At 72.7% G+C, this 57,405-nt stretch carries 44 protein-coding genes (2 of these 44 only partly in view); 16 read left to right on the top strand and 28 right to left on the bottom strand.

Annotated features, from left to right (window positions below; genetic code table 11):
- Positions 1 to 352 carry the 5' portion of an SRPBCC family protein gene (locus ACIBI5_RS41945; protein WP_397255484.1) on the bottom strand. Its footprint begins 53 nt before the window's first position, so only the first 352 of its 405 coding nucleotides appear in the window; the start codon lies at positions 350 to 352; its stop codon lies off the left edge, out of view.
- A gap of 3 nt (positions 353 to 355) precedes the next feature.
- Positions 356 to 703 (bottom strand): VOC family protein, encoded by a 348-nt coding sequence (locus tag ACIBI5_RS41940; protein ID WP_397255483.1) that lies wholly within the window; start codon positions 701 to 703, stop codon positions 356 to 358.
- 83 nt (positions 704 to 786) lie between these two features.
- On the opposite strand from ACIBI5_RS41940, the gene ACIBI5_RS41935 reads away from it, so the two are divergent.
- From ACIBI5_RS41935 to ACIBI5_RS41925, 3 genes are all read left to right on the top strand, one after another.
- Positions 787 to 1,584: a helix-turn-helix domain-containing protein gene (locus ACIBI5_RS41935; RefSeq protein WP_397255482.1), complete on the top strand. Its 798-nt coding sequence runs from the start codon at positions 787 to 789 to the stop codon at positions 1,582 to 1,584.
- Positions 1,581 to 1,988, top strand: a complete 408-nt coding sequence (locus ACIBI5_RS41930) for an SRPBCC domain-containing protein (RefSeq protein ID WP_397255481.1) — start codon at positions 1,581 to 1,583, stop codon at positions 1,986 to 1,988. The genes ACIBI5_RS41935 and ACIBI5_RS41930 overlap by 4 nt, the downstream gene beginning before the upstream one ends.
- A 253-nt stretch (positions 1,989 to 2,241) precedes the next feature.
- Positions 2,242 to 2,673, top strand: coding sequence for a type II toxin-antitoxin system PemK/MazF family toxin (locus ACIBI5_RS41925; RefSeq protein WP_397255480.1), 432 nt, complete (start codon positions 2,242 to 2,244; stop codon positions 2,671 to 2,673).
- Between the two features lie 7 nt (positions 2,674 to 2,680).
- Here ACIBI5_RS41925 and ACIBI5_RS41920 read toward each other — a convergent pair whose 3' ends face one another.
- Genes ACIBI5_RS41920 through ACIBI5_RS41910 form a run of 3 tightly spaced genes read right to left on the bottom strand, consistent with a single transcriptional unit; the run spans position 2,681 to position 5,111 of the window.
- Positions 2,681 to 3,058: a cupin domain-containing protein gene (locus ACIBI5_RS41920; RefSeq protein ID WP_397255479.1), complete on the bottom strand. Its 378-nt coding sequence runs from the start codon at positions 3,056 to 3,058 to the stop codon at positions 2,681 to 2,683.
- Positions 3,059 to 3,087: 29 nt separating this feature from the next.
- Positions 3,088 to 3,909 (bottom strand): phosphoenolpyruvate hydrolase family protein, encoded by an 822-nt coding sequence (locus ACIBI5_RS41915; protein ID WP_397255478.1) that lies wholly within the window; start codon positions 3,907 to 3,909, stop codon positions 3,088 to 3,090.
- Positions 3,906 to 5,111 carry a Tm-1-like ATP-binding domain-containing protein gene (locus tag ACIBI5_RS41910; protein WP_397255477.1) on the bottom strand — a complete coding sequence of 402 codons (1,206 nt, stop codon included), beginning with the start codon at positions 5,109 to 5,111 and terminating at the stop codon, positions 3,906 to 3,908. Before ACIBI5_RS41910 ends, ACIBI5_RS41915 begins: the two co-directional genes overlap by 4 nt.
- 35 nt (positions 5,112 to 5,146) lie before the next feature.
- On the opposite strand from ACIBI5_RS41910, the gene ACIBI5_RS41905 reads away from it, so the two are divergent.
- Complete coding sequence (locus tag ACIBI5_RS41905) at positions 5,147 to 6,220, top strand: NAD(P)/FAD-dependent oxidoreductase (RefSeq protein WP_397255476.1); 1,074 nt, start codon at positions 5,147 to 5,149, stop codon at positions 6,218 to 6,220.
- Between the two features lie 39 nt (positions 6,221 to 6,259).
- Positions 6,260 to 7,111 (top strand): DUF3152 domain-containing protein, encoded by an 852-nt coding sequence (locus tag ACIBI5_RS41900; RefSeq protein WP_397255475.1) that lies wholly within the window; start codon positions 6,260 to 6,262, stop codon positions 7,109 to 7,111.
- A gap of 1 nt (position 7,112) precedes the next feature.
- Here ACIBI5_RS41900 and ACIBI5_RS41895 read toward each other — a convergent pair whose 3' ends face one another.
- Complete coding sequence (locus ACIBI5_RS41895) at positions 7,113 to 9,398, bottom strand: NACHT domain-containing protein (protein ID WP_397255474.1); 2,286 nt, start codon at positions 9,396 to 9,398, stop codon at positions 7,113 to 7,115.
- 173 nt (positions 9,399 to 9,571) lie between these two features.
- Here ACIBI5_RS41895 and ACIBI5_RS41890 point away from each other — a divergent pair, with 173 nt between their 5' ends.
- The 4 genes from ACIBI5_RS41890 to ACIBI5_RS41875 all read left to right on the top strand — a co-directional run bounded on the left by ACIBI5_RS41890 (position 9,572) and on the right by ACIBI5_RS41875 (position 13,831).
- The gene (locus ACIBI5_RS41890) at positions 9,572 to 9,973 is read left to right on the top strand and encodes a hypothetical protein (RefSeq protein WP_397255473.1); all 402 of its coding nucleotides are present in this window, start codon (positions 9,572 to 9,574) and stop codon (positions 9,971 to 9,973) included.
- A 32-nt stretch (positions 9,974 to 10,005) separates the two neighbouring features.
- A complete protein-coding gene (locus ACIBI5_RS41885; protein WP_397255472.1) occupies positions 10,006 to 11,418 on the top strand; it encodes a carboxylesterase/lipase family protein in 1,413 nt (470 codons plus the stop codon).
- 69 nt (positions 11,419 to 11,487) lie between these two features.
- Entirely contained in the window at positions 11,488 to 12,606 is a 1,119-nt protein-coding gene (locus ACIBI5_RS41880; RefSeq protein ID WP_397255470.1) for an MBL fold metallo-hydrolase, read from the top strand.
- 76 nt (positions 12,607 to 12,682) lie between these two features.
- Entirely contained in the window at positions 12,683 to 13,831 is a 1,149-nt protein-coding gene (locus ACIBI5_RS41875) for an MFS transporter (protein WP_397255468.1), read from the top strand.
- On the opposite strand, the gene ACIBI5_RS41870 is transcribed toward ACIBI5_RS41875, so the two are convergent.
- Entirely contained in the window at positions 13,828 to 14,691 is an 864-nt protein-coding gene (locus tag ACIBI5_RS41870; protein WP_397255466.1) for an exodeoxyribonuclease III, read from the bottom strand. The genes ACIBI5_RS41875 and ACIBI5_RS41870 overlap by 4 nt on opposite strands.
- 87 nt (positions 14,692 to 14,778) lie before the next feature.
- Between ACIBI5_RS41870 and ACIBI5_RS41865 the strand changes: the two genes are divergently transcribed.
- Both ACIBI5_RS41865 and ACIBI5_RS41860 read left to right on the top strand, forming a co-directional pair.
- Complete coding sequence (locus ACIBI5_RS41865; protein WP_397255464.1) at positions 14,779 to 18,450, top strand: ATP-binding protein; 3,672 nt, start codon at positions 14,779 to 14,781, stop codon at positions 18,448 to 18,450.
- 97 nt (positions 18,451 to 18,547) lie between these two features.
- A complete protein-coding gene (locus ACIBI5_RS41860) occupies positions 18,548 to 19,441 on the top strand; it encodes a CHRD domain-containing protein (RefSeq protein WP_397255462.1) in 894 nt (297 codons plus the stop codon).
- Between the two features lie 6 nt (positions 19,442 to 19,447).
- Here ACIBI5_RS41860 and ACIBI5_RS41855 read toward each other — a convergent pair whose 3' ends face one another.
- The 6 genes from ACIBI5_RS41855 to ACIBI5_RS41830 form a co-directional block, all read right to left on the bottom strand.
- Positions 19,448 to 20,353: a pirin family protein gene (locus ACIBI5_RS41855; protein WP_397255460.1), complete on the bottom strand. Its 906-nt coding sequence runs from the start codon at positions 20,351 to 20,353 to the stop codon at positions 19,448 to 19,450.
- A gap of 28 nt (positions 20,354 to 20,381) precedes the next feature.
- Positions 20,382 to 21,386 (bottom strand): coiled-coil domain-containing protein, encoded by a 1,005-nt coding sequence (locus ACIBI5_RS41850; RefSeq protein ID WP_397255458.1) that lies wholly within the window; start codon positions 21,384 to 21,386, stop codon positions 20,382 to 20,384.
- Positions 21,387 to 21,498: 112 nt separating this feature from the next.
- Positions 21,499 to 23,112, bottom strand: coding sequence for a protein kinase (locus ACIBI5_RS41845; protein ID WP_397255456.1), 1,614 nt, complete (start codon positions 23,110 to 23,112; stop codon positions 21,499 to 21,501).
- A 39-nt stretch (positions 23,113 to 23,151) separates the two neighbouring features.
- Positions 23,152 to 24,333 carry an MFS transporter gene (locus ACIBI5_RS41840; RefSeq protein ID WP_397255742.1) on the bottom strand — a complete coding sequence of 394 codons (1,182 nt, stop codon included), beginning with the start codon at positions 24,331 to 24,333 and terminating at the stop codon, positions 23,152 to 23,154.
- Positions 24,333 to 25,373: a PLP-dependent cysteine synthase family protein gene (locus ACIBI5_RS41835; protein ID WP_397255454.1), complete on the bottom strand. Its 1,041-nt coding sequence runs from the start codon at positions 25,371 to 25,373 to the stop codon at positions 24,333 to 24,335. Before ACIBI5_RS41835 ends, ACIBI5_RS41840 begins: the two co-directional genes overlap by 1 nt.
- A gap of 44 nt (positions 25,374 to 25,417) precedes the next feature.
- Positions 25,418 to 25,723, bottom strand: coding sequence for a hypothetical protein (locus ACIBI5_RS41830; protein ID WP_397255452.1), 306 nt, complete (start codon positions 25,721 to 25,723; stop codon positions 25,418 to 25,420).
- A 150-nt stretch (positions 25,724 to 25,873) separates the two neighbouring features.
- On the opposite strand from ACIBI5_RS41830, the gene ACIBI5_RS41825 reads away from it, so the two are divergent.
- Positions 25,874 to 26,470: a DUF4396 domain-containing protein gene (locus tag ACIBI5_RS41825; protein WP_397255450.1), complete on the top strand. Its 597-nt coding sequence runs from the start codon at positions 25,874 to 25,876 to the stop codon at positions 26,468 to 26,470.
- On the opposite strand, the gene ACIBI5_RS41820 is transcribed toward ACIBI5_RS41825, so the two are convergent.
- The 3 genes from ACIBI5_RS41820 to ACIBI5_RS41810 form a co-directional block, all read right to left on the bottom strand.
- Positions 26,467 to 27,624, bottom strand: a complete 1,158-nt coding sequence (locus ACIBI5_RS41820; protein WP_397255448.1) for an alginate lyase family protein — start codon at positions 27,622 to 27,624, stop codon at positions 26,467 to 26,469. The two genes, ACIBI5_RS41825 and ACIBI5_RS41820, sit on opposite strands and share 4 nt — an antisense overlap.
- Positions 27,625 to 27,740: 116 nt before the next feature.
- Positions 27,741 to 28,802 (bottom strand): NAD(P)-binding domain-containing protein, encoded by a 1,062-nt coding sequence (locus ACIBI5_RS41815; RefSeq protein WP_397255446.1) that lies wholly within the window; start codon positions 28,800 to 28,802, stop codon positions 27,741 to 27,743.
- 15 nt (positions 28,803 to 28,817) lie between these two features.
- A complete protein-coding gene (locus ACIBI5_RS41810) occupies positions 28,818 to 31,187 on the bottom strand; it encodes a M20/M25/M40 family metallo-hydrolase (RefSeq protein WP_397255444.1) in 2,370 nt (789 codons plus the stop codon).
- Positions 31,188 to 31,302: 115 nt separating this feature from the next.
- Here ACIBI5_RS41810 and ACIBI5_RS41805 point away from each other — a divergent pair, with 115 nt between their 5' ends.
- On the top strand, positions 31,303 to 31,863 hold the full coding sequence (locus ACIBI5_RS41805) for an ArsR/SmtB family transcription factor (protein ID WP_397255442.1): 561 nt from the start codon (positions 31,303 to 31,305) through the stop codon (positions 31,861 to 31,863).
- A 153-nt stretch (positions 31,864 to 32,016) separates the two neighbouring features.
- Positions 32,017 to 33,318 (top strand): MFS transporter, encoded by a 1,302-nt coding sequence (locus ACIBI5_RS41800; protein WP_397255440.1) that lies wholly within the window; start codon positions 32,017 to 32,019, stop codon positions 33,316 to 33,318.
- Here ACIBI5_RS41800 and ACIBI5_RS41795 read toward each other — a convergent pair.
- From ACIBI5_RS41795 to ACIBI5_RS41760, 8 genes are all read right to left on the bottom strand, one after another.
- A complete protein-coding gene (locus ACIBI5_RS41795; protein ID WP_397255438.1) occupies positions 33,305 to 35,422 on the bottom strand; it encodes a CBM35 domain-containing protein in 2,118 nt (705 codons plus the stop codon). The two genes, ACIBI5_RS41800 and ACIBI5_RS41795, sit on opposite strands and share 14 nt — an antisense overlap.
- A gap of 11 nt (positions 35,423 to 35,433) precedes the next feature.
- Entirely contained in the window at positions 35,434 to 37,965 is a 2,532-nt protein-coding gene (locus tag ACIBI5_RS41790; protein WP_397255435.1) for a carbohydrate-binding protein, read from the bottom strand.
- Positions 37,966 to 37,975: 10 nt separating this feature from the next.
- A complete protein-coding gene (locus ACIBI5_RS41785; protein WP_397255433.1) occupies positions 37,976 to 40,342 on the bottom strand; it encodes a glycosyl hydrolase family 28 protein in 2,367 nt (788 codons plus the stop codon).
- An 11-nt stretch (positions 40,343 to 40,353) separates the two neighbouring features.
- Positions 40,354 to 42,240 carry a glycosyl hydrolase family 28 protein gene (locus ACIBI5_RS41780; protein ID WP_397255431.1) on the bottom strand — a complete coding sequence of 629 codons (1,887 nt, stop codon included), beginning with the start codon at positions 42,238 to 42,240 and terminating at the stop codon, positions 40,354 to 40,356.
- Positions 42,237 to 43,433, bottom strand: coding sequence for a carbohydrate-binding protein (locus ACIBI5_RS41775; protein ID WP_397255429.1), 1,197 nt, complete (start codon positions 43,431 to 43,433; stop codon positions 42,237 to 42,239). The genes ACIBI5_RS41780 and ACIBI5_RS41775 overlap by 4 nt, the downstream gene beginning before the upstream one ends.
- Positions 43,434 to 43,439: 6 nt before the next feature.
- On the bottom strand, positions 43,440 to 46,640 hold the full coding sequence (locus ACIBI5_RS41770; protein WP_397255427.1) for a glycosyl hydrolase family 95 catalytic domain-containing protein: 3,201 nt from the start codon (positions 46,638 to 46,640) through the stop codon (positions 43,440 to 43,442).
- On the bottom strand, positions 46,637 to 48,436 hold the full coding sequence (locus ACIBI5_RS41765; RefSeq protein WP_397255425.1) for a glycosyl hydrolase family 28 protein: 1,800 nt from the start codon (positions 48,434 to 48,436) through the stop codon (positions 46,637 to 46,639). The genes ACIBI5_RS41770 and ACIBI5_RS41765 overlap by 4 nt, the downstream gene beginning before the upstream one ends.
- A 73-nt stretch (positions 48,437 to 48,509) precedes the next feature.
- The gene (locus ACIBI5_RS41760; protein ID WP_397255423.1) at positions 48,510 to 50,921 is read right to left on the bottom strand and encodes a PQQ-dependent sugar dehydrogenase; all 2,412 of its coding nucleotides are present in this window, start codon (positions 50,919 to 50,921) and stop codon (positions 48,510 to 48,512) included.
- A 320-nt stretch (positions 50,922 to 51,241) separates the two neighbouring features.
- Here ACIBI5_RS41760 and ACIBI5_RS41755 point away from each other — a divergent pair, with 320 nt between their 5' ends.
- A complete protein-coding gene (locus ACIBI5_RS41755; RefSeq protein WP_397255421.1) occupies positions 51,242 to 52,768 on the top strand; it encodes a glycoside hydrolase family 88 protein in 1,527 nt (508 codons plus the stop codon).
- Positions 52,769 to 52,810: 42 nt separating this feature from the next.
- On the opposite strand, the gene ACIBI5_RS41750 is transcribed toward ACIBI5_RS41755, so the two are convergent.
- Entirely contained in the window at positions 52,811 to 53,410 is a 600-nt protein-coding gene (locus tag ACIBI5_RS41750; protein ID WP_397255419.1) for a hypothetical protein, read from the bottom strand.
- On the bottom strand, positions 53,407 to 54,174 hold the full coding sequence (locus ACIBI5_RS41745) for a hypothetical protein (protein WP_397255417.1): 768 nt from the start codon (positions 54,172 to 54,174) through the stop codon (positions 53,407 to 53,409). The genes ACIBI5_RS41750 and ACIBI5_RS41745 overlap by 4 nt, the downstream gene beginning before the upstream one ends.
- 293 nt (positions 54,175 to 54,467) lie before the next feature.
- Here ACIBI5_RS41745 and ACIBI5_RS41740 point away from each other — a divergent pair, with 293 nt between their 5' ends.
- Positions 54,468 to 55,391, top strand: coding sequence for a phosphotransferase (locus ACIBI5_RS41740; protein ID WP_397255415.1), 924 nt, complete (start codon positions 54,468 to 54,470; stop codon positions 55,389 to 55,391).
- Positions 55,392 to 55,395: 4 nt separating this feature from the next.
- Here the strand turns inward: ACIBI5_RS41740 and ACIBI5_RS41735 are convergent, their stop codons facing one another.
- Positions 55,396 to 56,085, bottom strand: coding sequence for an SDR family oxidoreductase (locus tag ACIBI5_RS41735; RefSeq protein WP_397255413.1), 690 nt, complete (start codon positions 56,083 to 56,085; stop codon positions 55,396 to 55,398).
- 55 nt (positions 56,086 to 56,140) lie between these two features.
- Positions 56,141 to 57,405, bottom strand: partial view of a hypothetical protein gene (locus ACIBI5_RS41730; RefSeq protein WP_397255411.1) — the 3' portion only. It continues 535 nt past the right edge of the window; 1,265 of the gene's 1,800 nt are visible here — the last part of the coding sequence; the start codon falls outside the window, past its right edge; its stop codon occupies positions 56,141 to 56,143.

Below are 57,405 nucleotides of genomic sequence, written 5' to 3'. Positions count from 1 at the left end.
TGAAGGCCCGCACGACCGGCTCCCGGTCGGCCGGCAGGAAGTCGGCCTGCCAGGCGAACGTGCACCGCCCCTCGCCCGCCTCCACGACCTGCGAGATCGCGTGATGGTGGACGAGTGCGAGCGGGCTGTCCACGATCGCGTAGGCGACCCGGCGGTCCGCCTCGTCGACGTCGACGATCAGCTCCGTGGCCACCGCCCCGTTGTCGAAGGTGATGACCCTGCGCTCGCCGTCGCGCTCGCTCTTCACCACGAAGCCGGGCGCGAGCCGCGGCAGGTCGTGGACGTCCCGCAGCGCCGCCCACACCGTCGCGGCGGGAGCGCCGACCACGGCCGAGATCCGTATGGAGGCCATGGGTCAGCCCGCCATGACGCAGAACGGGTGCCCCTCGGGGTCGGTGAGCACCGTCCAGTCGCCGCCGCCCGGCTGCTCCTCCGGCAGGCCGGCACCCAGCGCCACCAGGTCCTTGACCGCCGCGTCGAGGTCGGCGACGGCGAAGTCGAGGTGGACGTGATGGCCCGGCCCCGGCCAGACCGGGACCTGGTATCCCGCCACGCGCTGGAAGGACACCGCCATCGCGCCGCCTTTCAGCGTGGCGAAGTCGGCGTCGTCCGAGGTGACCGGCCAGCCGGTGGCCTTGGAGTAGAAGGCGGCGAGCGCGACGGGGTCGCCGCTGTTGATGACGATGGAGATCATGTCGTTCATGGCTGCCAGCCTGCCGCCTGGGGCTCCGGGCGGTCTTGAACATCCTTGCGGAATTGTCGTACTCGCCGCGTAACGTTCCCGGCATGCGTTCAAGCGTCCGCCTGGGCTCGGGGCCCGGATTCACCCTCGACGCGGTGACCTGTGTCGACGACCACCGCCGCTGGGGCGCGGCCGAGGTCAGTTCCGACTTCCGGGTGGTGCTGGCGCGCCGGGGGCGCTTCCGCCGCATGGCCGACGGGCGGGCCGCCGACGTGGATCCGGCGATGGCGTATGTGGGCAAGCCAGGCGAAGAGGAGCATTTCGCGCATCCGGCCGGGGGTGATGAGTGCACGTCGCTGTGCGTCTCGGCGCGGCTGTGGGAGGAGCTGACGGACGGGCGGGAGGTGCGTTCCGCCGTGTACGTGGACGGCGGGCTCGACCTGGCCCACCGCCGCCTGCTGGCCGCCGCGCGCACGGGCGACGTGCCGTACGCGCTGACCGAGGCCCTGCTCGCCCTGCTCGGCGCCACCCTGCGCGACTCCGCCACGCCGGGCGCGGGCGCGGCGGAGGCGATCGTCGCGCGCGCGAGGGAGGCGATCGACGCCTTCCATCCGGCCGCCGCCGGGCTCCTTCCCCTGGCGGAGCTGCTGGGCGTGTCGCCGTTCCGGCTGAGCCGGGCCTTCACCGGCGCCGTCGGCGTCTCCCTCACCCACTACCGCAACCGCGTGCGGGTGGGCCGCGCCCTCGACCGGCTGGAGCAGGGCGAGACCAGCCTGGCCGCGCTCGCCGCCGACCTGGGCTTCGCCGACCAGGCGCACCTGACCCGCACCGTACGCCGCCACCTCGGCCACACGCCCACCGCGCTGCGCCGCCAGCTCGCCCCGGAGAGGACCCTCGCATGATCGTCGACGAGTCGCTCCTCATCCCGGCCCCGCCCGAGCGCGTGTGGCGCGCCCTGACCGACGCGCTCGACCGCGCCGAGTGGTGGGGCTACATCGACCTCGACGTCACCCCGGGCGGCAAGGTCGAGGAGCGCTGGAGCGACGACTCCGGCCACCCGATGCTCACCCAGGGTGTGGTGACGGAGGTGGAAGAGGGCCGGATGTTCCGCTTCACCTGGTCCGACACCGACCGTCCTGTCGCGACCGCCGTCGAGATCACCCTGACCGCGGCCGAGGCGGGGACGGTGGTCCGGGTGCTGGAGGCCGGCTGGGACAACCTCCCCGACGGACCCGCCACCGCCGCCGACCACCGCGCCGGCTGGCGCGTCCACCTCTCCAACCTGCGCCGCCATCTCTCCCCCTGAGCGTCGGTGCGGTCTCCGCGCCGCGGGCCTCTGACGAGAGACGGGCCTCTGACGCGTTACGGCGGGCCGCCCCCACCCCCACCCGCCGCACCTGGCGGGCGACCTTCCAGGAAACGGCCGTCCACCGTGCGGGGCGGCCCGCCGTGACGACCGCGCCCTTGGCCCGCGACGGGGAAACCTCATGCGCTCGATCAGGACCCCGGAGTGGCGGGGTGGTGGCCTTTCGGGGGGTTGGGGTCGTAAGCTCCGTCGCGTGCGTGATCCAGGAGAGGACCCGCGTCCGGCGCGGGGCGCGGTGCGGGAGATCTACACGGTGGACCGGGCCGCGAGCCTGGCCTACTCCCCCGACCTGGACGGCCTGGCCGATCCCGGGGAGGTCGTCTGGGCCTGGGTGCCCTACGAGGAGGACCCGTCGCGGGGCAAGGACCGTCCGCTGCTGATCGTGGGCAGGACCGGGCGCAGGCTGCTCGGGCTGATGGTGTCCAGCCGCGGGGACGACGGGCCCGAATGGTTCCCGATCGGCGCCTGGAACCGCGACGGCAAGCCGTCCTTCCTGCGCATGGACCGGGTCTTCGTGCTGGACGAGGATGACATCAGGCGGGAGGGCGCGGTGCTGGACGGCGAGCGGTTCGCCCGCGTCGCCGCCCTGCTCAAGCGCACCCACGGCTGGGCCGCCGACGGTTAGGGACCGGTCAGGCCTGGCGCCATTCGGCGATCGTGCCCGCCTCGTGCAGGCAGTAGCCGGGGGCGCCTTCCAGCGCCTTCTCCTCGCCGCCCGGGGTGTAGGTGACGATGAGCCGCAGCGGGCGCCACGTGCTGTTGAACGTCGAGTGGTAGGCGCCCGCCGGGATGTGGACGGTGTCACCCTCCTTGATCGGGAACGGCTCGCCGTCGCCGACCATCTGCGTGGCCTCGCCGGAGATCACGTAGATCACCTCCTCGGCGTTCGGGTGGTTGTGACGGGCGTGGCCCTTGCCCGGGTTGACGATCACCTCGCCGAGCGTGGAGCCGGCGCCGGGGATGAGCGACGGCGTGACGAACCACTTGATCGACCCCCAGTCGAACGTCATCGTCGTCACCCTGTCCGGACTTACCAGCATCAGACCTCCAGGTTCTTGAATGCGGCCACCTGCTCGGTGATGGCGCGCTCGGTCGGCAGGCGTTCCACCGACGAGGCGCCGAAGAAGCCCGCCACGCCCTTGGTGTGGCGCAGGACGTGGGCGGCGTCGGCGGGTTCGGCGATGGGGCCGCCGTGGCACAGCACGATCACGTCCGGCCGCGCGGCCACCGCGGCGTCGCGCATCGCCTGGACGCGGGCCACCGCCTCATCCAGGGTGAGCGCGGTCCCCGCGCCGATGGAGCCCTTCGTGGTCAGGCCCACGTGCGGGACGAGCACGTCGGCCCCGGCCAGCGCCATGGCCCGCGCCTGGTCCTCGTCGAAGACGTAGGGGGCGGTCACCAGGTCGCGTTCGCGGGCCAGCCGGACCATCTCGACCTCCAGGTCGAAGCCCATGCCGGTCTCTTCGAGGTTCTGCCGGAAGACGCCGTCGTACAGGCCTACGGTCGGGAAGTTCTGCACTCCCGCGAACCCCATGGCCTTCAGCTGGTCGAGGAAGAGCGGCATGATCCGGAACGGGTCGGTGCCGCACACGCCCGCCAGCACCGGCGTGTCGCGCACCACGGGCAGGACCTCGGCGGCCATGTCCACGACGATCTGGTTGGCGTCCCCGTACGGCAGCAGCCCCGCCAGCGAGCCGCGCCCGGCCATCCGGTAGCGGCCGGAGTTGTAGATGATGATCAGGTCGACGCCGCCCGCCTCGGCGCACTTGGCCGACAGGCCCGTCCCGGCGCCCGCGCCGATGATCGGCTTGCCGTCCCCGGCGGTACGGCGCAGCCGTTCCAGAACCGTCTGCCTGTTCACTGGTCCCCCTTGATCAGCAGGTGGAGCCGGTCGGCCATGGCACGGCCGAACTCCGGGTCGTTGATGTGCGCGGCCAGGCGCACGGTCCGCGGGTAGGCGGCCAGTGCGGCGAAGGCCGCAGCGTCCGCCGCCGGGTCGTGGAAGGGCATTCCGGGCGCGTCGAGCGCGGAGACGCCGCCCTCGGGGATGAACAGCACCGCCGGCCCGCCGACCCGCGCGAGCTTGGCGGCGATCTCGCGGCCCAGCTCGGCCATCTCGGACTCGGTGGTGCGCATGAGCGTGACGGTCGGGTTGTGCACGTAGAGCGTGCGATCGGCGAACCGCTCCGGCACGCTGTCGCGGGGCCCGAAGTTGACCATGTCGAGCGCGCCGGGGGCGACGACCTGCGGGACGCCGTGCCGTCCGGCGGCGGTGAGCCGGTCGGGTCCGGCCGACAGGACGCCGCCGACCAGTTCGTCGGCCAGCTCGGTCGTGGTGAGGTCGAGAACCCCGGCCAGCATGCCGCTCTCGGCCAGGCCTTCCAGGGCGCGCCCGCCGGAGCCGGTGGCGTGGAAGACGAGCACCTCGTAGCCGAGCTCGTCGAGCCTGGCCCTGGCCGCGTCGACGGCCGGGGTGGTGACGCCGAACATGGAGGCCCCGATCAGCGGCCGGTCGCCGTCCCGCTCCGGGCCGCGCGCCGCGTACTGCCCGGCCATGCCGGCGACGGCGGCGGCGGCGTTGCCCAGGATCGCGCGGGACACGCGGTTGATGCCCGCGATGTCCACGACGGAGTACATGAGCGTGACGTCCTTGGCTCCGACGTACGGCGCGACGTCGCCGGAGGCCATGGTCGAGACGATGAGCTTGGGCAGGCCGATCGGCAGGTCGCGCACGGCCCGCGCGGCGATCGAGGAGCCGCCGCTGCCGCCTACGGCCAGCACGCCGTCCACCCGTCCCGCCCGGTGCAGGTCCGCCAGGACCCTGGCCGCCCCCTCCCCCATCGCCGTGACGGCCGCGCCCCGGTCCCCCGCCGCCCGCAGCGCCTCCAGATCGGCCCCGGCCAGCGAGGCCACCTGGGCGGCGGGGAAGTCGGCGGCGAGCCCGGACGGCCCGACGCCCGTGTCGACCACGATCACCTCGCTGCCCAGCCCGGCGAGGCGGTCGCGCAGCCAGGAGTACTCCGGCCCTTTGGTGTCCAGCGTTCCGATCAGTACCACTGCCATGTGACCGACGTTATCCCCGCTGCGATCATCTTGGTATGAGGGTTGTGGTGATCGGCAAGGGAATCGCAGGAGCGAGCGCCGCGTACCACCTGAGCCGCCGCGGGGTGGCGGTGACGGTGGTCGACGCCGGGCTGGCCGGGCAGGCGACGGAGGCGGGGGCGGGGATCGTCTGCCCGTGGGTGGACCACGAGGACGACCCCGCCTGGTACGAGCTGGCACGGGCCGCCGCCCGTCATTACCCGGAGATCGGCGCCGGATACACGCGGGTCGGAGCGCTGCTGGTGGCCGAGGATCGGGCGGAACTGGAGCCGGTACGCCGCCTGCTTGCGGACAGATATCCGGACGCGCCGGAAATGGGAGAGATCACGGAGATCCCGGACCCCGCGGCGCTCTTCCCGCCCCTGGCCCCCGGCCTGAGCGCCCTGCACGTGCCCGGCGCGGCGCGGGTGGACGGCCGCGCCATCAGGGACGCGCTCCTCGCCGACGCCGTGGCCGGCGGCGTCGCGCTCCTCCACGGCCGCGCCGAACTCCTGCCCGACGACACCGTCATGCTCCACCACGACGCTTCGCCCGGCGAGGGCACGCCCCTGCCCGCCGACGCCGTGGTCGTGGCCGCCGGTGCCTGGACAGGCCAGGTGTGCGCGCCCCTCGGGGCCGACCTGCCGGTCAGGCCGTGGCGGGGCCAGATCGTGCACGCCGTGCTCGACGGGGTGGACACCTCGGGCTGGCCGATCGTGCTGCCGCGGCGCGGGCCGTACCTGCTGGGCTTCCCCGGCTCGCGGGTGGTCATGGGGGCGACGAGGGAGGACGCCGGCTTCGACGCGCGGGTGACGGTGGCGGGGCTGGCGGACGTGCTGTCTACCGGGGTACGGCTGGCGCCCGGCCTCGCCTCGGCGAGCGTCGCCGAGACCCGGTCGGGGCTGCGACCGGTGATGGACGGCGAGCGCCCGCTCATCGCCCGCCTGAACGGAACGGTGGTCGCGGTCACCGGCCTCAGCGCCTACGGGCTGACCGCGGGGCCCTATGCCGGGATGCTGGCCACATCGCTGGTTCTGGGCGAAACGCCGGAGATCGACCTGGGGCCCTATGCGGTCGTTCCCGGCGTATGATCGTCTTCTCCCCACACGTGATCATGTGGGGAGAGTCGGGTGCGGGTGCCGGTGCTGCTGGTGGTGTTGCTCGCGGCGAGCGCCTGCGGCGACGCCGCCGCTCCGGGATCCACGGCCGGCGCGCCCGCCTGGAACGTCGAGCGGACGGACATGTGGCGCTCAGGCGTTGAGCGGCCGGACGCGGCGTGGCCCGGCGTGTCGCCGTCGGCCGTGGAGCGGCCGGACGTGGTGTGGCCCGCCGCCGGGCGGCAGGACGCCGAGCAGGCGGACGCCGAGCGGCCGGACATCGAGCAGCGGGACGCCGAGCGGCCGGGCGCCGGGCGGCCGGAAGGTGAACGGGTCGCGGCGGAGGGTTCCGGGCCCGGCCGGCGGGTCAAGGTCCCCGTCTCCGCCTCGGGCCGCTACACCGTGGTCAAGGGCCGGGCACAACCGCGCCCCGGCCGCGCCCCGGTGGTGCGGTACATGGTCGAGGTGGAGCGCGGCCTCCCCTTCCACCCCGGGGACTTCGCCGAAGCCGTCCACCACACCCTCAACGACCCACGCGGCTGGGGCCGCTTCCAGCGCGTCGCCCACGGCCCGGTACGCCTCAGCGTGGCCCTGACCAGCCCCCGGCTGACCGACCACCTCTGCCTCCCCCTGAACACCGGCGGCGACCTGTCCTGCTGGGACGGCCACCGCTCGGTGATCAACGCCGTCCGCTGGGCCCGAGGCGTTCCCCAGTACCACGGCGACCTGGCCCGCTACCGCCACTACGTGATCAACCACGAGGTCGGCCACGGCCTGGGCCACAGCCACCGCCCCTGTCCGGGCAGAGGCCGCCTGGCCCCGGTGATGCTCCAGCAGTCCAAGTCCCTGGACGGCTGCCGCCCCAACCCCTGGCCCCGCCCCTGAGCTACCCGGGTCCGGCCAGGTGGTCCTGGAGTTCGGCGTGGCGGAACTGGTACATCGGGCCCACGGCGCGCAGCAGGCCCAGGCGGTGGGCGTCGTCCAGGAAGGGCATCAGCCCGCGCGGGATCCGGCCCGTCCCCGTGGCGATCACGAAGGCCATCCAGGCGTGGTGACGGCCTGCCACCAGGGCCGCCGTCAGGCCGAACGTGACGGCGTAGCTCAGCCCCACCGCCAGGCCGAATCTCGGGGTGTCCGTGTACGCGGCCGCCGATCCCGCCGTGAGGCCGCTGGTCAGCGCCGCGGTGCCGCCGATCGTGGCGGCGCGCACCAGGTTGAGTGTGCGGTCGGCCCGCCAGCTGGCCTGCGGGGAGCCCGCCCGGCCGTCCCTGGTCGGCGCCTCGGCCCAGGCGGCCAGGCCTGAGGCGAAGCCGTACGCGAGACCGACCGTCAGGGCCGAGACGGCTCCGGCGAGGTAGGCGGCGGCCCCGAAGCCCACGGTGAAGCCCATCATCAGCACCATCGCCACCCCGGCCGCCAGGCCGAGCGCCAGACCGCGCGCCGGCAGGAACGCGGGTCCCGGACGGCGGCCGCGGCCGCGCAGGTCGGCGTAGCCGGGCTGCTGGCCGGGCCAGGCGCGGGCGGCCGGCGCCACCACGCCGCCCGCTGCCACGCCGAACAGCAGGCCGTACATCAGCCCGCCCGCGCCGGAGCCGGACAGGATCGACGTCGAGATCGTGGAGCACGCGGTGATCGTCAGGGCCACGGCGAAGCCCATGGCGAGCCTGATCGCGGGAGTGACGGCGCCGGTGTCGCGGGCCAGCCGCCACCAGGCCAGGTCGCGGGTACGGGGGCTGCCGTCCGGGCCCCGGGGGTGGGTGAGGTGGCGGGCCAGGGTGGTGAGCGTGCGGCGTACCTCCTCCGGGTCGCGGCGGCGGCGCGGGCGGAACAGCTCGCCCGGGTGCGCGCCGGGCGGGCGGGCGTCGATCAGCGCGGGCACGAGGCGGTCGAACAGGTGGGCGCGCAGCGCGCTCGCGTCCGGGAAGCGGTCGAGGAGCACGGCGGGGTCGGCGTTCGGGGCGATGAAGACGGCGCGCAGCAGCCACAGCCCCAGCGGCGTCGCGGTCACCTCGGCCAGCGGGCCCGGCGGCCCGCCGGCCAGCCCGGCCAGGACGCGCTCCCACAGCGGCCCCGCCCGCGCGGGCAGGCAGCGCCGCAGGTAGGCGGCGGCGACGGACGGTTCCAGCGGGTCGGGTTCGATGACGGTCGCGGAGGTGATCACGTCGGCGGCGCCGTCCACCGCCTCGCGGTAGGCGGACGTGCGGGCGGTGACGACGAGCTGGTCGCCGTCGCCGAGTGAGCGGTTGAGCGCGGCGATGACGGCGGTACGCGCGGCCTCGGGCAGTTCGTCCAGGCCGTCCAGGATCGGCAGGATGTGGCCGCGCCCGGCCAGCGCGGCGGGTGCCCGCGCGCCCGGTTCGGTGGCGCGCAGCGCCGGGTAGTCCCTGGCCAGCCGGGCCGTCAGCCAGTCCTGCAGGAGCGGGAACGTTCCCGGGTCCCAGTCGGCCGCCGGCAGCAGCACCGGCACGGGCTCGTCGTCGTGCTCGTGCCGGGTCGCCAGCAGTTCGCGCAGCAGTTGTACGGCCAGCGTGGTCTTACCGGAGCCGGGACCGCCGAGGATCACCAGGCGGCGGCGCCGCATGCCGCGCAGCCGCCGGGCCAGGGCCGGGACGTCGTCGCTCGACACGGTCAGCGGCGCGGTTCGAGGGGTGAGGTTGTCGGGGTGGTCGAGCAGGCGTCCGTCGCCGGTCAGCCGCCAGCGCACCGGCATCGGGCCGGGGTCGTCCAGCGACCGCAGCCGCGCTTCGGTACGCCACTGCTGTTCGACCAGGTCGGCCAGCACCTCCTTGGCGGCGGCGAGCGCCTCGGGGACACGGCGGGCCGGGGCCGCGGGAGGGGGACCGCTCCGCCGTACGAGCAGGTCGTCGTAGGCCCGGTCCCAGGCCGCCGGCTCGCCCAGCTCGCCGGGCAGCGACCGGCGGGATTCGGCGGCCTTGCGCAGGCAGGTGTCGACGAAGACCTCGACGTGCTCGCGTTCGGGGCAGACCGGGCGGGTCGTGCTGAGCATGCCGGCGATGGTGCCGCGCTTGAGCCGTAACGGCGGCTGCCCGGCGCGGCGGCGCGGCGTGCGCACGCTGGCGGCCTCCAGGTCGCGCACGGAGATCCCGGTGGCGTCCTTCAGCTCCCGCAGCCGTTCGGCGAACCGCAGCCGAAGGTCGCCGTCCTCGCGCATGCCGAGCTCCTCGCCCGCCGTCCGGCGGCGCCGGACACCTCCTCGCGCCCGAAGCCTATGCCACGGCCTGCGGCCGGACCGGCCTGCCGGGAAAAGCGTCCTGGCCGTTGCCGGACACCTTCCCGGACATCGAGCCTCGGGCCGTCGACCGATCTCAGAAAGGGGCACCAGTCGTGAGCCACCTCCTCTCCGCCCGCGTGGTCATGGTCATCGTCCTGGCCTCGGCCGTTCTGTCCGTCCCGGCCCAGGCGGCGGCGCCGCCGTCCGGGCTGCGGTGCGGCGCGTTCTCGTGCCAGTACACCTTCACCCGTGCGCGTACCGCCTGGATCCACGACAGGCTGACGGCCACCGACCGGACCACCCAGGCGGTGACCCAGCTGATCTGCGTCCGCATCCCGCACAAGCTTGTCGCGGGCCTGTGCGCGTTCAGCGCCGCCTACCTCTACGACAAGGCGCACACCCACCTGGAGGAGGCCGTCGCCCGGGACGGCTGCCTCGTCGTGCGGGCCAGGCTGAGCCTCAGGAAGGCGATCACGTTCGGCAGTCTCCCGCCGCAGGACGCGAAATGCGGATGAGGACGGATCCCGGCCAAGCGTAAGTTTGGTATATGACGACGATCTCCACGGGCAAGCTGACCGGTCGGACCACCGACGACGTCACCTCCTTCCTCGGCATCCCCTACGCCGAAGCCCCCTTCGGACCGAACCGGTTCGCGGCGCCCGTCCCGGCCGGTCCGTGGGAGGGCACGTTCGAGGCCGTGCGGTTCGGCCCGCAGCCGCCGCAGCCGCCGCTGCTGCCGGGGGTCGCGCCGTGGAGCTCCGCCGAAGGCCTGGACTGCCTGTCGGTCAACGTCTGGACGCCCGATCCGGGCGGCGCCGGCCTGCCGGTGATGGTGTGGATCTACGGCGGCGCGTACCTCATCGGCACCGCGGGCCTGCCCGAGTACGACGGGACCCGGCTGGCCCGCGAGGGCGTCGTGGTGGTGACGTTCAACCACCGGGTCGGCATGGAGGGATACGGCCTCATCGAGGGGGCGCCGGCCAACCGGGCGCTCCTGGATCAGGTGCAGGCGTTGCGCTGGGTGCGGGAGAACATCGCGGCGTTCGGCGGCGATCCCGGCAACGTGACCGTGTTCGGGGAGTCGGCCGGGGCGGGGGCGGCGGCCTGCCTCATGGCGATGCCGTCGGCGGCCGGGCTGTTCCGGCGGGTGATCGCGCAGAGCGTGCCGGCGACGTTCTACACCCCGGAGCTCGCGGCCCGGATGACGGCGGGGATCATGGCCAGGGCGGGCGGCTCGCCGTACGAGCGCAGCCCGGAGGAACTGCTCGCGGCCGTGCACGCCTTCTCCAGCCACGACCTGCGCGGGAACATCGCCGAGTGGGGCGCGAGCGGCATCGCCGAGATGCCGTTCGCGCCCGTCGTGGACGGCGAGGTGCTGCCGGAGACGCCGTGGGAGGCGCTGGCCGACGGCGCGGCCTGTGACGTGGACCTGCTCGTGGGCTTCACCCGCGACGAGTACGCGCTGTTCATGGCGATGGGCGAGGGCGGGGACACCGCGCAGGCGCTGAAGACGCTCGCGCCGCCGCAGGCCGGCGTCGTCTACCGCACCGCCTACCCGGAGGCGGAACTGCAGCTGCGGCTCATGTCCGACTGGCTGTTCAGGATGCCGAGCACGCTGCTGGCCGACGCGCACACCGGCCCGACCTACGCCTATGAGCTGACCTGGGCGCCCACAGCCCTCGGCGCCTGTCACGGGCTGGACGTGCCGCTCACGTTCGGCACGCTCGACTCGGAGCTGGCCCGGCTGCTCACCGGCGGCTCGTCCGAGGCGGAGGGGCTGTCGGCGCAGTTCCGCTCGGCCTGGACGCGCTTCGCCGCCACGGGCAGTCCGGGCTGGCCGGAGTACGAGCCGGTCAACGCCATGACCCATCTCTTCGACGTGACGCCGTCGGACGTCGGTGACCCGGAGTCCGCGACCCGGGCCCTCTGGTCGGAGGCCGGCTTCCACGCCATGACCTGACCCTCGCGCTCGCCGCAATCTATCGCGATATATCTTCGAGAAGAGAGTTGACTATGCAAGGAGTCTGACATGGCGGGATTGCGGACGGCACGGCGGCTGCTCGTGGGCGGAGCCGCCCTGGCCGCGGCCGGATGGGCGCTGCGGGACGTGCCGGCCGAGCTCGGGGCACGGCCACTGATGTCCGGACCCGAGCGGGCGGCCAGGATGCGGCGCTCGCCGCAGTTCAAGGACGGCACGTTCTTCAACCCGATGCCCGAGCCGACCCACACGGGCCGGCCCGACCCCAGCATGCTGGCCGAACTGACGCGCGACCGGACCCAGCGCAGGCCGGGCGGGCTGATCCCGGTGCTGACGCCGCCGTCGGGTGAGCCGGCCGCCGAGGGCCTGCGGGCCATCTGGTACGGCCACGCGTCCACGCTGATCGAGATCGAGGGCAAGCGGGTCCTGTTCGACCCGATCTGGAGCAACCGCCCCTCGCCCTCGCAGCTGGTGGGCCCGAGGCGCCATCACCCGGTGCCGGTCGAGCTCGGCGCGTTGCCGCAGGTGGACGCGATCGTGATCTCGCACGACCACTACGACCATCTGGACATGGCGACGGTGCGGCGGCTGACCAGCTCCCAGAAGGCGCCCTTCCTGGTGCCGCTGGGCATCGGGGCGCACCTGGAGCGCTGGGGCGTGCCGCTGTTCCGGATCATCGAGCTGGACTGGGACGAGGAGGCGGTGGTGGCCGGGCTGCGCTTCGTCTCCACGGCCGCCCGGCACTTCTCCGGCCGCTCGCTGACCCGCAACGACACGCTGTGGGGCTCGTGGGTGGTGGCCGGCCGGGACAAGCGCGTCTTCTACGCCGGCGACTCCGGCTACTTCGAGGGCTACCAGGGCATCGGCGCCGCGCACGGCCCGTTCGACCTGGCGCTCATGCCGATCGGCGCCTACAGCCCGGCCTGGCCGGACATCCACATGAACCCGGAGGAGGCGGTCAACGCCACCATCGACCTCGGTGCGGCGCTGATGCTGCCGGTGCACTGGGCGACGTTCACGCTGGCGCTGCACCCGTGGGGCGAGCCGGTGGACCGGTTGTGGCGCGAGGCCAAGGCGCGCGAGGTCAAGATCGTGGTGCCGCGGCCGGGCGAGCTCGTCGACACCGCCGACGCGCCCGCCCTGGACACCTGGTGGGAGATGCTGGCCTAGCCGGACGAGGGCGGCGGCGCGGCCTGGTCCGAATCCTGCCAGTGCCCCGGGGCGAGCGCTGCTTGGCTGGACTCCCATGTCCACCACACCACTGGTCCGCTGGCTCGCCGTCGCCGCCCTCACGCTGGGCATCTTCAGCATCGTCACCAGCGAGATCCTGCCCATCGGCCTGCTGACCGCCATCGGCGCCGACTTCGGCCTCACCGACGGCGTCACCGGGCTCACGATGACCCTGCCCGGCATCGTCGCCGCGATCGCCGCCCCCGCGCTCACGCTGGCCACCGCCCGCCTGGACCGCCGGGTGATGCTGTGCGCGATGATGGCGCTGCTGGCCGCCGCCGACGTGCTGGCCGCCGCCGCGTGGTCCTACGAGGCGATGCTGGTCTCCCGGATCCTCGTCGGGCTCACGATCGGCGGGTTCTGGTCGGTGGGCGCCGGACTCGCCGGGCGCCTCGTGCCGCCAGCGGCCGTGGGCACCGCGACGGCGCTGATCTTCTCCGCGGTGCCGCTGGGCTCGGTGCTGGGCGTGCCCGCCGGCACGATCATCGGCCACGCCGCGGGCTGGCGGGCGGCCTTCGCCGTACTGGCCGGGCTGGCTCTGCTCGTCCTGGTCGCGCTGCTGGTCCTGCTCCCGCCGCTGCCCGCCGACCGGATCACCGCCGCAGGAACGCTGGCGGCCCTGCTGCGCCGCCGCGGCACCGCGGTCGCCCTGCTGGCCACGTTCCTGGTCGTCCTGGCCCACTTCGGCTCCTACACCTATGTGACGCCGTTCCTGGAGCAGGTCACAGGGCTGCACCCGGCCGCCGTCAGCTCCGTCCTCCTCCTGTACGGCGCCGCCGGCGTGGCAGGGAACTTCGTCGCGGGCAGGACGGTCACCACCCGCCCCCGCGCGACCTTCACCGCGGCCGGCGCCCTCATCGCGGCGGCCACCCTGCTGCTTCCCGTCGTCGGCGGCACGGTCTGGGGCGCGGTCGCCCTGCTGGCCCTGTGGGGCCTGGCCTACGGCGCGGTTCCGGTCTGCTCGCAGGCCTGGTTCGCCCGCGCCGCCCCCGACGCGCCGGAGGCGGCCACGGTCGTGTTCACCAGCTCGTTCCAGGCCACCTTCGCGCTCGGCGCGCTGGCCGGCGGCATGGTCGTGGACACGCTGGGCGTCAATGCCGTGATGCTCTGCGCCGGTGTGGCCGCCCTCGCGATGGCCGCGTCCCTGTGGGCGCTCACCCGCTAGGGCGACTGCGGCAACTTCACCGATCCGCGCTTCGGGGCGGGCGCCGACGGCGGCGGCACGACCGGCCCGATGTCGCCGTCGGGCGCCTCGTCCAGGTCCACGATCACCGGCGCGTGGTCGCTCGGCCCCGTGCCCTTGCGCGCGTGCCGGTCGACCCAGGCCGCCCGCACCCGCCCCGCCACCGGGTCGGAGGCCAGCACCAGGTCGATGCGCATCCCGAGGTCCTTGTGGAACATGCCCGCCCGGTAGTCCCAGTAGGTGAACACCCGCTCATCGGGCCACCGTTCGCGCACCACGTCGTGCAGCCCCAGCTCCCGCAGCTCCGCCAGCGCCGCCCGCTCCGGCGGCGTCACGTGGGTCTGCCCCTCGTAGGCGGCCGGGTCGAAGACGTCGGCGTCGGCGGGCGCGATGTTCACATCGCCGCACACCATCGCCTCGGCCGGCCCGAGCCGCACCGCCTCGCGCAGCGCGGCCAGCCATGCGAGCTTGTACCGGTAGTGGTCGTCGTCCGGCGTGCGCCCGTTCGGCACGTACACCGAGTGCACCCGCACTCCCCCGCAGGTCGCCGCCACCGCCCGCGCCTCCTGGTGCGGGAAGCCGGGCGCTCCGGCCAGCCCGGTGACCACGTCGTCGAGGCCCGCTCTGGACAGGATCGCCACGCCGTTCCAGCGGGGCTCGCCGTGCGCGGCCACCTCGTAGCCGCGCACGGCCAGTTCCTCGCCGAGCAGTCCGGCGAAGGCCTGGTCGGCCAGCTTGGTCTCCTGCAGGCAGACGACGTCGGGACGGCGCTGATCCAGCCAGGGAAGCAGGCGGGGCAGCCGCTGTTTGACCGAGTTCACGTTCCAGGTCGCTACTCGCACCCGATCCACGATATCCGGGATTCACGATCAGCTCTCCCCGGGCGAACCCCGGCTCATAGGCTGGTCCTCTCACACTGCGGGAGAGCGATGACCTTCGGATGTGCGGGAAACCTGCCTGATGAGGACGCCGGCCTCATCGGACGGCTCGGCGTGCTCGCCACCCTCAGACGGCACGTGGCCGAGGCGCGGCTGGTCACGGTGACGGGCATCGGCGGCGTCGGCAAGACCCGCACGGCGCTGCGCTTGGCCCACGAGACGCGCGGCCGCCACCCGGACGGCGCCTGGTTCGCGGGCGTGTCGGCGGTGAGCGACCCCGGCCTGGTCAGGCCGGCGATCGCCGCGGCGCTGGGCATCGGTTCGCTGCCCGGATGGGCCGAGGGGCGCCGGGGGCTGCTCGTGCTCGACGGCTGCGAGCGGGTGGCGCCGGCCTGCGCGCAGGTGGCCGGGGAACTGCTGCGGGCGGCTCCCGGGCTCCGCGTGCTGGCCACCAGCCGGGTTCCGCTGGGCGTACCGGAGGAGCGGGTGGTCGCGCTGGCGCCGATGGAGACGGCGGGCGCGGACAGCGAGGCCGTGCGGTTGTTCGCGGCCAGGGCCCGCGCCGTGCAGCCCGGCTTCGAGCTGGACGAGCTGACCGTCGCCTCGGTGGCCGGGCTGTGCGCCCGCCTGGACGGCATCCCGCTGGCGATCGAGCTCGCCGCGCTGCGCCTGACGAGCATGTCGGTCAACGACGTCGCCGCCGGGCTGGAGGACCGCTTCGCCCTGCTGACCGGAGACGCCGGCCGCCCGGGCCTGCACGACGCCCTCACCCGCAGCTACGACCTGTGCGAGCCCGCCGAGCGCCTGCTCTGGGCCCAGCTGTCGGTCTTCGCCGGCGACTTCGACCTCGAGGCCGCCCGCTTCGTGTGCGGGGAGGAGATCGGCGGCCTGGTCGAGGCCCTGGTGGACAAGTCGGTCCTGCTCACCAGGACCGACTACCTGGGCACGCGCTACAAGCTGCCCGGCACGCTCGCGGAGTACGGCGCGAGGCGGCTGGAGGACGGCCGCGAGATCCGCCACCGCCACCTGCTCTACTACCTCGGCCTCGCCACCCGCAGCGAGCAGGACTGGTCAGGCCCGCGCCAGATGTACTGGTTCGAGCGCATGCGCCAGGAACACGACAACATCCGGGTGGCGCTGGAGCACGCTCTGCACACCCCCGACGAGGCCGCGCTGGCGCTGAGGCTGCTGTCGTCGCTCTGGTTCATGTGGGTGTGCTGTGGTTTCGCGGGCGAAGGCCGGAAATATCTGGAACGCGCCCTGCGTGCCAACCCCGAGCCGAGCCCGGAACGCTGCAAGGCCATGTGGGTGCTGTCGTACGTGCGCAGCGCCCAGGGCGACAGCATGGGCGCGATGTCGACGGCCGAGCTGTGCGGCGCGGAGGCGAAGCGGATCGGCGACTCGAAGGCGCTGATCCTGTCCTCCAAGATGCGCGGCACCGCCGCCCTGCTCCAGGGGGACCTGCAGAAGGCCAGCACGCTGCTGCGCGTGGCCATCGAGTTCAACTCCGAAAGCGCGGCGCTGAACCCCGGCCTGCTGCCGGCCGTCGTCGAGCTGGCGATCGTGCTGACCAAGCAGGGGGCGCTGGAGGAAGCGGAATCGATGCTGCTGGAGTGCCTGCGCACGTGCGAGGACCGCCAGGAGCTGTCCGTGCGGTCCTACGCGTACTGGACGCTGGCGATGACCCGGCTGGCCATGGGCCAGGCCGAGGAGGCGCTGCACGACGTCAGGAAGACCCTGCGCCTCAAGCGGCCGTTCCACGACATCCTGGGCATCCTGCTCGCACTGGAGACCGCCGCCGGCGTCTACGCGGCGCTGGAACGGCCCGCGCTCTCGGTCCGCCTGCTGGGCGCGCTCCGGGTGAACTGGAAGGCCGCGGGACTGCCGATGCTGGGCGCGCCGTGGCTCACCGACGACCACGACGCGCTGGTCCAGAAGTGCCACAAGGTGCTGGGCGAGAACGCCTACAAGGAGGCCTTCGACTCCGGTATGCGGCTGGATCTGGCACAGGCGACCGCCTTGGCGCTGGGGACCCGTCCCGCGGGCGAGCCGACCGAGCTGACGATCAGGGTCGCCGGCCCGGCGGGCGCCGCGCTCACCGAGGACGCCGTCGAGCGGGTCGCGCGCGCCTTCGGCTTCACCATGCCGGTCGGGGACGGCGACGGCGGAACCGCCTACGGCCTGGTGTTCCGCGACGACGGCGAGGGGGTCCCGGCCGAGCAGCGCCTGGAGGAGATGGACCGCTGCCTGCGGGAGGATCCGCCCAGGGAGCCCACGGTCGCCAGGTTGTTCACCGTGCTGCGGAACGCCGGTCCCGCCGTGGTGCTGATCAAGCGCACCCTCATCGTCCACGCCCAGGGAAAGATCACGACCCGCCGCCTGTCCTCGGCGGAACAGGCGTTCCTGCACAGCCGCCCGCAACTGTTCGACGACCCGGACGGGCTGGTGGCCGAGTTCCGGCAGCTCGCGACGGAATCGGCGGTGGACGGCTCCGTCCAGGCGGGACGCGACTACGACGAGGAGATCGCCGCGCAGCTCGGCGTCCCCGTCGCCGTCGCCATCAAGGCGTGGGGCGACCCGGAAGGCTATGAGATCGCGCCGAACACCCCGGCCTGGACCAAGCGGGGCTACACCGACTGCAGCCTGTCCGCGCTGGTCATCAAGCCGCCGCCCGGCACCCCCATGCCTGCCCGCAAAGTGATCGCGAAGGTCTGCCCGCCGGGCCCGTTGTCCCGCGAGTACGCCCGGCACAGGCTCGCCCTCGACGTGAGCGCCGTGCTGTTCCGCCAGAAGCACCTGGTCGGTCTGCTGCCCCATCCGCCGCGTGTCGCCGGCACCGGCGAGCGCGTGTTCTTCCAGGAGGTCGCCGGCGGCGGCCTGACGGACATGGCGCAGATGTCCGAGCTGAACTCACCCCAGGAGCTCATCCCCGTGTTCCAGCGCGTCATCAGGGGCGTGCTGTCCGAGTGGAACCCGTACCCGGCCGAAGTCCGCGCGGACGTGGACTCGGGAGAGTACCTGCGCGCCGAGCTGGGCGCCCGGTTCGGCGACGGCGCGAAGCTGCGCGTCTGGGCGCGGGAGTGCGGGCTGCTGGAGCCGGAGCGCAGCTGGATCTGGTTCTCCGGGGACCGGTCCGCGAAGGTGCTGCCCAACCCGCTGGCCATGGCCGCCGGGGACATCGTCGGACTCCACCACGTCCAGCACCTGCGCGGCTTCTCCCACGGCGACCTGCACCACGGGAACGTGCTGATCCCGCGCACCGCCGCGGGCAAGCTGGAGGCCAAGCAGTTCCGGCTCATCGACCTGACCACGTTCGAGAAGTGCGCCTCGCAGGCGTCGGACCCGGCGATGCTGCTGCTGTCGGTCATCGCCAGGCAGGTACCGCGGCCGGGTGAGGAGCTGTTCGACCTGATCGTGCGCGGCGAGGGCGACGACGAGCTCGTCGGGCCCCTGGTCCGCTTCCTTTTCGACTACAAGCTCCTGACCCCGGGCTTCCGGGACGACTGGCGCCACCAGCTCCTGCTGTCCCTGCTGGCCGCGGCGCTGACCCACTGCAGCTTCGCCGACGTGGACGAGCACCTGAAGTGGTGGTTCTTCCGGCTGGCGGCCCGGTGCGGCGCGGCGTACCTGCGGAGCACCCGGTCGTGGGATCCGCCCGAGACGGCCGTGCCCCAGCAACTCCGGCTGGAGCACATGCGGGGCTTCGAGATGCGCGAACGCTGAACGCGTCTTTTTACCCACTCCCTGGGCTGAACCCGGGCGGTGCCCGCCCCGTACAACCGGGCGCCACCACGCAGAACCCTCAGCCAAAGGATCGATCATGAAGAAGATCGTCGTCTCCGGCCTGGCCGTGGCCGCCGCCCTGACCGCCTCCTCCCTGGCCGCCGCCCCCGCGCAGGCCACCACCCCGGTCTACCTCGCCGCCACGCTCACCGGCTCCAACGAGGTTCCCACGCCCGGCCAGAAGGCCGGCGACCGCGACGGCCGCGCCGTCGCCGTCTTCCGCGTCCACGGCAACCGGGTCGACTACGCCATCCGCTGGAACCGGGTGGCCGCTCCGACCGCGTTCCACATCCATCAAGGCAGGGCCGGCAGGAACGGCGAGGTGAAGATCCCGTTCTTCGGCGCCGCGCTGCCCGGCAACCTCACCGCCGTCAAGGGCGCGGTGACCGTCAACGACCGGGGCCTGCTGCGCCGCATCACCGGAAGGCCCGGGAACTGGTACGCCAACCTGCACACCGCCGAGTTCGGCGGCGGCGCCGTGCGCGCCCAGCTCCACCGCATCCGCCCGGTCTCCCTGGACTCCGTGCTCGCCTACGGCTCCGGCCGTACGCTGACCTCGGTGGCGACCGGAGCGCAGGAAGTGCCCGCCCCCGGCCAGAAGGTCGGCGACCGCGACGGCCGCGCCGCGTGGCTGGTGTGGGCCCAGGGCACCCGGGTCGCGTTCGCCGCCGCGTGGGCCGGGATCGGCGCGCCCACCAACGGCCACATCCACCGCGGCGCCAGGGGCGAGAACGGCCCGGTCGTGGCCGACTTCTTCGGTGACCCCAAGGGCCTGCCCGCCTCGGTCACCGGCGTGGCCGGCGCGACGACGGCCCAGGCCGGCGTGGTGCGGGGCATCAACAGGAACCCGAAGAACTGGTACACGAACCTGCACACCAAGGAGTTCCCCGGCGGCGCCGTGCGCGGCCAGCTCCACCGCGGCGGCTGGTAGCCCCCGTCAGCGCACCCGTCCCCGCGGCTTCAGCCGGATGCCCGGCAGCTCGGGGGCGGGCAGCGGCTCCCCGTCGAACCCGCGTACCACGCCGAACCCACTGCCCCTCGTCCATTCCTCGCGATAGGCGGCGATGTCGTCGTGGGAGCGGCCGACGAAGTTCCACCACATGACGATCTCCTCCGCGAACGGCTCGCCGCCGATCAGCAGCACCCGCCCGCGCCCCTCCAGCACGATCCGCTCGCGGCCCGGCGGCAGGTACAGCAGGGGACCGGCGGGCACCTGCGCGACCGCGCCGTCGAGCAGCAGCAGCCCGTGCTCGAACCCCGGCTCGACGGCCAGCTCGGCCCGCCCGTCCACCGAGACCTCCGCGCCGATCAGCGGCGAGTAGACCGTGGCCGGGGACGGCCCGCCCATGAGCACGCGGGAGCGGTGGCCCGGCCCGTCCAGCACCGGCAGCTCCGCGTGGTGCTCGAACGCCGGTTCCACGCCCCGATGCTCCTCGGGCAGCGCCACCCACAGCTGCACCCCGTGCAGCGTGCCGCCCTCCGCGGACTCCTCCGAGTGCGAGATGCCGCGCCCGGCGGTCATCAGGTTGAGCCGGCCCGGCCGGACCGCCCGCAGGCTGCCGAGGCTGTCGCGGTGCAGCACCTCGCCCTCGACCAGCCAGCTCACGGTCTGCAGCCCGGTGTGCGGGTGGGGCGGCACCCGCATCGCCACCGCCTCGGGGCCGTAGGCGTCGACGAAGCACCAGGCGCCGATCATGCGGCGCCGTACATGGGGAAGGGTGCGGGTCACGCTCATCGCGCGCGGCCCGCCCAGCGGGACCGCGCGCCCGGTCAGCAGCTCCGTCCCCGCCGCGCCGTCCGCCGCGCAGACGACCTCCTGGGGGTCGCGTTCCAGGTTGCTCACATGACGACGGTACAGCGCCGCCCTGTTCTCAGTAGACCGAGATGTGGGGGTGGTCGTAGTGGTTGGCGGTGGTGCCGCCCCGGTCGGTCATGGTGCGCCACTGGCCGTTGCGCACGTGCCAGATGCGCTGGCGGTAGATCACGTACATGATGCCGAGGCGCTTGGCGTTCTTGACGACCCACGCGCAGATCTCGTTGCCGCGGGCGATCTCGGCGGCCGAGGGCATGGCGCCGCCCCGGCTGAGCATGAAGTCGCAGGCCCGGCCGAGGGGGTGCTCGCCGCCGTCGCGGATCGAGCGGTAGCAGCCGATGCCGAACGGCACCTCGAAGCGCTCCTGGACGAGCTGCTTGACCAGGCGCATGCGCGGGGTGATGTTGTCCTCCCCGGCGGGCAGCTGCGGGACGAAGGTGCCGTCGCGGCGGGCGCCGGGCACGTCGTGAAGCTGCTCGATCTTGTCGCGCATCTTCACGATCAGCTTCTCGGCCTTCTTCTTGCGGGCCTCCAGGTCCTCGACGGTCGCCCGCAGCTCCTCCTCCTGGGCCGCCGACTCCTCCTGGGCGCGCTGGAACTCATCGCGTACCTGGGCGAAGCCCCGCAGTCTGGAGTTCTGGACGTCGACCATGTGGCGGTTGAACGCGAGCCTGTTGAGCAGGGACTCCGGGTCGCCGCCGCCGCTGAACATGTTGGCCAGGTTGGGTTCGCCGCTGATGTACTGAGTGGTGCCCATGAGGCGGAGGTTGGTGGCCTCGCGGTCGTAGACGGCCTGGGCGCTCCTGAAGCGTTCGCGGGCCGCCTTCTCGGTCTTGTCGACCTTCTGCAGCTCGACGCGGCTGCTGTAGTAGTCGGTGATGAGCTTGTCCGACTCCTTCTGGAGGGCGGCCAGCTCCTTCTTCAGCTGCTTCACCGTCGGCTTGGGCTTGGGCTTGGCCGAGGCCGGTATCGGGGCCACGGCGAGCGCCACCACCGCCGCCAGCGCCGCGAGTCTTCTCCACAGCGGCCCGCGCCGCACGCCAGCGGGTGACGCAACCGCCACGCTTCTCCTTCGACCGAGCCCACGGGCGGTCGCCGTTCCTCAACGCGAGCCGGGGGCGCCCTCTGTCCGATCGAAGATAGTAGGGGATAGCGGCCGTTGAGGTGCAATCAGGTCATTCGGTATCGCGCCGGTGCCGGCTCCTGCCGGCCTGCCGCGCGGCGAGGTGGCGGCCCAGCAGTACCGAACCGGGCAGCACGGCCATACCCAGCAGGCTGCTGCCCAGGCCGAGGTCGAGGTCGGCGTCGAGCAACTGGTTGCCGCCCTTGAGCACGGGCAGGTCCAGGGAGACCTTCAGCGACACCGACAGCAGCGGCTCGGGCTTCTTCTCCGGGGGCTTGCCGCCCGAGGGCTGGGACTGCGTCGCGGGCGGCGGGGTGGCCTTGGTGGGCTCGCCCTTGGTGGGCGCGTCCCTGGTGGGCTCGGGGCCGCGGGTCGGGCCGGTGTCGCGGGCGGGGCTGCGGGTGGGCTCGGCGGTCCTGCCGGGGGTGCGGCTCGGCGCGGCCGTGCGGCTGGGCTCGTGGGTCGGCTGCAGCGTCCGCGTCGGCTCCCCCGCCGCGGTGACCTCGTCCGGCGGTACGGCGGTGCCCACGCGGTCGCCCGCGTCGGTGATCGGCGGCGTGAAGGGGAGGCCGGTGGAGGGGCCGGGCGTGCGCGAGGGTGTGGTGACCGGCGGCGACAGCGGCGGCGCCGAGCTCACCGGGGGTAACGCGCGCGCGGCCTGGATCGGCGGGTCCTCGGTCCACATGACGAAGACCGAGACCACGGCGGCCGCCGTGGCCGTGATCAGCCCGCCGGCGATGGCGAACTTGGCCACCGGGGTCAGCGTGCTGCGGGCGAACCCGGTCGCCACCTCGGCCCCCGCCGACGGCACCAGCGGCAGCAGCGCGATGTGCGGGACGGTCAGCAGCCCGAGGCCGGCCCGTCCGCGCCGCTCCCATCCGCTCCCGTACGCCCTGCCCGCCACCTCTTCCAGCTCGGCCAGGAAGGCCTGCGCCGACGGGGGCCGCTCGGCCGGGTCCTTGGCCATGCCGAGCTCGACCAGCCCTCTGACCTGCTCGTCCACGTTGGCCAGCGGCGGCGGTACGTTCTGGTGCTGGTAGGCGAGGACGGCGGCGTCCTCGCCGGGGAACGGGCGGTGCCCGGTGAGGCACTCGAAGAAGACGACGGTGGCGGCGTAGACGTCGGTGGCGGGCCCGGCGGGGGCGTCCTCCCACTGCTCGGGCGCCATGTACGACGGCGTGCCCACGTAGGTGCCGGCCTCGCCGAAGCGGGTGGCGAGGCCGAAGTCGACGAGCTTGCTGACGCCGTCGGCGGCGACGATGACGTTCTCCGGCTTGAAGTCGCGATGGGCGACGCCGAGTCCGTGCGCCGCGGCCAGGCCGGTGAGGGCGCCCTTGAGGACGGCGAGCGCCGCCTCGGCGCCGGTGGCGCCCTCGTGGGTGAGCAGGCGGCGCAGGGTGATGCCGTCGACCAGCTCCATGACGATCGCGGCGTCGTCCTCGCCCTCGACGTACTCGTAGAGCCGGGCGGTGTACGGGCTGTCCAGCGCGCCGATCACCCTGGCCTCGTCGCGGAACCTGGCGACGAACTCCTTGTCCTCACGGAGCCCGGGCGACAGGTGCTTGATCGCCACGGGTAAGCCGTCCGACGCCCGCACGGCCAGCATGACCTGGCCTGTGCCGCCGTGTCCGAGCTCGCGAATCTCCGTGTAGCCCGGAACCTGCATCGCGGAACCCCCTGGGCAAAAGATCCAGTCTCCCGGACACTAGCCCGTATTGGCGGGCGGTACAACACGCTCCGTCGAGAAGCCGTGACGGGATCGGCAGAGCAGGTGTACGCCCGCCGCGGACCCCAGTCCCACCGCCACCAGCCCCCACCAGGCCAGACCCGCCTCCAGCGCGGCCCCGGTCAGCACGTTGCCGGCCGCCACGCCGATGCCGGAGGCCGTGCTGTAGAGGCCGTAGCAGGTGCCGATCCGCTCGCCGCCGAAGCGCGCCACGGTGGCCATCTCGAAGGGGTAGACGATCATGCTGCCGAGGGTGAGCAGGACGGTGGCGGCCATCACCGCCACCCCGGCCGGGAGCCCGGCTGCCATGAGCCCGGGCGGGGCGAAGGCCAGGCCCATCAGCGCCAGCCCGCGGGTGATCGCCTGTCCGGGCGTCCAGCGCGCCGCCGCCCACGCGGTCACCTTCACCTGGCCGAGCATGGCCATCGCGCCGGACACCACGAAGATCCACACCGCCTGCTCCGGTACGGCCAGCGGCAAGCTGAGGTAGACCTGGAACCCGAGCACGTACGAGCCGGTCATGGCCAGCGCGAACAGGCAGAACGCCCGGTCGCCGAGCGCGCCGCGCCAGTCGGCCAGGATCGAGACGCCCGCGTCCGCCCGGCTGCCCCGCCGCGCCGGCAGCGCCTTGGCCTGGGCGAGCGCGAGCACCGCGAACAGCGCCGCCGCGCTCAGACAGGTCAGGCGGAAGGCGACGGCGTTGAGCAGCAGCCCGACGAGCGGCCCGGCCAGGATGCCGGTCTGGTAGAAGACGTTGAACAGCGCGAACGCCTCCACCTTCCGCTCCCCCGCCTCCTGGGCCAGGTAGGCGCGGGCGGCGGGGTTGAAGAACGCCCCGGCCAGACCGGTCAGCGCGGAGGCTGCCAGCAGCGCGGGCACCGCCTCGACCAGGCCGAGCATCGCGAACCCCGCCGTGCGCAGGAGCAGGCCGGTGAGGATCATCGGCTTGTAGCCGAGCCGGTCGGCCAGGCTGCCGCCGAGAAGGAACAGGCCCTGCTGGCACAGGTTCCGCACGCCGAGCACCAGCGCCGCCGCCCACACCGCCAGGCCCAGGTCGCCGGTGAGGTGGGCGGCCAGGTACGGCATGAGCATGTAGAAGCCGACGTTGATGGTCAGCTGGTTGAGCATGAGCAGCCGGATCGGCCTGCTGTAGCCGGACATCACGACGTCGCTCCCGCCGGGCGGGCGACGGTGGCGCAGCGGGTCCAGCGCTGGGCCTCGGCGGCGGCCGGGTGGGGCAGCTCGTCCGGTTCCGGCTCGGGTTTGGCGTCGAGCAGGCCGTGTCCGGCGCAGTAGGCGTCGCCGTACACGGTGTCGAAATAGCGTTCGGGACCGTCGGGGAAGACGGCGGCGATGCGGGTGCCCGGCGGTTCGCGCCGGGCCAGCCACGAGGCGACCAGCGCGACCGCGCCGACGCTCCACCCGCCGGTGGCGTAGCGGGCGGCGGCCAGGCGGCGGCAGGCCCACACGGCCTCGGCGGGCGCCACCCAGTGCACCTCGCGGAAGGCGTCGTAGGCGACGTTGGCGGGATGGATGCTGCTGCCGAGGCCGCGCATCAGGCGCGGCCTGGCGGGCTGACCGAAGATGGTCGAGCCGACGGTGTCCACGCCGACCAGCCGCACGTCCGGGCTGTGCGCCCGCAGCACGCGGTGGATCCCGGCGCTGTGCCCGCCGGTGCCGACGCTGCAGACGAGCACGTCGACGCGGCCGAGCTGGGCGGTCAGCTCGGCGGCGAGCCCGGCGTAGGCGGCCGCGTTGTCGGGGTTGGCGTACTGGTCGGGGCAGTAGGCGCCGGGCGCGCCCGCCATGAGCTCGCGCACGCGGGCGCGCCGCGCGGCCTGCCAGCCGCCTTCCCGGTACGGCTCGGCCACGATCTCCAGTCGTGTCCCGTAGGCGAGCAGCAGGCGGCGCATGAGCGGCTCCATGCCCGGGTCGGCCACGAGCGTGACGGGATGACCGTGCACCACTCCGGCCAGCGCCAGCCCGAGGCCGAGCGTCCCGCTGGTCGACTCGATGATCGGGGCGCCGGGCCGCAGGGCGCCGCGCCTGCGGGCCTCGGCCACCATGTGCAGGGCGGGGCGGTCCTTGATGCCGCCGGGGTTGTAGCCCTCGAGCTTGGCCCAGAAGCCGCGCTCGCCGCCCGACCAGAGCTCGGGCACCCACAACACCGGGGTATTGCCCACGAGTCCTGAAATATCCATGTTTTCTCCTGTGCAGAGGTACGGATGGACGCGCCGGGGCGCATCTACATCCGGCTCACGCACAGGAGGGCGAGCAGGGCGGCGGGCCGTACGGGAGGCCGGGCCGGGGACGGCGGGGTGGCCGGGACCGGCGCGGCGGCGCAGCGGCCCTGCTGGCCGGGCGCGGGCGCGTCGACGGCCGGTTGCTGCGCGGCGGGCGCGTCACAGGAGGCCTCGTGCTCGTGCGGATGCGTGCCGGTGTCGCAGCCGGACACCCCGGCGGGCTGCGGGGTGTCGGCGTGCGCGTGCGGTCCGGCCATGCACAGAAGGGTGAGCACGACCATGAGCGCCACGAACGGCCTCCAGGTCATGGCGTGCACGCTACATCACGCTGCGTGACCGCCACCCCGCCAACGCGGCACTTTTTACTACTTCCTATAGTAGCCAGCGCGGTCACATTTGCTCCGTTACCCCATGGGGGTATACCGTGACCGCGCAGATTGACGAACGGAGCTTCAAGCATGTCCACGCACCAGGAACACCAGGGCCACCACGATCACGGTGACCACGCGGCGCACGGAGAGCACGGCGGCCACAGCGCGCACGGTGCCCATGACGCGGACGGCGCACACGGCGCTCCCACCGAGCACGGACACGTCGGGCACGGCGCCCACGGGCATGGCGCGACGACCTGGAAGATGGCGGCGCTGGCCACGCTGCACTGCCTCACCGGATGCGCCATCGGCGAGGTGCTGGGCATGGTGATCGGCACCGCGCTCGGCTGGGGCAACGTGGCCACCATCGCCCTGGCCGTCGGCCTGGCGTTCGTGTTCGGCTACGCCCTGACCATGGTCGGCGTGCTCAAGGCGGGCCTGACCTTCAAGCAGGCGCTGAAGGTGGCGCTGGCCGCCGACACGGTGTCGATCCTCGTCATGGAGATCGTGGACAACGGCGTCATGGTGATCGTGCCCGGCGCCATGGACGCCGGGCTGGCCTCAGGGCTCTTCTGGGGCGCGCTGGCCTTCGCCTTCGTCGTCGCGTTCCTGGTGACCACACCGGTCAACAAGTGGCTGATCGGCAAGGGCAAGGGACACGCCGTCGTCCACGCCTACCACTAGGCCGGGTTGCCGGCGTGGGTGAGCGTCTCCCAGCCGAGGAAGTGGCTCACCCCCGCCGGGCGGCTCTGCTCGACCAGCCGCTGAGTACGGGCCATGCCGATGCCCATGCGGTTGCGCAGGGCGTTGAAGCCCACCTCGAAGGTCGGGCCGAGCCCCGGCTTGACCGAGCCGCCGCAGAGCCAGGACGGCACCGGCTCGCCCAGTTGCAGGCCGGCGTGGAAGCCCATCGCGTGGCGTAGCCGGTCCTTGCCTTCGGCGTACAGGTCGAGGCCCTGGTGGCGGGCGGTCTCGGCCACGTGGACGGCGGCGGCGATGCCCCAGCCGGTGTGGCCGAAGTCGCGGCAGGTCTCCTGGGCCAGGCCGTTGACGAAGGTGGTCTGGCCGTACCAGTAGCCGATGAGCTCGTCGCGGGTGTCGTACCTGCTGCCCGGCGCCTGCTTGGGCAGGGAGCCGTCGGTGGTCAGGTAGACGTAGGCGGCCAGGCGGCCGCGCCAGGTGGTGACCGCGCGGTCGAAGGCGGCGCGGTCGTCGAGGTGGACGGCGATGCCGATCGCCGCGTCCGTCATGATCAGTTCCCAGTTGCCGTTGGTGTTGGGGCTGCCCGCGATGACGATCGGCAGGTAGACGGTGCGCAGCTTGGTGGCGAAGCGGCCGGCGTTGGCCCAGCCGGTGTAGGTGTGCTTGACGAGCTCGGCCGCCCGGGAGAACGACGCCCCGGCCCAGCCGGTCTGCAGGCGGGCGTTGTGACCGGTGTGCTCGGTGATCACGGCCGACCAGGCGTCCATGATCTGGACGGCCTTCTTGGCGTGGCGGTCGTCGCCGGTCAGGTACCACTGCAGGGCGTGCGTGTAGGCGGCCATCGCGTCGTTGCGCTCGTCGGAGCAGCCGTTGTTGGGGTTGGAGGACGGGCCGCACTCGACGTTGGCGCGGGGCTTCGGCGTGTAGGACAGTGAGGCGAACGAGCTGGCGCGCAGCGCCGCCCACGCCGTCTTCCAGGGTTCGGCGCCGAGGTTGGCCTTGACGTGGTCGAGCTGGGCCCGGCTGACCAGGACACCGGGATGGTGGAAGGCAGCTCCGACCTTTTCCGCCGAAGCCGGCTGGACCGGTACGGCCAGCGCGACGGCTAACAGAAGGACAGCGAGGATGGGGCGCACGACAGGCTCCTTACCGCGGCGAGCAGACATCGGGTGTCTGACGTCCATCCAAGCCAGCCGTCGAGGGCCCGGTCAACGACCCGGGGGAAACTGACCCGGGAAACCGGCCCGGGGAACTAGGCGGAAAGCAGGGTGCGCGCCGCCAGGAGGCGCCGGACGTTGCCCGCGGCGGTCCTGCCGGCCCGGTTGGCCCCGATGGTGCTGGCCGAGGGCCCGTAGCCGACGAGCTGCAGGCGCGGCTCCCTGACCACCTGGGTGCCCTCGACCTTGATGCCGCCGCCGGGCTCGCGCAGCCGCAGCGGGGCCAGGTGGTCGAGGGCGGAGCGGAAGCCGGTGGCCCACACGACGGCGTCCACCCGCTCGTGCCGCCCGTCCGGCCAGGTGAGGCCGTCGGGGGTGATGCGGGCGAACATCGGCAGCCGCTTCAGTACGCCCTTCTCGCGCGCCGCCCTGATCACCGGGGTTGAACTGAGTCCGGTCACGCTGACCACGCTCCGCGGCGGCAGCCCGGCGCGTACCCGCTCCTCGACCAGGGCGACCGCGTCGCGCCTGGCGACCTCGCCGAACGCGTCGTCGCGCCAGACCGGCTCGCGCCTGGTCACCCAGAGCGTGCCCGCGGCGACGTCGGCCAGTTCCGCCAGCACGTGCATGGCCGAGGCGCCGGCGCCGACGACGGCCACCCGCTGCCCGGCGAACTCCCCCGGACCCCGGTAGCCGGCGTAGTGGATCTGGCGGCCCCGGAAGTCGCCGCCGCCCGGGTAGTAGGGCCAGTACGGGCGGGTCCAGGTGCCGGTGGCGTTCACCACCGCCCGCGCGGCCCAGTCGCCGCGGGAGGTGGCCACCACCAGGCGGTCGCCGCCCCCGCGGCCGACCGCGGTGACACGGACCGGGCGGAGCACGTCCAGGCCGATCGCCGCCTCGTAGGCGCCGTAGTAGGCGGGCACCACCTCGCGGGCGGGGGCGGCGCCGTCCTGGCGCTCCTCCTGCCGGACGCCCGGCAGGTCGAAGATGCCGTGGATCTTGTCCATGGTCAGCGACGGCGATCGGTGCCGCCACGCGCCGCCCGGCCCGTCCTCCGCGTCGAGCACCACGGTGCCCAGGCCGAAGCGGCGCAGGAAGTAGGCGCCGGACAGGCCCGCCTGCCCGGCGCCGATGACCACGACGTCAGTGATGTCCACGATCTCTGGCAACCGTCACGGCGTCTGGATCCTTCCCACGACGGTGACGGAGTCGGTGGGCAGGCCGCCGGTCGAGGAGCTCAGGTCCACGTCGGCGGGCCTGGGCCGGTAGCCGGTCAGGCCGTCGAGGCCGAGCGTGACGTCGCTGGCCACGAGCCGGGGCGCGCCCCTGGTCCGCAGCTCGAACTCCACCCCGTCGCCGGGCGGCGCGAAGAACTGCGCCTCGAACGGCCAGGCCGCCCCCGGACGCGGCGCGCTCTCCATCTCGGGGAACGGCACGCCGGGCCGCCCCGCCACCTGGATGACGCCTGCGGTGGCGGCCCGGTCGGCGTGCAGGTTGACCTGGTAGGCGGAGCGCTGGGAGCGGACGCGGACCCGGGTGACGGTGTCGGCGCCCTCCTGTCTCCGGCTCAGCACGCTCACCTCGGGCGCGGGCAGTTTCGCCGCCTCGGCCCTGCCCGCGTGGGCGGGGCGCATGCCGTACGGCAGGGGCAGCTTCCACTCCCCGGGCGCCTGGGGGGTGAGGGCGGCGGCCCAGGGGTGCGGACGGTCGTCGGCGGTGATCCAGCTCGCGGCGCCGGTGGCGGTGTCGAGCACGTAGGCCAGGTGGGCGGCCCGCGGGTACCGCTCGTCGAAGCGGTCGTGGATCAGTCCGCCCCCGATCAGCACGAACACCAGCGCCGTGGCGGTCAGCGGGCCGAGCGCCACACGTAGCCGCCCCCGCGGACCACGTGTGCCGGGCGTGACCTCCGCCAGCAGTGGCAGCGCCGCGTAGGCGGCCAGCACGAGCAGGACCACGGCCACCGCGGCCAGCGCGAGACCGAAGGCCGCGAACGTGCGCGCCCCGACGGTCAGCAGCACGACGCCCACGGCCGCGGCCACCGCCCGCACGGCCAGGGCGGCGTGCGGCCGGGCCGGCTCCAGCAGGAGCGCGGCGATTCCGGCGAGCCCGCCGGCCAGCGCGGGGATGGCGCCGTAGTAGGACATGCCGGGCATCACGCCGGCGAGCGCGGCGCCGGCGACCGCCAGCCAGGCCAGCGAGCCCACGGTGAGCGCCACCGTGCCGAGCCATCGCCGCAGCAGCGCGTACCAGCCCCAGACCAGGGCCACGGCCATCGCGATGAGCGCCAGCCGGTACAGGTCCGGCCGGTACGGCTCGCCGAACACCATCCCCGCGTATCCGGGCTGGATCATGGTGAGCAGTTGCCACACGCGGTCGCCCAGGAGGTAGGCCAGGGCGACGGGCACTACTCCGGCCAGCGTGGCCAGGCCCATCTTGGGCAGGGTGGCGGCCCGCCGTACCCGGGCCAGGACGGTGAGGCCGAGCACGGCCAGGACGCCCAGCGCCGCGAGCGGTGCGACGAACCCGCCGGGGTAGGCGAAGACGACGCCGAAGGCGGAGAAGAAGGCGGCGTCGCCAGGCACGCGCTGGGCGGGCAGGTCGGCGGCCAGCGCGGCGCGGGTCAGGGCGAGGCCGTTGCCGCCGTGCATCTGCAGGACGGCGGGGTCGAAGTTCTCGATCGTGTCGCGCGGGTGGTGGTAGTAGGCGCGCCCGCCGGCGGTGCCGAGGTCGACGCCGATGAAGCCGTGTTCCTCCAGCGTGGTCAGGTCGGAGTGGAAGCCGGTCTGCCGGTAGATGCCGATGAGGGCGGACTCCCCCACCGGGTGCGGCATCGAGGAGAGGGCGCGCACGAGGCCGGTGCCGCCGGGGGTGACGTTGTAGACGGCGGAGGGCGCGCCGTTGCCGGGTCCCTCCAGGTTGACGACCACGCCGCCGTCCTTGGCGAGCGGGTGGTGGGCGGCGAAGGCCTCGGCGCCGATGAGGCCGGGCTCCTCGCCGTCGCTGAGCAGGATGACCAGGTCGTTGCGCGGCTGCTGCCCGGAGGACTTGAGCGCGCGGACGATCTCCAGGATGGCGGCGACGGAGGCCTTGTCGTCGCTGGTGCCGGGGGTCGTGGTGGTGGAGTCGTAGTGGGCGGCGAGCACGACCCTGCCGGTGGAGGCGCTGCCGGGGATGACGGCCACGACGTTCTCGGCCAGGCCGGAGGTGATCTCCGAGCCGAACGAGCGGGCCCCCACCCCGGTCTGGACCTCGGGCTTCAGGCCGAGCGCGGTCAGCTGGGCGAGCAGGTAGTCGCGGATGCGGTCGCCGCCGGGCGAGCCGATCGGCGTGGGACCGCCGGTGGCGATCTTCTCCAGGTGCGGCCAGGCGCGGGCGGCGCTGAACTCCCCGGCCGGGGCGCCGGCTCCCGCCACCGCGGGCGGGCGTTCGAACAGCCAGGCGGCGCAGGCCACGGCCACGACGGCCACTAAGGCGACGGCTCCGGCGAGCGTGCGCCGGGGTGCGCGGACCGGCGCGACGCCGGTTCTCTCAAGCGTGTGCATGGGTACACAATGACTTGTGCACAACAGATTGTGCAAGCTGGATTGTGCACAGGGCAGCACGAAAACGCAGATGAGGACGGGAAACAATGCACAGAAATCCGGTAGGTTGACGCCCATGGCCGATCATGAGGTACGCACGCTGACCGACCTCGAAGCGCTGCGGACGCTCGCCCACCCCCGCCGCCAGCGCATCCTGGACCACCTCAGCACCCATGGCCCCGCCACCTCCGCCGACCTGGCCCGTGACCTCGACCTCAACACCGGCGCCACCAGCTACCACCTGCGGGAGCTGGCCAAGCACGGCTTCGTCGAGGAGGTGCCGGAGAAGGCGCGCGGCCGCGAGCGCTGGTGGCGCCACGTCCGCGCCGACCTCCGTTTCCCTCTGCGCAGCGAGCAGGACGAGCAGACCCGCGCGGTCATGGACGAGATCCAGGCCCGCGCTTATAGTGAGGACATCGCCGCGTTCCGCCACGCTCAGGCCGCGTCGGAGCCGGGCGGCTGGGGTGACGCCTTCCCCTTCTCCCGCGGCACGATCACGGTCACGTTGACGCAGCTCGCGGAGTTCTTCGAGGAGTACGTGGCGCTCGTCATGCGCTACGGCGGCGACGCCGAGCACTCCCCCGAGGCCCGCCGCGTCCACACCCGTTTCCTTGCGTTCCCGGACATCGCCGACTAGGGTCTCCTGTCTATGTCCAGCCCCGAGTCCGACAGACGCTGACCACCGGCGCTCCGGTGGTCGGCCTCCGCATGCCCGCGCGGCGTGCGCGGATGGTGTGACCGGGACCGCCGTTAAGGTCCTGTCCGTCTCTCACTCGGGAGTCTCACTGCCATGCCTGTGGCGGTCTTCATCCTCGGCCTCGCCGTCTTCGCCCAGGGCACCTCGGAGTTCATGCTCTCCGGGCTGCTGCCCGACATCTCCGCCGATCTCGGCGTGTCCCTGTCCCAGGCCGGTCTGCTGACCTCGGCCTTCGCCATCGGAATGGTGGTCGGCGCGCCCGTCCTGGCCGCCGCCACCCTGCACTGGCCGCGGCGGCGCTCGCTGGTGCTGTTCCTGTCCGTCTTCGCCGCCGCCCACGTGGTGTCGGCCCTCACCCCCGACTACGCCGTGCTGCTCGCCGCCCGCGTCGTCTCGGCACTGGCCAACGCCGGTTTCTGGGCCGTGGCCGCCGCCGCGGCGGTCGCCATGGTGCCGGTCCGGGCCAGGGCGCGGGCCCTGGCCGTCGTGGTGGGCGGCGTGACCGTCGCCTGCGTCGCCGGGGTCCCGGCGGGCGCGGTGCTCGGGCAGCTGTGGGGGTGGCGCTCGGCCTTCTGGGCCGTCGCCGTCCTGTCGGCCCTGTCCGCCGTGGCCATTCTGCGCGCCCTGCCCTCCGGTACGGCCCGCCGTACCGCGCCCACGGGGCCTTCCCGGCCGGAAGGCGCTTCCCCGGCAGGAGCCTCTTCCCCCGCAGGAGGCGTCTCCCCGGCAGGAGGGACTTCTCCGGCGGGAGGCGCCGCTGCGGACGGTGGCGGCCAGGCGCGGACCGGTGTGCGCGCCGAGCTGCGGGCGCTGGCCGACCGGCGGGTCGTGGTCACCTACCTGCTGAACGCGCTGATCCAGGGCGCCACCTTCTGCGCCTTCACCTTCCTCGCGCCCATGGTCACCGAGGTGGCCGAGCTCGGCGAGGGGTGGGTGCCGGGCACGCTGGTGCTGTTCGGCGCGGGGGCGTTCCTGGGCATCACGCTCGGCGGGCGGCTGGGCGACGCGTACCCCATGCGCGTCCTCGGCTTCGGCATGACCGCGCTGACCGCCGGCTGGGCGGTGCTCGCCCTGGCCGGCGGCAACCAGGTGGTGCTGGTCACGCTGGTGTTCGCGCAGGGGCTGCTGGCCTTCGGGCTGGCACCGGCCCTGACCTCGCGCGCCTATCAGCTCGCGGCCGGGGCGCCCACCCTGGCGGGGGCGTTCGCCACGGCCGCGTTCAACGTGGGGGCCGCCGCCGGTCCCGGGCTCGGCGGGCTGGCCCTCGACGCCGGGTTCGGCTTCCGCGCCCCGATGTGGGTGGGCGCGGGCCTGATGGTGCCCGCGCTGGCCGTGCTGGCGTGGGCGGTCCTGCTGGATCGGCGGACCGCCCACGCGCCGCTCAGCCGAGTGTGATCCGGTCCAGGTTCGGCCCTCCGCCGGCGGTGGTGGACAGCAGTCGGACGGTGTTGGCCCCCGCCTGAAGGTCGGCGGTCACCGTCGTCTCCACCCAGGTGGTCCACGCGCCGGTGGGGTCGAACGGCTTCTCGTCGGCGGCGAGCACGCCGTTGACGAGGACGTCCATCGGCCTCCCGGCGGTGGTCCCGTTGGCGAAGCGGATCGTGAGCGGCCGCGGCCCTGCGGCCGCGGCGCTCACGGTGAACTCCACGTGGGAGCCGGCGAGGTTGTCGAGGTTGACGAAGCCGGTGCCGGTGAAGCCGGCGTGGTTGGACTCGACCGCCCCTTGCGAGATGGCCGCGTTCTCCGCCTGGTACTCCGAGCTCGGCGCCGACGGGGCCGGCACGTCCAGGTAGTCGATGTTCGGGCCGCCGTTCGCGGTGGTGGCGACCAGCCTGATCGTGTTGGCCCCGGCGTTGAGCTCGGCGGTGATCGGCGCGTTGACCCACGTGGCCCAGGCGCCGGTGCCGGGGAAGTCGCGGGTGACGGGGGCGCCGCCGTTCACGGAGACGCTCATCGGGCGGTTGACGGCGGTGCCGTTGGCGAAGCGCAGGGTGAGTGTCGCGGTGCCGGCGCTCGCGGTGTTGGCGGTGAACTCGATGCCGCTGCCGGAGACGTTGTCGAAGTTGACGAAGCCGGTGCCGGAGTAGCCGGCGTGGTTGGACTCCACGAGACCCTGGGTGATCACGGCCTGCTCGGCCTCCAGGCGGGCGACGGTGCCGGAGGTGGGCCTGGCCCTGATCAGGCGGGCCTCGCCGGGGCGCAGGGTGGCGCTGTAGGTGGAGGACACGGTGCCCTCGGCGCCGCCCGACCACAGGTTCGTCACCTCGGCGGCGCCGGAGAAGCCGACCTGCGACCAGTTCACGCTGGCCGTCGAGTTGCCCGAGGTTCCGGTGTTGAACAGGGCCACGATGTAGTCGCCGTTCGACTCCCGTTTACGCCAGACCTGGTTGACGCCGCTGTTCACAATGCGGTCGGCGGCGACGCCGTCCTGGTTCACGGCGATGAGCCGCTCGTTGGTGAGCATGGCCAGGTCGGTCGAGGTGAGCGCGGTCAGGTCGCTGCCGAGCAGCAGCGGCGAGGCGGCCATCGCCCACAGCGTCAGGTGGGAACGCCGCTGGTCGGCGTTGATCCCCATCTGGTCGCCGTTGCCGATCTGCAGGGAGTCGAGGTCGTTCCATCCGCCGGGCGCGGCGTACGGCTGCCACGCGGCGGCGGAGGCGAAGCGGCTGGTGATCTTGGCCCAGGTGGTGAGCGGGTAGCCGGAGCCGTTCGGGCCCGGACCGCAGTAGCACTCGACGTCGCCCTGCGTACGCCAGCTGTTGGCCAGCCGCTTCCAGGTGGAGGCCTGGGCGATGGGCAGGTTGTTGGACAGGGCGAAGTTGATCGGCCTGCCGGTCTGCCGCAGCGCCCTGTCCCAGGCCTCGACGTCGGCGATCGTCGTGGCGTCCACGCCGTCGATCTTGAGGTAGTCCACGCCCCACGAGGCCATCTGGTTGGCCCAGGAGTTGATGAACGCCTGCGAGCCCGGATGCGACCACTTCAGCCGGTACATGTTCTTGCAGTTGTAGTTCTTGTGCATGCTCGCGCCGGTGTCGGCGATGTCGGCGGCGCGGTAGCTCGTACCCTCGACCGGGGTGTTGCGGGTGACGGCGTTCTTGGCGATGCCCGGCGTGACGTAGAAGCCGAACTTCAGCCCCTTGGAGTGCACGTAGTCGGCCAGCGCCTTGATCCCGGAGGGGAACTTGGCGGCGTCCACCTGCCAGCGGCCGAAGCCGTCGACCAGGAAGCCGTTGGCGTCGCACTTCTGGTAGAAGTCGTCGAGATTGATGTGGACGTAGCCCTTGGCCGGCAGGCCGCTGCCGGCCAAGGCGTCGGTCTGGGCCTTCATCTTGGCCTCGTCCGGCCAGCGGCGTACGAAGCTCCAGCTGCTCCAGCCCATCGCGGGCCGGATCGACTGCCCGTTGTCGGAGGCGCTCGCGGGCGGCGAGGAGGAGATCGCCAGGCCTGCGGCGGCCAGCAGCACGGCCACGGCGGCCGCGCGCGGTCTTGTCGGATTCAACGCGTTCTCCTTCAGCCGAGGCTGATCCGGTCGAGGTTCGGCCCGCCGCCGGCGGTGGTGGCGGTGGCCCTGATCGTGTTGGCGCCCGCGTTCAGCGGCACGGTGAGCGTCCGCGTCGTCCAGTTCGTCCAGGCGCCCGTCGGGTCGAAGGCCAGCTCGCCGGCGGCCTGCGTGCCGTTGACCGCGAGGTCCATCGGGCGGCCCGCCGTGGTGCCGTTGGCGTAGCGCAGCGTGAGCGTCGCCGGGCCCGCGCTCGCCGCGTTCACGGTGAACTCCACGTAGGAGCCCACGAGGTTGTCGTAGTTGACGAACCCGGTGCCGGTGAAGCCCGCGTGGTTCGACTCCACCGCGCCCTGCGAGATCACCGCGTCCTCCGCCTGGTGGTCGGTCGGCGTGTGGCCGCTCGCCGCCTCGACGTCGAGGTAGTCCAGGTTCGGCCCGCCGCCCGCGGTCGTGGCGGTGGCCCTGATCGTGTTGGCGCCCGCGTTCAGCGGCACGGTGAGCGTCCGCGTCGTCCAGTTCGTCCAGGCGCCCGTCGGGTCGAAGGCCAGCTCGCCGGCGGCCTGCGTGCCGTTGACCGCGAGGTCCATCGGGCGGCCCGCCGTGGTGCCGTTGGCGAAGCCGAACGTCAGCGTGGCGTTCCCGGCCCGCGCGGCGTTGACCGTCCACTCCACGTAGGGTCCGGCGAGGTTGTCGCCGTTGACGAAGCCGGTGCCGGAGTATCCGGCGTGGTTGTTCTCCACCGCGCCCTGCGAGATCGTCGCGTTCTCCGCCTCGTAACGGTTCTCCGGCGGCTCGACGGCGCCGCCGGGGTAGGCGCCGCCGATCCACGCCTCGTCCACGCGCAGCCGGGCGATGCCGTGGCTGCCGGTCTTCTCCAGGCGTACGTGCCGGGCGGTGGTGGGCGGGAGGTCGATGAACTGGACGCCGCGGTGGTTGGGCAGGTTGCCGGTCTTGACCGGGCTGCCCCAGCTGGTGCCGTCGTTGCTGACGTAGACGCGGTAGCCGTTGATCCGCGCGGAGTTCGCGGCGGGGTACGTCGTGGAGTCCTCGCGCTGGTTGATCCCGATGTAGCGGACCGGACGCTGCGCACCCAGGTCGAAGCGGAGCGACACCGTGCCCGCCGAGGTGGCGTCCCAGTACGTCAGGTAGTCGCCGTCACCGGCGTCGGCGGCCGGATGGCCACCGGCCGAGGCGGAGGCCGACAGGGTGACGCCGGTGTGAATGCCCTCCCGGCCCGCGGAGACGACCTTGAAGACCGTGTCGTACGGGTCCCAGCCGGAGACGCCGCTCAGCGTGAGCGTCCCGTTGGCCTGTGTGAAGCTCACCGGCGCGCCGGAGCGCAGGTTCACCACGGAGCTGATCTTGTACCCGTTGTCACGCAGGGACAGCGTGCTGCCCGACGGCCGGTTGATCACGTGGATGTAGTGCAGGTTCGGGTTGGTCTTGCTGATCGTGGTCACGCCGTGCGCGCCGTTGTTCCAGAAGCCCGGGTCGAGCCCGCCGTACATGTAGCCGCCGCCCTCGGTCCCGGACAACGACTCCCAGATCGCCGCCAGGTACGTGTTCGCGAAAGTGTTGAAGCTCTCCTGGGCCGGTGGCATGCGCCCGGCCTTCATCGGCGTCTCGGCCATGAGCGCCTTGACCGACGATCCGGCGTTGGTGATCAGCCGGCCGAGCGTGAGTTTGTGGTCGACGGCCTGGTCGGAGCCGCCGTACCACCACGGGCCGCTGGTCGGCAGCTTGAAGTCGGCCTCGATGAGGCGCGGCGCCGCCGTGTAGACCGCCTGCGGATAGTCGTAGCTCGGCGTCATGCCGGTCTTCTGCTCGTTGCTGATCATGTCCATGATCGGCGTGTCCTCGTTGTTGTTCGACAGCGTCATGTCCGGCCGCTCGCGCCGGATGCGCTCGTAGAGGCCGTTGCGCTCCCAGTAGGCGTTGTCGTTGTCGATCCAGAACCCGGCCAGCTTCGGGTAGCGGGTGAGCTGCTCGACGAACAGGTCGTAGCTGAACTCGCCGAAGCCGTCGCGCGTGTGCAGGTCCACGGTGCGGCCCTTGTAGCTGGAGTAGGCCGCGGAGTTCAGCCACGACTGGCCGGAGCCGAGCCCCTCGTTCCACCACTGCGGGTCGTCGGTCATGTAGTGGATGACCTTCACGCCCTGGGCGTCGGCGGCGTCGATGAGCTCGCCGAGCAGGTCTCTGCCGGTACGGCAGGAGCCCGGCACGGCACTCGGGTACGGCCGCGCGTACCCCAGCCGCGAATGGAAGGTCGCCAGCACGATGTACTGCGTGTGCAGCTTCTTGGCCTCCTGGACCCAGTAGCCCGGGTTCCAGCCGCCGCCGGTGACGGCCGACTCCCAGGCGCCGCAACTGGTGTGCTGGGGCGAGGTGCGCATGCCCCAGTGCAGGAACAACCCGCCGACGGAGGAACGCAGGAACGCCTGGCGCGGGTGCTGAAGCTCGGCCCGCGCCGGTACGGCGACCAGCGTGCCGAGGATGAGCGTGAGGACGGCCAGTAAGGCCGCACGTGGGGCTCGGGACATTCGCGCTCCTCTACGGGCCGGTCACGGCGAGGTGGTCGAGGTTGGGTCCGCCGTTGGCGGTGGTGGAGGTGGCTCTGACGGTGTTCGCACCGGCGTTGAGCCGCGCAGGCAGCGTGGCGCTGGTCCAGGTGGTCCAGGCGCCGGTGCCGGGGAAGTTCACGGTGACGGGTGCGCCGCCGTTCACCGAGACGGCCATCGGCCGGTTGACGGTGGTGCCGTTGGCGTGCCGGAAGGCCAGCGTGGCGGCGCCCGCCTGGGCGGCGGTGACCGTCCACTCCACGTAGGGCCCGGCGGCGTTGTCGCCGTTGACGAAGCCGGTGCCGGTGAACCCGGCGTGGTTGGACTCCACGACGCCCTGCGCGATCGTCGCCTCCTCCGCCTCATACCGTGAGCCGGCCGGGGGCGGGCCGTCGGACGGGGTGAAGGACGGGTCGCTGGAGATCGCCACCCGGTCCAGGCGGGCGCCGTCCTCGCGGTAGGCGAAGGTGACGGTGTGGGCGCCGGCGTTCAGGTCGTAGGTGACCGGGAGCTGGGCCCAGTGCCAGGAGGCGCCGAGCGGGACGGTGTTCCAGTTGGTCCACGCGCCGCCGTCCGCGCGCACCCAGAACGAGTCGTCGCCGGTCGTGGGCGCGATGACGCGGGCCCAGACCTTGAAGGACCCGGGATCGGGTACGGCGAAGCCGAGCGTGGCGTGGCCGGTCGGCGGCGCCGCCGGCTGGCTGTTGTTGCCCGGCGCGACGGTGACGTAGGAGCCGCCGGAGGCCGCCGGGTCCTGCTGGATCTGCATGGGGGCGGTGACGGTGGCCGCCTCGGCTTCGCCGTACAGGCTGACGGGGTTGCCGGGGACGGGGGTGGAGTTCGTCGCGCGCACCCGCAGCGCGCCGCCCGCGGTGTTGACGCCGGTGACGGAGTAGCCGTTGATGCCGCTGACGCCGACGTCGTAGGCGCTGCCGGAGCCGCGCTGGGCGACGACGTCGAGGCTGATGCCGGAGCCGTCGTCGACGATGAACGCGGGGCGGTTGTCGTTCTGGTCGAGGCGCATCTCGCCCTTGACCGACAGGCCCTGGACGTGGCGGGCCCAGATGCCGAACGCGGGGCGGGTGCCGTAGTCGCGGGGCGGGTAGCTGGTCAGGAACTCGCCGGGCACACGGGTGGCGTCGGAGGCGGGGTGGCCGCCGGGGACGGTCAGCCTGACGCCGTCGAGCGTGATGCCGGGACCGATGTCGACGGCGGGCGTGCCGGTGATGGTGCTGGTCAGCTCGGGTCCGCCGGTGGTGCCCGAGGGCTCGGGGGCGGTGAGCTCGTGGCCGGTCACGTTGGTCAGGTGGATGTTCCTGATCCGGCCGGCGGGCGGCGAGCCAGGACAGCGCTTGCGTTCGCCGATCTTCATGAAGATCGGGGTGGTGGTCTTGGTGAGCGAGATGTTGGTGTAGCGGACGTCCTCGATGATCGCGCCGTCCATCGAGACCATGCCGATGCCGGCCTTGCCCGCGCCGAGCACGGTGATGTTGTCGAAGCGGATGTCGCGGAAGTCGCCGCACGTCTCCGAGCCGAACTGCATCGCGTTGTTCTCGTGGGAGTAGATCGTGGTGTCGCGCACGCGGACGTTCTGGCTGGTGTAGGTGTGGCCGAGGGCGAAGTCGCTCTTCAGCGCCACCGCGTCGTCGCCGGCCTCGATCCGGCTGTTCTGCAGGACGACGTTCCAGCTGTTGATCAGGTTGATGCCGTCGCGCACGCCGTTCTCGGCGTAGACGGTCTTGAGGTTGTCGATGAGGACGTCGTGGCAGCCGTTGAGCAGCGCCATGAAGTGGCCGCCGCGGCGGATGGTGATGCCGGTGATGCTGACGTTCGCGCACTCGGTCAGCGCGATGGCCTTGTTGCCCGCGCCGGAGGGCGGCGAGTTGCTGGTGGACAGATTGCCGTCGCCGTCGATCGAGCCGGCGCCCGCGAAGTGCACGTTGCTGACGCCCCGGCCGACGAACAGGGAGTTGTTGAAGTGGCTGTGGCCGAAGTCCTGGTAGTCGTCGAAGGCGTTGGGCTCGGGGGCGTCCATGCCGCTGCTCGCCGCGCGCACGGTCGCGCCGGAGTCGAGGCGGATGGTGACGTTGCTCTTCAGGTGGATGGTGCGGGCGCGGTAGTTGCCCGAGGGGAAGACGACGATGCCGCCGGGGGCGGCGCCGGCGGCGTTGATGGCGCGGTCGATGGCGTCGTCGTCGTTGGTGCTGCCGTTGCCGGTGGCGCCGTAGTCGCGCACGTTGAACTCGGCGGCGGTGGTGGCGCTCGCGGGCGTGGCGGTGAGGGGGAAGGCCAGGAGGGCGAGGGCCAGGGGCCAGGCGGCGCCTCGCATCGCCGCGCCACTCGTTGCTGCACCTCTCACTGCTGCACCTCTCATTGCTGCACCTCGATGTAGTCCAGGTTGGGGTTGCCGTTGGCGGTGTTCGCCGTGATCCGGACCGTGTTGGCCCCGGCGTTCAAGGTGATCGGCAAGGTGGTCGTGGCCCAGGTGGTCCAGGCGCCGGTGCCGCTGAACGACTGGCTCGCCACGACCGCGACCCCGTTGACCGCGATGGCCGCCGCCCTGTTCGCCGACGTCCCGTTCGCGTAACGCACCCGCAGCGTCGCCGCCCCCGCGCTGCCGCCGACCGTCCACTCGGTGAAGCTGCCCGCCACGTTGTCACCGTTGACGAACCCCGTACCCGAGTGACCCGCGTGATTCGACTCCACCACACCCTGCGAGACCGTCGCGTTCTCCGCCTCGTAGCGGGTGCCGGTGGGCGGGTTGGTGGTGGAGATGTCGCGGCCGTTGTGGAAGACGTTGATCAGCTGGAGGTTGTCGACATTGTTCGCGATATTTCCGGAATTGGTCATGCTGGTGAAGGTGCTGTTGGAGATCGTCACGTTCTGGATGTGCCTGGCGGAGCGGCCGTCGATGTTGAAGGCCGCCCGGCCGCCGGTGACGGTCATGGCGTCGACGGTGAAGTTGCGTACCGTGGGCGGGATGCTGCCGGACGTCTCGTAGTTCATCGTGATGTAGACGGCGTCGCGTTCAAGGTTGCGGCCGGTGAAGCGGCGCAGGTGGACGTCCTCGACGAAGCCGCCCCTGTTGAAGCTGGTCTTCACGTACAGCGCGTACTTGACCGGGTAGCGGCCGGGGAAGTCGGCGGCGTTGCACTGGCAGTCCTCGGCGAAGACCTTGCGCACCCCTCCCGACATCTCGCTGCCGACGGTGATGCCGCCCCAGCGGCCGGAGAACCTGCAGTTGCGCACCACGATGTTCTGCGAGGGCCGGTTGACCCGGCGGCCGTCGCGGTCGCGGCCCGACTTGACCGGGACGCAGTCGTCGTTGGTGTTGAACCGGCAGTCGTGGATGTGGACGTCGGTGCAGGAGTCGGGGTTGCAGCCGTCACCCTGGGAGTTGGTGCTGTAGAAGGTGACGTTCCTGACGGTGACGTTCGTGCAGTAGACCGGGTGCAGCGTCCACATCGCGGGGTTGCGCAGGTTGAGGTTCTCCACCAGGACGTTCGTGCAGTTGTAGAGGCCGATCATGTTCGGGCGCAGCTTCGTGCCGGAACCGAACACCCGCTGCTCCACCGGGTGGTCGTCGGCGCCCCAGTCCCGCAGCCGGTCGCGGTCGGCGCCGCCGCCGCCCCACGAGGACCACTCGCCCGCCGGGGCGTTGCCGTCGATGGTTCCGGTGCCGGTGAGCGCGATGTCGGTCTTGCCGTTGGCGTAGATGAAGGGCGAGTAGTTGTGGCACTCGATGCCCTCCCACCGGGTGAAGACGGGCGGCAGGTAGGAGCCCGGGTCGGTACGGAACCGGATCGTGCCCTGGACGTGCAGGTTCACGTTCGACAGCAGGTGGATCTTGCCGGTGCGGAAGGTGCCCGCCGGGACCAGCACCCGGCCGCCGCCCGCGGCGGCGCAGGCGGCGATGGCGTTGCGGAAGGCCGCGGTGCAGTCGGTGCTGTTGTCGCCGACGGCCCCGTAGTCGGTGATGGGGAAAGTCCGGTCGGGGAAGGCGGGCGGCACGATCCTGGCCAGGATCTCGGGCACCTCGTCCCAGGGCGAGGCCGCGGCCGTGCCCTCCACGACCGCGGCCCCGCCCCGCGCTCCGGCGCCCGCGTCATGCGCGCGCGCCGCCGCGCGCTCGCTCAGGGCTGCCGGGAGCGTGCCCCCGAGCACCAGGGCCCCGGCGCCGAGCGCCGCGCCGCGCAGGGCCTCGCGCCGGGACAGCGCCGCGGCGCGCAGTGCCCCGCCGGGTAACTGGCTGGTCATTGGGTCACCTCGATGTAGTCCAGGTTGGGGTTGCCGTTGGCGGTGTTCGCCGTGATCCGGACCGTGTTGGCCCCGGCGTTCAAGGTGATCGGCAAGGTGGTCGTGGCCCAGGCGGTCCAGGCGCCGGTGCCGCTGAACGACTGGCTCGCCACGACCGCGACCCCGTTGACCGCGATGGCCGCCGCCCTGTTCGCCGACGTCCCGTTCGCGTAACGCACCCGCAGCGTCGCCGCCCCCGCGCTGCCGCCGACCGTCCACTCGGTGAAGCTGCCCGCCACGTTGTCACCGTTGACGAACCCCGTACCCGAGTGACCCCCGTGATTCGACTCCACCACACCCTGCGAGACCGTCGCGTTCTCCGCCTCGTAGCGGGTGGTGTTGCCACCGCCGCCCGGCACGGCCCTGTACGACTTCAGGTTCGTCAGCAGCAGGTGGCAGTTCTGCAGCGAGCCCGAGGTGTCGCCCAGGGAGCGGTAGATGCCCCACTTGGGCCGCACCCGGTCGCCGAGGAAGGTGTCCACGCCGGTCCTGGTGGCGTCGACGACGGTCGTGCCGCCGCTGCTCAGCACCCAGCGCACCGCGCCGGACGACCCGTCACCGATCTTGATCTCGTAGTCGATGTCGATCCACTTGTCGTGCAGGGGCGTGAGGTCGGTCCGGCCGACCAGGATGTTCGGCTCGAAGACCTTGTGCTCGATGGTCTGCCTGCCGTCCACCCGGCGCAGCGAGGTGACGGTGATGGGCGCGGTGCCGCTGCCCGGCATCTTGGTCTGGAAGATGTGGGTGAAGGACGTGGTGGCCTTGAGCGTGGCCGGGATGAACATCGCGTACGTGACCCGCCACAGCTCCCCTGACTTCCACTGCAGGTAGCCGGCCGGGGTGCGGTTGCCCGTGACCTCGTGGCGCTGGCGGTCGGTGCTGGTGTCGCGGTCGACCGTGTGCATGGTGAAGCGGAAGTTGTCGCCTTCGGGGAAGATGTGCGGCGCGGCCGACGTGTGGGAGTCGGCCCGGTCGTCCTCGATCGACTCCCAGGCGCGCATGCCGTCGCCGCGCGCGGTGGGCGACCACATCTGCTGCCAGGTCTGTCCGGGCGGAAGGAGGGTCGGCGCGGCGAAGGCGGGGCGGGCGGTCAGGAGCGGCGCCGTGGCGGCGGCGCCGAAGAGGATGCCGAGCTGGCGGCGTGACAGTTCCATGGTTGCCTATCCGATAGTGATCTTGTCGAGGTTCGGGCCGCCGTTGGCGGACGTGGACACGAGTTTGATCTTGGTGCCGAGCTGCGCCCGGAGAGAGAGCGTCTGCCAGGTCGTCCACGCGCCGGTCGGCGGGAAGGTGAGCGCTCCGGCCCGCACGCCGTCGACGAGCACGTCCATGGGGCGCGCGACGGCGGTGCCGTTGGCGAACCTGACGGTGATCGTCCTCGTCCCGCCGCCCGTGACGGTGAACTCGGCCGCCGAACCCGCGACGTTGTCGAGGTTGACGAAGCCGGAGCCGGTGAAGCCCGCGTGGTTCGACTCCACCGCGCCCTGCGTGATGACCGCGTCCTCGGCCTGGTAGTCGGTGCCCGAGGCGGCCACGTCGAGGTAGTCGAGATTGGGCCCGCCGTTGGCGGTGGCCGAGGTGAGCCGGACCTTCGTGCCGAGGCCGGCCGGGATCGACACCGTCCGCCAGGTCGTCCACGCCCCGGTGGGCGGGAAGTCCAGCGACCCGGCGGCGGCGCCGTCCACGGTGACGGTCATCGGCCTGCCGCTCGTGGTGCCGTTGGCGAAGCCGATCGTCAGCGTGCTCGCGCCGGTCGCGGCGACGGTGAACTCCACGTACGAGCCCGCCACATTGTCCAGGTTGACGAAGCCCGAGCCGGAGAACCCGGCATGGTTCGACTCCACCACGCCCTGGGAGATCAGCGCGTTCTCGGCCTCGTGGCGGCCCGGCGGCGACGGCGTCCCCGGCAGGCCCCAGCGCGCGCCCGGCCTGGAGATCGGTGCCCGGTCGACGACCAGCGGCGGCCGCGGCCCCGTGTGCAGGAGCACCTCGCGGTCCTTGGCCAGCACGATCTGCACGGTTCCGCCGCCCAGGTCGGTGACCTGGGCGGGGGTGCCGTCGTCCAGGGTCGCGGTGGGCGCGCCGGGCAGGCCGTGGCGCAGCTTGAGCGGCTCACCGGCCAGGCTGCGCACGCGGATGAACCGGGTCGTCCCCGCCTGCCGTACCGCCGAGACCAGGAAGGCGCCCTGGGTGCGGAAGTCGTGCAGGGTCACGTCGGGCCACGCCGACGGCACGGCGGGGAAGACCCGGATCACGCCGCCCCAGCTCTGGCAGAGCATGTCGTGGATGCTCTGCGACGCCGAGAGCGGGGTCTCGATGACCGGGCCGGCCTCGGTGTAGTGGGTGTTGGCCCGGCAGGGGAAGGACGTGGCCGGGTCGAAGAAGCGCGTCAGGTAGCCGAGCGCGGTGTCGCCGCGGCCCATGCTCGCGTACATGGAGGCCGCGCCGGTGTAGCTGTAGCCGCGGTGCGCGCCGGTGACCGCGTGCCAGCGCGCGATCGAGCGCTCGATGAGGGTACGGCTCGCCGCCTGATCCCACGTGACCAGGTACAGCGGGTAGATCATCATCAGGTGCGAGTAGTGCCGGTGCGACTGGCTGTACGGCGTGCTCACGCCGATCATGTACCCGTCGCCGTCCGTCGGATAGGGCGTCAGGTTCGCCAGCGTGCTCTGCCACCTGGGCTTGAGCGGGTCGTCGACGCCGAGCCTGGCCGCCGCGTCGAGCAACGTCTGGCAGCCCCACCTGATGAGCGCGAGGTCGTAGTTGGTGTCCTTGGGCGGCACCACCGGGTACTCCGGCGACAGCGTGCTGGGCAGGTGCAGCCTGCCGTCGCCCTCGGTCCGCAGGAAGTGCAGGTAGTAGTTGATCGCCCGCCTGAGCAGCGGGAACAGCGTGTCGCGCAGCAGCGTGTCGTCCATGGTGTGCCGGTAGGACAGCCACACGTTGTGCAGCGCCCAGGTCAGGTCGCCGACCTCGGCGCCGCTGCCGGGCGTCCCGACGCTCCTGGTGGCGAACATGTCCGAGCTGCGCCCCACACCGCTGGAGTCGGCGCGGTAGGCGCTCGGCACGTTGTCGACGAGCCGCTGCCGGTTCCGGTCGAGGGTGGTGGTGACCGAGTCGAGCTCCAGGTGGTTGGACCCGTGGATCAGCCAGTACTCGAGCTGCACGTTGAGGTTCCACCACACGCCCGGCCACGGCGTCGGCTCCAGCCACGGCCCGGTGGTCGCCATCACCGGCCCGCCGGCCCGCGTCGCGCTCGCCGTCTTGTACAGCTGTATCCAGTAGAAGGACTGCAGCCGCTCGTCGGGGAGGCTGAGGAAGCTCTTGGGGTAGAAGGCGTGCCACCAGGCCTGATGCTCGTCTCTCAGGCTCTGGTACGGCCCCGCGTCCCGCACCTTGGCGAGGGAGGCGGCCTCGGCGGCGGTGTCCGACGGGAAGCTGTGGGCGACGCTGAGCAGCAGGAGGCCGCCGCTCTGCCGGTAGGCGGTGGCCGTCTGCCCACCGCCTGCCAGCGCCTGCAGAACCTGCCTGACCTCGCCGGTCGTCCTGGTGGTCCAGGCGGGGTTGCGTACGTACCCGGAGGGCGGGGCCTCGGAGGCCTCACGCGGGCTGTCGGCCGCCTCCGGATGGAACGTCCACCGGACCTGCTCGTCCCCGGTCGCGGTGGCGTCGGCCACGAGGAGCTCGTCGTGGACGAAGGCGGTGAACGTGATCCTCCCGGCCGTCGTGGTGATCGAGCCGGTGAGCTCGGCGTCCCACAGGCTCAGGCGCCAGTCGACGGCGGTGATGGTGCCGGCCGGGTCGAGGGTGAGATGGCCGACGGGCAGGCGGCAGGTGCCGAACCCGCTGCCGAACTGGGGCCGGTGGTCCTGCACGCGGCCGTGCTGGGTGGTGAAGCGGACCTTGTTGGCGCCGGGCTCCTTGTAGACCATGCTGCCGAGCAGGCCGTCGCCCAGGAAGGGGCCCTCGTGCCAGACGGTGGGCAGGCGGGCCCAGAGCAGGTCCTGCTTTTCCAGGAAGTCCCGCCACTGTTCCGGCGTGCTCACGCGCTTGTCCAGCTCCCATGCCGCCCCGGCCCAGACCGTGTCCAGCCCGCCCGGGAACGCCGCGACCGCCATGGACCCGAAGGCACCGCCGAGCACCACCCGCCGCGACACCCCCCACCCGCCCGGCCCCGCCGCCCCGCCGTGTGCCTCCGGCGCACCGGGCACGCGGACCGGGTCCCCCGGAAGCGCGGGGGCCCGGCCTTCCGGTGGCGGGCCGGGTGCCGGTGATCTGCCGGGTGCCCGTGGCGGGCCGGGTGCCGGTGACGTGCCCGGGGTGGCCGGGTCCGGCGTGCCTGCCGCCTCCCCGGGGGTCATGCGGTCACCTCCAGGTGGTCGAGGTTGGGGCCGCCGTTCGCCGTGGTGGCGGTGGCCCGGACCGTGTTGGCGCCCGCGTCGAGCTGGGCCGAGACCGTGGCGGTCTGCCAGGTGGTCCAGGCGCCCGTGCCGTTGAAGGGCTTGGCCGCGGCGATCACCGTGCCGTTGACCGCCACGTCCATGGGGCGGTTCGTGGTGGTGCCGTTGGCGAAGCGGAAGGCCAGCGTGGCCGTCCCGGCGTTGGCGGCGGTGATCGCGAACTCGACGTAGGAGCCGGCCACGTTGTCGTAGTTGACGAAGCCGGCGCCGGAGTGGCCGGCGTGGTTGGACTCCACCACACCCCTGACGATGGTGGCGTTCTCGGCCTCGTAACGGGTGCCCGCGGGCGGCGTGCCGTACAGGGTGCCGTTGATTCTGACGTTGTGCAGTCGCACGTTGTCGGCGTTGCTGATCTGCGGCGCGGGCGTGTCGATCGCGGTGAACGTGGAGTCGGAGACGGTCACGTTCCTGATCCGGCTGGCCGAGGAGCCGGAGAGCTTGATCGCGAACGGGGAGTCGTTGATGTCGAGATGCTCGACGGTGATGTTCTGGATGACCGGGTGGACGATGGGGCCGTGGCCGGGGCCGGTCAGGCTGTAGTTCATGTCGATGAAGAAGCCGCCCCGGTCGCACGGGCCGCCGGTCAGGCCGCGTACGTGCACGCCGTCGATCACGCCGCCGCGGCGGTTGTTGGTCTTGAGGTAGAGCGCGTAGAACGACTTGTAGCTGGAGCCGGGGAAGATCTGGTTGTTCTCGGCGAAGATGTTGCGCACGCCGCCGGACATCTCGCTGCCGACGGTGATCGCGCCCCAGCGGCCGTAGTACTTGTTGCCGCGGATGACGATGTTCTCCGACGGCACCCCGACGCGGCGGCCGTCGATGTCGCGGCCCGACTTGATCACGGTGCCGTCGTCGCCGGTGTCGAAGGAGCAGTTCTCGATGAGCACGTCGGCGCAGCTCTCCGGGTCGACGCCGTCGACCATGGCGCCCCGGCTGTAGATCTTGACGCGCCGGACGGTGACGTTGCGCGACAGGACCGGGTGCACCGCCCACATCGCGGGGTTCCTGATGTCGAGGTCCTCGATGAGGATGTCGGCGCAGCCGTACAGCTGGATCATGTTGGGCTTGAGGTAGTGGCCGTCACCGAACTGGCGCTGGTCGATCGGGACGCCGTCCACGGCCATCGCCTGCAGGCGCTGCCAGTCGGGGTCGCGCCGGCCGTCGAAGCCGAACCACGGGCCCGCCGCGGCGTTGCCGTCGATCGTGCCGGTGCCGGTCAGCGCGATGTTGGTCTGGCCGCGGGCGTAGATGAAGGGCGAGTAGTTGTAGCACTCGATGCCCTGCCAGCGCGTGAACACGGTCGGCAGGAAGGACGCGGCGTCGGAGCGGAAGCGGATCGTGCCGCCGGCCTCCACGTGCAGGCGCACGTTGGACAACAGGTGGATCTTGCCGGTGCGGAAGCGTCCGGTGCCGGGGACGAGGACCGTGCCGCCGCCGGCGGCGTTGCAGGCGGCGATGGCCTCGCGGAAGGCGGGGGTGCAGTCGGTGGTGTTGTCCGGTCTGGCGCCGTAGTCGGTGATGGGGAAGGTCCGGTCGGGGAAGGCCGGCGGCACGATTCTGGCCAGGATCGCGGGGACCTGGTCCCAGGGGGAGGCGAGGGCCGTACCTGATGCGGCCACCGCCGTGCGGGGCAGCAGGACCGCGCCGCCGCCCGCGATGCCCGCGGCCTTCAGAAGGTCACGTCGAGAGGGGGTCATCGAGGCTCCGCTCGGGGGGTGACTCGCCCGGCGGCCGCGGGTGCGGCCGCCGGGCGAGAGCTGGGCGGTGGGGTCACTGGATGGTGGAGCGGCGGATCACGTCCGGGTTGCCGTTGCCGTTGTTGTCGGAGTTGCTGGAGCCGAACCAGATGGCGCCGGCTCCCGGCACCTTCTCCACCGCGCGCAGGCGGCCGTAGGTGCCGTTGAAGTAGCTGTTGACCGTGCCGACGTTCTCGCCGTTCAGGACGATGCGCCACAGGCGCTGGCCGCGCAGGGCGGCCATGAAGACCGTGTTGTTGACGATGGCGATGCCGGACGGCGAAGCCTCGCCGACGCCCCAGGTCCGCTTGGGGTTGGTCATGCCGGAGACGGAGCAGGTGCCCTCGCACTGCGGCCAGCCGTAGTTCTTGCCCGACTGGATCAGGTTGAGCTCGTCACGCGAGGAGTTGCCCAGCTCGGAGGACCACAGGCGGCCCGCGGAGTCCCAGGCGATGCCCTGCGGGTTGCGGTGGCCGTAGCTGTAGACGCGGCTGTTGAACGGGTTGCCGGGGGCCGCGGCGCCGGTCTTGGTGAGGCGCAGGATCTTGCCGTTGAGCGAGCTGAGGTTCTGCGCGTGGCTGGTCTGCTGGGCGTCGCCGGTGGTGGCGTACAGGTAGCCGTCGGGGCCGAACTTGAGCCGGCCGCCGTTGTGGTAGCGGTTCTTGGCGATGCCCTGCAGCAGCGAGGTGTAGCCGGACAGGGCGGTGCCGTTGAAGGTCATCTTGGCGATGCGGTTGCCCTCGGAGGAGGTGTGGAAGAAGAACACCTCCTGGTCGGAGGTGCCGTTCCAGGTCTTCGACATCGCCAGGCCCATCAGGCCGCCCTCGCCGCCGGTGGTCTGGCTGTTGGGTACGGTTCCCACCTGCGTCTTGGTGCCGGACGGGGTCAGCTTGAACACCCGGAACGTGTCGCGCTCGGTCACCAGGGCGAACGAGCCGTCGGGCGCCCAGGAGATGTCCCACGGGATGTCCCAGCTGCCGGCGACCGTGGCCGGGGTCTGCGGCACGGTGCCGCAGCTGCCGGTGGTGAAGGAGTCGGATGCCGCGCTCGGGGCGGACAGCTGGTTGGCGGTGTCACGCGCGACCACGTGCAGCTGGTACGTCTTGTCGCACTCCAGCGCCACCTGCGCGGTGCCGGCCGGCGGCGTGCCGGTCACGGTGTGCAGCACGGTGTTGCTCGCGTCGCGGATCAGGTACGCGCGCACGCCGTTGTCGTCGGACGAGGCGGTCCAGGTCAGCGTGGCCTGGGTCGGCTGGACGCCGGTGACGGCCGGCTTGCCCGGCTGCGTGGGCGGATCGTCCGGCGGCGCCGGCTGCGTCCGGCAGGTGACCTCGGGGCTGCTGTCGGAGACGTTGCCGGAGCCGTCGCGGGCGAAGACGGAGATCGTGTAGGTGAAGTCCGCCTGCAGGCCGGTCAGCGTGTGCGGGGGCGCCGCCGCGGTGCCGATCTGGGTGCCGAGCTGGAAGATGTCGTAGCCGGCCACGCCGATGTTGTCGGTCGAGGGCGCCCAGTCCAGCCGGAGGCTGTTGTGGGTGATCTGGGTGCAGGACGGCTGGCCGGGCGCGGTCGGCTTCTCGGTGTCGCCGGGTCCGGTGACGTCGAGCTTGTCGAGGTTGGGGCCGCCGTTGGCGGTGCTCGACGTGGCCCTGATCGTGTTGGCGCCGGCGGTGAGCGCGGCGTTGAGGCTGACGGTCTGCCAGGTGGGCCAGGCTCCCGTGGAGGGGAAGTTCAGGCTCACGGGGGCGCCGCCGTTGATCGAGATGTCCATGGGCCTGGCGTCGGCGGTGCCGTTGGCGAAGCGGAAGGACAGGCCCTGGGTGCCGGCGGTGGCCGAGCTCACGGTCCACTGGACGTAGCTGCCGACGAGGTTGTCGAGGTTGACGAAGCCGGAGCCGGTGTAGCCGGGGTGGTTGGACTCCACGGCGCCCTGGGAGATCGTCGCGCTCTCGGCCTGGTACTCGGTGGTCGGCGCGGACATCTCGACGTCGAGGAAGTCCCAGTTGGGGTTGCCGCCGGTCGCGGAGGCGGTGGCCCGGATCTTGTTGGGCCCGGCCTGGAGCGTCGCGGTCAGCGTGCTGGTGGTCCACGTGGACCAGGCGCCGGTGGGGGCGAACGCGCGGTCGTCGGCGACGAGGGTGCCGTTGACGCTGATGTCGCTGGGCCGGTTGGCGGTGGTGCCGTTGGCGTAGCGGAGGGCGAGGGTGGCGGGTCCGGCGGCGGGCGCGTTGACGGTCCACTCCACGTACGGCCCGGCGACGTTCTCTCCGTTGACGAATCCGGTGCCGGAGAAGCCCGCGTGGTTGGACTCGACGGCGCCCTGGACGATCGTGGCGTTCTCGGCCTCGTAGCGGGTCGGCGCGGCCTGGGCGGCCGTGGCGGGCAAGGCGGTCAGCATCCCGGCGGCGAGCAGGAGGGCACAGGCTCCCCGGGACCTACGTAACTTCATGGTGCTCCTTGAGACTGGCGGCGAAAGATTGGAGCTTTTCATCGTGTTCCCACAAAGAGTCACATCCGTCAACAGATTTCAGATCTTGGAACGCTCCATTCTTTAAGAAGGTTTCCTAACTTTGAGGAGTTAAAGATCCGATGATCTGATCGGACCCTGGACGCAGCAACCGTTTGGTGATAGCTCTGGAGCAGATCTCTTCCGGCGAAAGATTGGATCTGTCTCCCGGGCCGTTCCAGCCTCCAGCTAGCCCGGGAGACCTCACTCTGCCGTCAGGGGCAGGTGATACATGGGATGTCTCACAGTGAGGAGCCTTCGCCGTGATCCTGAAGATCACCACGGCGCTCATGCTGGCCGCCCTGTCGCTCCACGCCCGGCCCGCCGGCGCGGCAGCGCTCCTCGAAGCCGAGAACGCCACGATCTCCCAGGGAGCCGTCGAGTCCAACCATCCCGGCTACACCGGGACCGGTTTCGTCAACTACGACAACCTGCTCGGCTCCTACGTCGAATGGGCGGTCGAGTCATCCGAGGCCCGCACCGTCACCCTGACCCTGCGCTACGCCAACGGCACCGCGGCCAACCGGCAGATGAACGTGGCCGGCACCGTGGTCGACTTCCCCGGCACCGGCGCGTGGACCAACTGGCGCACCGCCCGCCTCACCGTCCCCCTGGCCGCCGGAACCACCCCGATCAGAGCCACCGCCACCACCGCGAACGGCGGGCCCAACGTCGACTCGCTGTCGGTGGACGACCCGGGCGGCGTCGACTGGTCCACCGCGGTGGTCGAGTCGACCATGGCCCGCCACTCCCCCGGCGCGCTCGGCGGCTGGGGCTACACCCGCGGCCTGTACCTCTGGGGCCAATACCTGGTCTGGCAGCGCACCGGCGACCCCCGCCTCCTGCAGTACATCAAGGACTGGGCCGACCGCTTCGTCGACTCCTCCGGCAACATCTCCCACAGCTTCAGCAACCTCGACAGCATGCAGTCGGGCAACGTCCTGCTCGCGCTGTTCAAGGAGACCGGCCAGAGCCGCTACCGCGTCGCGGCCGCCAAGATCCGCAACCGGCTGAACACCTACCCGCGCACCTCCGACGGCGGCTGGTGGCACTCCACCTCGGACTCGCGCCAGGGCCAGCTCTGGGCCGACGGCGTGTTCATGGTCAACCCGTTCCTGGCCCGCTACGGCGCGTGGGTCGCCGAGGACGCCTTCACCCGCACCGAGCCGGCCAAGCAGATGGAGATCTACTACAGCCGCCTCAACCGCACGTCGGGCAGCGCCGCGGGCCTGCTCTACCACGCCTACGACCAGCCCGGCGGGCTCACCGCCTCCTGGGTCAAGCCCTCGCTCGGCAACACCAACGGCATCTCCTGGTGCCGGGCCATCGGCTGGTTCGGCATGGCGGCCATCGACCTCCTCGAGATCATCCCCGCCGACCACCCGCGCCGCGCCGCCCTGATCACCATGCTGCGCAACCTCGTCCCCGCCTACGCCACCTGGCAGGACCCGGCGACCGGGCGCTGGTTCCAGGTCGTGACCGAGCGCGGCGACTCCGGCAACTGGACCGAGACCTCGTGCTCGGCCATGTTCACCTACACGATCTCCCGCTCGGTCGAGCGCGGCTACGTCGACCCGTCCTACCAGGTGTACGCCGAGCGCGGCTACCAGGGCGTCCTGGCCAAGGTGTCGACCGGCTCCGACGGGCGTACCACCATCGTGGACATCAGCGAGGGCACCAACGTGGACGACGTGTTCGGCTACTACTTCAACCGGGCGCGGCCGGTCAACGACTTCCACGGACTGGGCGCGTTCCTGATCATGAACGAGCAGATGACGCGCACCCGCTGACCGGCGTGGCCCGCCCGGAAGGCCGGGCGGGCCACGGCAGAGCTAACGGAAGGCGCCGAAGGCCACGGCGGTCGTCGAGGCGATCGCGGTGGTCAGCACCACCAGCAGGAGCACCGTGCCCAGCGGGTTTCTGCGCGGGGGCGGGGGCTCGGGGACGCGCACGCGGGCGCGCCGCGCGCTGGGCGTCGGCTTGGGTGACGGGGTCGGCGTGGCCGTCTCACGCTCGACGACCCGCGGCTGGACGACCGGCTGGGTCACGGGTGAGCGCGTGGGGGCGGGCGTGGGTGTCGGCCGCACCGGCGTCGGCGTCGGCTTCCTGGTCGGTTCCGGGGTCGGTTCCGGCGTCGGTTCCGGCGTCGGCTCGGGCGTCGGCTCGGGGTCCGGGGGCGGCGGTGGCGGTGGCGGAGGCGGAGGCGGCTCCTTCGCGCACCCCAGCCGCACGCTCACCACCCCCAGTTCCAGGCACAGCGAGATGTCCACCGGCCCCACCGCGGCCTCGGAATCCGGCTCGGGCTCCTGCCCGTGCCGGGCCGTGGCGTGGTCGGGCGGAGGCGAGAAGGCGGCCGCGCCCGGCGCGACCGCGCACAGCACGAGAGTCATCGCCGCCACCAGCAGCGGCCTGCGCGGCAGAGCCACGGTCACACGCCCCCGGTTATGCGGGCGAACTCCTGCAGCGCCGCGCGGAACGCGTCCGGCCCGACCGCGAGCGGCCCGTCGAAGACGCGCATGATGTCCCAGGTGAGGTAGATGCCGAAGCCGAGCATCCCGGCCAGCGCCATCAGCGGCAGCACCGACCAGCCGCGCGGCCGGGCACCGGCCAGCAGCGGGAACAGCACCACGATGATGCCGGAAAGCGCCGTCAGCAGGAGCAGGCCGTTCGGCGGTGTGGCCCCGGCGTCGATGACGCGCTGGGCGCGGGCGGCGGCGAGGTCCTGGACGTGCGCGAGGACCTGGTCCTGCGCGTCCGCCACCTCGTCGGACTTGGTCGCGAGCCCGGTCACCTGCGTGCGCAGCGCGTCGACCCGCTCGGCGCCGACGGGGTCGACCGCGCCCTGGGCCATGAGCGGCCACTCGTTGTCGACGACGAACCCCACGTAGTCGCGCAGCCCGGAGCGGACCGCGTCGCGCGTCGCGGGGGGCAGGCCGTCGGCGGCCCAGTAGGCCTCGACGGCCGCCTGGCTCTCCGTCTGGGTGTTCTGGCGGGCGGAGTCGGCCTTGGTCCAGGGGACGATGATCGCGATCGCGAACGCGAGCAGGAACAGCGCCGACAGCATGGCGCCCGCGTGCGCGACCGACGGACCGCCGGGGTCGTTGTCGTCGCTGCCCTTGCCGATCTTCCTGAACACGAGGGCGGCGAGCGCCACCACGCCCACCGCCGCCCCCACCGCGAGCGCGTAAGCCACCATCGTTTTGTTCTCCCGAGAATCGCCGTGATTACCGTGCGTCACGTAGCTATCACGGACGGCGGCGGCGTGTCCGACGATCTCGGTGAACTGGCCGGACCCGGCCAGGACGGAACGGGACTTTTCGGCCAGGGCCAAAACCGGATGCCCCGCCGCCGCGTCCTGTGCCAGGCTCGGGTGCGCACTGCGGCCAGCTCGAAGCCCCGGACGCGGGCGGCCGGAACTTCTCGCGCTCCCCGCGACGCCGACGTCATCACCCGGCGCCCATGAAGGACGACCACCGAAAGGACGTGACCTTGCGGAACCCTCCCGCCGACATCCGTGCCGGCGACCTGCTGCGCGCGCTGCGCGAGCACTGGGACCTGCCGTTCTGGCGCCTGACCCACGCCCCGGTCGGCTTCGGCGACCACCACTGGACCGCCGACGGCCGCTGGTTCGTCACCGCCGCCCGCCCGGCCCGCTCCTTCGCCGCCCTGGCCGCCGCGATGCGCACCGCCGCGAGCCTGGACCTCGGCTTCGTGGTCCGCCCGCTGCCCGCCCGCGACGGGGCGCCGATCGCGGCCTTCCCGCCGCACTACGCGCTGACGGTCTACCCCCTCGTCGAGGGTACGGCGGGCGAGTTCGGCCAGGAGCAGACCGGCTCCGATCGTACGGCGATGGCCGCCCTGCTGGCCGAACTCCACCGCAGCGCCGCCACCGGCGTCCCGGTCTTCGACCCGTCGCTGACCGGCCGCGCCGCCCTGGAGCGGGCCCTGGACGAGCTCGACCGGCCGTGGACCGGCGGCCCGTACGCGGAACCGGCCCGCCGCCTGCTGTCCGGCCACGGCGCGGCGAAGCTGCGCGAGGTCCTGGCCGGGTTCGACGCCCAGGCGGCCGCGCACGGCACCGGCACGGTGATCACGCACGGCGAGCCGCACCCGGGCAACGTCCTGCGCGCGGGGTCCAGGCGGCTGCTGATCGACTGGGACACGGTGGCGCTGGCCCCGCCCGAGCGGGATCTGTGGCTGGCGCTGGGCGAGTGCCGCCGGGCACGGGAGGCGTACACGGCGGCGACGGGCCACGAGGTCTCACAGGCCGCCATGGACTTCTTCCGGCTGCGCTGGCAACTGGACGACATCTCCATCTACGTCCAGGACTTCCGTTTCCCGCACGAGGACGACCCCGACACGAGGACCGCCTGGGAGGGCTTCCGCGAGTACGTGGCGGCCGTGGCCGGATGACCGGTCACACGGACGTGGAGAGCCCGGCCCTCACCTCGCGCGTGAACGCGTCGGCCAGCACCTCTTCACGTCCCCGCTCGACCGCGTCGAGCGCCTGCGCGGCCACCTCGGCCGGGCTGATCTTGGGCTGGGTGACGCGGGCGGCCATGTCGGTGTCGATGAACGCCGCGTGCACCCCCACCACCAGGGTCTTCTGCTCGCGCAGTTCCTGGCGTATCCCGTTGGTCAGCGACCACGCCGCCGCCTTGGAGACGGAGTAGGAGGCGGCCTGGGGCAGGACCACCCAGGACAGCACCGACAGCACGTTGACCAGCGCGCCGCCGCCGTTGCGGGCCAGCACCGGGGCGAAGGCCCTGGACATCTCCAGCGTGCCGAAGACGTTCGTCTCCATCTCCGCCCGCGCGGCCCGCGCGTCGGGCTCCGTGACGAGGCCGCGGGCGCGGGAGATCCCCGCGTTGTTGATCAGGAGGGTGACGTCGCCGAGTTCCGCGGCCGCGGCGGCGACCTGGGCGGGGTCGGTGATGTCGAGCCGGACCGGCACGACGCCCGGTTCCGTGACGGTGCCCGGGTCGCGGGCGCCCGCGTAGACGGTCCGCGCGCCCCTGTCCAGCAGGGCCCGGGTGAACGCCCGGCCCAGCCCTCTGTTGCCTCCGGTCACGAGCGCGACCGCGCCGTCGATCGGCGGTCCGGCCATGGCGGCCCTCCCAGTGAGTTTGAATTTCCAACTCACTCTACACGAGGCCGGCCGATCACCTCAGGACGGGCACCTTGTCGCCGTTCTCGTTGACGGCCGACAGGGCGGGGGCCGAGCCGGTGGCCTTGGCGGCGTACCGGCCGGTGCTCTCGCGGCCGTCGAGCGTGATCCGGGCGACGCGGCGGCTGCCCGCGCTCACGAAGTACCGCTTGCCGGAGGGCGCCGTCCACCTCACCCCCGCGACCACGTCCCGGCCGAGGCGGCTGCAGTCCCAGGTGCCGGTCCTGGCCGCGGTCGCGGCGCCCACGACGCGCCCGCCGCGCCGCGTGAGGAGGACCGCCCGCACCACGTTGCCGCCCGTGGCGTCGGACAGCCGCAGGCACATCCACCGCCCGCCGGCCCCCTCGGGCAGCCTCCCGGCCCAGAACTCCCACAACGTCGCCGCCTGGATCTCCCCCGAGGGCCGGTCGAGCACGCAGCTCAGCGCCCGCCACGCGCCGAACCCCTCCTCCAGCGCGTCCAGCTCCCAGGGCCCGTACCGGTTCACGTCGGCCGGTGGCGGCGGCTGGTAGGTGGCACTCGCCGACGACAACCTCCCGAAGTCCAGCATGGTGTACGGCATGCCGTGCGCGATCTCCGGCGCCCGCAGCCGCAGCACCGGCCCCCGCCAGCACCCCTGCCCTGAGGCGGCCGATCCCGTGGCATCGGAGGTGATCGCCGCGGTGACCCCGTCCTTCAGGGCGATCTTGCGCCAGCGTGGTTCCCCGGCCGGCAGAGCCGCCGCCGACACCTCGGTCACCCACGGGGGCACCAGGTAGCGGTTGCCCCGCGGGGTGGCGAGCAGCTTCAGCGGGCTCGCGCCGTCGGGCTTGACCCGAGGCGCGGGCAACACCTCCAGCCCGTCCCGCTCCCCTGCGGCGCCCTGCCCACCCGGAGTGCCATGCGCTTCTGGGTTGCCCTGCCCGATGGAGGCGCCCTGAGCGGCCGTAACGCTCTGCCCGCCGGTGGAGGGCTGACCGGTGGCGGGGTTCTGGCCGGTGGTGAAGCGGGCGATCCGGTCGTGGCGGCGGAGCAGGACGATCCGGGTTCCGTCCAGCTCGCCCGCGTAGATCAGCTGGACGGGGCCGGAGCCCCAGGCTCGCTGGGCCCGCCGTACCAGCTCGGCGTCGCCGGTGAGCGAGCCGCGCGGCGGCCAGGAGGCGAGCGTGAGGTCGGTGCCCGCGCGCCAGGCGCCGGCCTCGGCGCGCTCGACCCGCAGCGGCGCGGCGCTGACCGGCCCGCCGGAGCCCAGGTCGGGCGCGGCCACGGCCACCGCGCCGA

This window comes from Nonomuraea sp. NPDC050540 (assembly GCF_044457485.1).
GTDB lineage: Bacteria > Actinomycetota > Actinomycetes > Streptosporangiales > Streptosporangiaceae > Nonomuraea.
Note: the sequence above shows the minus strand (reverse complement) of the source record. Positions and strands in the feature narration are given on the sequence as shown.

Bases quoted from the DNA above. Each gene is read 5' to 3' on its own strand.
- ACIBI5_RS41940 (WP_397255483.1), bottom strand. From the start codon at position 703: ATGAACGACATGATCTCCATCGTCATCAACAGCGGCGACCCCGTCGCG.
- ACIBI5_RS41935 (WP_397255482.1), top strand. From the start codon at position 787: ATGCGTTCAAGCGTCCGCCTGGGCTCGGGGCCCGGATTCACCCTCGAC.
- ACIBI5_RS41930 (WP_397255481.1), top strand. From the start codon at position 1,581: ATGATCGTCGACGAGTCGCTCCTCATCCCGGCCCCGCCCGAGCGCGTG.
- ACIBI5_RS41920 (WP_397255479.1), bottom strand. From the start codon at position 3,058: ATGACGTTCGACTGGGGGTCGATCAAGTGGTTCGTCACGCCGTCGCTC.
- ACIBI5_RS41910 (WP_397255477.1), bottom strand. From the start codon at position 5,111: ATGGCAGTGGTACTGATCGGAACGCTGGACACCAAAGGGCCGGAGTAC.
- ACIBI5_RS41905 (WP_397255476.1), top strand. From the start codon at position 5,147: ATGAGGGTTGTGGTGATCGGCAAGGGAATCGCAGGAGCGAGCGCCGCG.
- ACIBI5_RS41895 (WP_397255474.1), bottom strand. From the start codon at position 9,398: ATGCGCGAGGACGGCGACCTTCGGCTGCGGTTCGCCGAACGGCTGCGG.
- ACIBI5_RS41885 (WP_397255472.1), top strand. From the start codon at position 10,006: ATGACGACGATCTCCACGGGCAAGCTGACCGGTCGGACCACCGACGAC.
- ACIBI5_RS41880 (WP_397255470.1), top strand. From the start codon at position 11,488: ATGGCGGGATTGCGGACGGCACGGCGGCTGCTCGTGGGCGGAGCCGCC.
- ACIBI5_RS41875 (WP_397255468.1), top strand. From the start codon at position 12,683: ATGTCCACCACACCACTGGTCCGCTGGCTCGCCGTCGCCGCCCTCACG.
- ACIBI5_RS41865 (WP_397255464.1), top strand. From the start codon at position 14,779: ATGACCTTCGGATGTGCGGGAAACCTGCCTGATGAGGACGCCGGCCTC.
- ACIBI5_RS41860 (WP_397255462.1), top strand. From the start codon at position 18,548: ATGAAGAAGATCGTCGTCTCCGGCCTGGCCGTGGCCGCCGCCCTGACC.
- ACIBI5_RS41845 (WP_397255456.1), bottom strand. From the start codon at position 23,112: ATGCAGGTTCCGGGCTACACGGAGATTCGCGAGCTCGGACACGGCGGC.
- ACIBI5_RS41840 (WP_397255742.1), bottom strand. From the start codon at position 24,333: ATGTCCGGCTACAGCAGGCCGATCCGGCTGCTCATGCTCAACCAGCTG.
- ACIBI5_RS41835 (WP_397255454.1), bottom strand. From the start codon at position 25,373: ATGGATATTTCAGGACTCGTGGGCAATACCCCGGTGTTGTGGGTGCCC.
- ACIBI5_RS41830 (WP_397255452.1), bottom strand. From the start codon at position 25,723: ATGACCTGGAGGCCGTTCGTGGCGCTCATGGTCGTGCTCACCCTTCTG.
- ACIBI5_RS41825 (WP_397255450.1), top strand. From the start codon at position 25,874: ATGTCCACGCACCAGGAACACCAGGGCCACCACGATCACGGTGACCAC.
- ACIBI5_RS41810 (WP_397255444.1), bottom strand. From the start codon at position 31,187: ATGCACACGCTTGAGAGAACCGGCGTCGCGCCGGTCCGCGCACCCCGG.
- ACIBI5_RS41805 (WP_397255442.1), top strand. From the start codon at position 31,303: ATGGCCGATCATGAGGTACGCACGCTGACCGACCTCGAAGCGCTGCGG.
- ACIBI5_RS41800 (WP_397255440.1), top strand. From the start codon at position 32,017: ATGCCTGTGGCGGTCTTCATCCTCGGCCTCGCCGTCTTCGCCCAGGGC.
- ACIBI5_RS41790 (WP_397255435.1), bottom strand. From the start codon at position 37,965: ATGTCCCGAGCCCCACGTGCGGCCTTACTGGCCGTCCTCACGCTCATC.
- ACIBI5_RS41780 (WP_397255431.1), bottom strand. From the start codon at position 42,240: ATGACCAGCCAGTTACCCGGCGGGGCACTGCGCGCCGCGGCGCTGTCC.
- ACIBI5_RS41775 (WP_397255429.1), bottom strand. From the start codon at position 43,433: ATGGAACTGTCACGCCGCCAGCTCGGCATCCTCTTCGGCGCCGCCGCC.
- ACIBI5_RS41770 (WP_397255427.1), bottom strand. From the start codon at position 46,640: ATGACCCCCGGGGAGGCGGCAGGCACGCCGGACCCGGCCACCCCGGGC.
- ACIBI5_RS41765 (WP_397255425.1), bottom strand. From the start codon at position 48,436: ATGACCCCCTCTCGACGTGACCTTCTGAAGGCCGCGGGCATCGCGGGC.
- ACIBI5_RS41760 (WP_397255423.1), bottom strand. From the start codon at position 50,921: ATGAAGTTACGTAGGTCCCGGGGAGCCTGTGCCCTCCTGCTCGCCGCC.
- ACIBI5_RS41745 (WP_397255417.1), bottom strand. From the start codon at position 54,174: ATGGTGGCTTACGCGCTCGCGGTGGGGGCGGCGGTGGGCGTGGTGGCG.
- ACIBI5_RS41735 (WP_397255413.1), bottom strand. From the start codon at position 56,085: ATGGCCGGACCGCCGATCGACGGCGCGGTCGCGCTCGTGACCGGAGGC.